Here is a 57,671-nt window from a genome sequence, read left to right on the forward strand (position 1 = left end):
AGTATCTAATTTTTGCAAAATTATCAGGTTCATTTTCTTGTAACCATAACAATTTTGGTAAGGTAAAACCTGCAGTAGCTTTGTTACCGGTAATTTCTACTATTTCTTTACCAAAATTTTTGTTTATGTAATCAGCCTCATTTGCTGTTCTGCCGTCGTTCCATAATATTGCTGGTCGAATTATTTGTTTATTTTTATCCAAAATTACCAAGCTGTGCATTTGACCAGAAAATGATATCCCGTCTATTTTAGCCAAGTCTTTTAGCTTGCTCATAATTTTTTTAACCGCATCTAAAGTTGCATGAACCCAGTCATTTGGATTTTGCTCGCTAAAACCTTCTGCCGGATTATAGACTGGATAATCTTCTATTTCTTGATCTATTATTCTTCCTAATTGATCTAGACAACTGACTTTTACGGCACTTGTGCCTAAATCAATTCCTAATACATATTTTTCCATCATTTATTCTCGTATGGTTTAAACTGAAAATTTAGTTTTTTTGACCAAATTGGATAGTCACCGAATAGCAGCCGATAAGGAAGCTCGTCCTCTTCTATTTCTGGAATCCGGGGAATTGGTTTATAAAAATGATTATCTAAATTATCATTATTGGTTTTTGAGACCTCCCAAGCCATAACTTTGCCAGTTCCTGACTCAACATCCCACTTATGGTAAATTCCAGGTGTTGCAGTTAAACTTTCACCTGGTTCTAACTTGATGGTTGTTCCAGCAGGAACCACTAGTTTTTCTCCATCTTTAACTATTTTAACTTCACTTTTATGATCAATTTCACCAGTTTTTGTCGAATTCCAGACTCTAATTAATAAATTTCCTCCACCACGATTAATAGTATCCTCTTCTTTTAGCTTATGAAAATGGTACGGCAACTCTTGTCCTTCTTCTAAGAATAATATTTTTTCACAATAAGGTTTTGGATAAATGTCAGTATGCTCATAATTGCCATTCCTAAACGTAAAAGCCACTAGGCCATATTTTGCAAAATTTTTACTGCCAAAATCGGTTACATCCCAGCCCAACATATTATCAACAATTTCGCGATAACGTTCATTGAGTCCAGTCCAATCATTAATATTCCAACTCGCGAACTGAGGAAAATAAACTTGGTGCTTTTTTGCAAAATCAATATTTTTTTGAAGGATTTTATTTATTTGCGATCTTTTCATTTTTTACCTCACTAAAATCAAATTGTAGGTTAAATGCAATTCTTTCATCTGGTTTGATATATTTTAATTTATTATTTTTATTAGCTTGGATAAAACCATTTACATCGTTTGTACCGGGCTCTAATCCTAAAACATAGTTTTTGTTTCTTTCCAAACGCCATTCATTCAAAATCGGGAGTGTTTTACTACTAAATTTAACTTTTAACGAAAGGTTTGTTCTTGGACTAATCAAACTATATTCAGATTTTTTTAAAGTATGAAAATATACTTGTTCAGGCTCAGCTATATTAGGTTTCTTTAATTTAAACGGATAACTACCTTTTATTCTCTGATATTTACGGTTGAAACTTTTTTCTGGCTGGAAAAATATTTCAGTGTCGGGTGTTAAAAACGGATAACCAAAATTATTATGATACAAAAGCATATACGGTACAGTGTCATCTCCGGCATTTATTAAAGTGTCATCTATACGTATACTTGTCTCATTAGTACTTACAGTGATTTTGCGGTGTAATATTAAGTTTGGACCAAACATGACTGAATCAGCAATGTTACCTTCAACCTGAATTTTGTTTTTTAAAATTTCATAACTAAAATTATATGCAGGCGTATTGCTAACTGTACCGTGTAAACCGCGCCTATTATCAGAGCTTCCCATATATGCCAATCCACCTGTTGTTAAAAATCCAACATTGAAATTGCGCATAAAGCCTTTATCTTCATCCTCATTAAAGTAAGTACTGTTTACAAGACCTGTTGCCGATAAAAACGATATGTTTTTTCCATTCAACTTTAATTCTACTATATCCATGCCTCTGTCTAATGCCACTGTAAGTGAAAAGCCACTGGCAGTGGCTATTTCAAAAGCCTTTAATCCAGTAGCTTTTCCCTCGAGAAATTGAATATATTTGACAGAGTTTAGTTGAGCCTTATTGCCAACATATATTTCTGAATTCTCTTTTCTCATTTATCCTATACTTATATCTCCTAAATCAACATCTTTTTCTTCTTTCTTTTCGTTCTCTGCGCTAACAGGTCTTTTTAAAATGAAGAAAACGATACCGGTGACTAAACTACCTATGAGAAGAGCAATTAAAAATTGGACAGGTTTTGACATAGTAGGAACTGCAAATAAACCAGAAGCAGGAATTTTTGAATCTGCACCCCATAACATTGAAAGTCCGCCACCTATTGCTCCACCACAAGCAGTTGAAACTATTGATCTCCACAAATCGTTTAAAACAATAGGTAAACTTCCTTCGGTGATTTCACATATACCCATGGGAAAAGCCGTTTTTAGTGTGTCTACTTCCGTTTGTGTGTAAATTTTCTTATGAAATAGTTTTTCAAGGAAATATGCAAAAGTAAAACCAAATGGCGTTACCATAGAAGCCAAAATTAGAACAGTGATTGGCTCATTGACTCCTTCTGCCTGCATTGCTAATACAAAAGCAAAGACTGTCTTGTTAATGGCCCCACCATAATCGACTGATGCCAAAATGCCAATAATAGCACCATAAAGGAATTTTTGACTCGATGGTAATTGAGTTAGATATCTGGTAAGCATTTTTTGCCCTTCGGCAATTGGCGCGCCTAATATGTAAAACATGACGGCAGCCGACAAAATTGATGATAAAAATGGTATTATCAAAGTCGGCATTAGACCTTGTGCCCAATTAGGTACTTTTATTGTTTTTACAATTAAAATTGTAAACCAACCGGCAACATAGCCTCCGATTAAACCTCCCAGGAACCCAGCTTTAATCATATTTGAAATAAGACCAACTAAAAATCCTGGAGCTATTCCTGGCTTGTCAGCAATTGCAAAAGAAACTCCGGTTGAAACAACAACAGGAAGAAGTCCTAAAATTAAGCTCCCGGCTGTACTAAAAGCATCCCATATTCCAATAGTACCAGTAAAGTTGGTAATGTTTTTACCGCCAAAGATATTTCCAACTGCTAATAACAATCCTCCCGCAACAACAACGGGAATCAAATATGAGATTGCCGTCAAAGCCGGTTCTTTAATTTTGACTATAATTTTATTTTCAGCCATTTTTAAACCTCTATTTAACATTTAATGCAGAATGCAATTTTTTCATTAATTTGTTTGGACTTTGTATTGCAGTATCTGTTGAAATTTGGACAATTTTTTTGCCCTTAAATCTTTCTCTTCCCGTTACTTTTACATCAACTGCTAGTAAAACAACATCAGCTTCTTTAATATCTTCTGGTTTCAGTGCATCTTCAGTACCGATAGTACCCTGAGTTTCAATATGAATTGTGTCTCCACAATCTTTAGCAGCTTGTTCCAATTTTTCTTTTGCAATATAAGTGTGAGCTATTCCCGCAGAACAAGCTGTTATGCCAACAATTTTCATTCATAAACATCTCCTTTATTCTTTAAAAGCATCAATCACTTCCTGAGTGCTTTCAGCTTTTTTCAATTTGTCAACAACTTGCTTATGTCCTAATCTCCCTGCAAATATTGACAATAGTTTTAATTGATTTTTTGCTGAATTGGTATCATTGCTTACAGCAAACAAAATAACTATTCTAATCTTCTCGTTATCCAATGATTCCCATTCAATGCCATGTTTCAAAATTCCAATAGCAACACCTATTCGTTTGACATCATCACTTTTTCCATGAGGGATTGCTATGCCTTGACCTATTCCGGTTAAGCCTTCTTTTTCTCGTAAATAAATATCTTGGACAAAGGGGTCAACTTTATCAATATAATTTGCATTTTTGAGCAACTCTGCTAATTGCACTATAACTTCATATTTATTTTTAGCATTAAGCCCAATTTTTATAACCTTAGGATCCAAAACAGAAGTAATATTTTCCATATGTAAAACCAAATACTTTTATGCCTTAAATGTTTCAGTCTGGAAGTTTTCGATTTTGTAAGGTACTTCAACTGGCTCTTCGTGTTCAAAATATAGATGGGTTCTATTAGTTGCCTTGCAGAGTTCATTCTTATGATGTACAACTTTTTGTTCTTCAATCATTGCTTCTGGAAACATTAATTTTGGCTCGCGCATTTCATTTGGATCACTGTTATCGAGCAAATGGCGCAAACCAGTTGCAAACGCAATTTTGATATCACTTGAAATGTTTATTTTATTGATGCCATTGTCAATTGCTTCTTGAATTTTATCGTCAGGATTATTTGAAGCTCCGTGCAAAACTAATGGTACATCTACAGCTTCTGAAACTTGTTTTGCAATTTCCGGTTTCAATTTAGGCTGTACATCTTTAGGGTAAAGACCGTGGGCAGTACCAATTGCAATTGCCAAAGAATCAACATTTGTTTTCTCAACAAAATCCCTAGCCATTTCAGGTGTAGTGTAATGTACATCGTTTGTTAAATGTCCGTTGACATCATAGCCAGTATCAGCTATTGTTCCTATTTCAGCTTCAACTGATATTCCAGTGGCATGAGCTGCCTCGACCACCTTTTTTGTAGTGGCAATATTTTCATCATATGGTTTCATAGAGCAATCAATCATAACGCTGGTGAAGCCTAGATGAATAGCATGAATGCAGTCTTCATAACTAGCACCATGATCTAAATGTAAAGCAATTGGCAAATCTGTTTTGTTAATGCCCTGTAAAACTTGCCCCACAAAGTTATCACGCAAAAATGCCAGCTCGGTGGGATGAATCGCCATTATAAAAGGTGTTTGATCTTCAATACACTTTTCCAGAGTTGCTGTAAAAAGTTGTCCAGATCCAGCGTTGTAAGCTGGTATTGCAAAGTGATTTTTATGTGCTACATCCAATAATCTTTTTCCTGTTACTAAAACCATTTTTACCTCCAAAAATTAATAAATTACATTTTCTGAAAAACAAACTTTTTATGGTCCACTTTTCATGATCTTCCTCCTTTACAAGTATTTTTCTATTTCTTCTGCTGTTTGACATTGACTTATTTTGGAAATGACGTTTTTATCTGCAAATTTACGGAAAATTTTGATCAATCTTTTGATTCTCGGACTATTCTTTTGAGATTTACGGCTAATCAATAAAATAAAACAAGTATCTACAGCAGTACTATCTGGACATTTCCATTCATCTATTTTCTGAGCTAACTTACAAATTATTAAATTAGGAATTACATTTTCTTCTAAGATGATATGAGGAAAGGCAATACCATTTCCAAAAGAAGTGTTTTTAACCTTTTCCCTGGCCTGCAAGCTTTTAAAAAGTTCTTTTTGTGATAATTTTTTTTGATTGGCAACGCTTTTGGATATCAGAGAAAAAAGTTCTTTTTTAGTAATTTTTTGGTCAACATTTATTTTTATAAAAAAATCATCGCTGCTTTTGGATTCTGTAGACTGCTTGTCTGACATTTTTTTCATCTTCTTTTGTTAAAAAAGCACTAACTAGTTCAACTGGTACATTGGTTTTTACCGATAATGGAACTGTACTTATCAGCAAGTCAATATTCTTATGTTTTTTTAGTATGTCTTCTATCTCGAGGTTAGAACCTAAGCCTATGACCTTTAAATCAGGCAATAATTTTCTTATTTTTGTTGAAATTATTTCTGAAGTACCAATCCCTGTTGTACAAATAATATAAACACGTACCCTTTTATTCCTACGCGGTTGAGCTTCTATGTATTTAACGAAGTAAAGGCATATAAAACCTGTTTCATTATCTGAAATTTCTGGTAAGTGAAATTCACGTTCCACCTGTTTTGAAGCTAACTTAGTAGCTTCAAAAACTTTCTCATATTCCAATTTAATATCATTTAATAAAGCATTTGGTAAGGATACTTGCATTTTTAATCGAATGATCATTGAAAAAATATGATTTTTAATATCATTCAGTATATATTTGCTAAAACCGGTATTTAAAAATTGTGAAACCAATGTAATGTATTCTTGAGAAACTCGTTCTGCTAATTTATGATCATCAGAAGTTATTTCACTTTTTTTCTCACTAAATCTAGAGGAAATTAGATATTCAAATAAGTAGTAGGTTTCAACTTCTAAAGATAATGGCTGTACATTTAAATAATTTTCAATATTTTGAATAATTTTCTGGCAAATCTTGAAAATTTCAGGATTTGCCTTCGATTTTCTTGTTATACTGGATTTTGACTCAACTGAATAATTTACTGATTTAAATTTTCTTGCTCTGCTTAACAGAATATAAATATGTGTAAAAAAATTAATATTATAAGGATAAGGAAGATTGTTATTTAGAGATTTCATTGCCAGTTTTAATTGTTCTAAGGCGAAGTCAAAATCTTGGTCATCATATTGTCCAATACTATTTCGCAAACTACTAATTTCTGTTGTATTGTTAACATGTAAAACTACTTCAATAATGGCATTTCTAATATTTTTTTCTGTTCCTTTGATGCTTAAAAAACGTTGTTTGCGAATTAATGACAGATTCCATCTTTTAATTTTTGCAGAAATCATTTTTTCATCATTTTGAATTACTGCTTCACTAACATATAAACTATTAATAATATCTGTAATTGAAACTGCTTTAGGAGATGCAATTAAGAGCCTGGTTAAAATATTTTCTTGACGTTCATTGATTTCCGAAAAAGCAGCAGATTTTTTATTTTCGTACTTTAAATAATTTTGATAAACTAATTCAAATCCCTTACTTCTTTTAGAAATAATTATTTTTTCTGGAAAATTCTGATTTAACTGATTGATCCTCCTAATTATCGTTTTACGTGAGACGTTTAATTTTTGCGAAATTTTAGCCGAAGAATTGAAACCATGATTTACTTTTAAATAGTTGATTATGGATTGATTCAAATCTTTAACCATTTCTTTTCTCCTTCCGACATTTTTATTATATAAGTCTGTGTAAGCGCTACATCATAAGAAAATGTCCCCAATCAAAATTGAATGAGGACAAATAAAAAAGCAAAAGAGCTGTGTATAATTTTCACAGCTCTTTTGCTTTAGTTAAAAATACTTTATACTTTCCTAATCCCAACTGGTATTTTGTGCAGCATCTTTTTCGGCTTGTACTTTCAAGTTTGCTTCAATTTTGGCTACATCGTCTTGATACTTATCTTCGACCTCAATACCCAAATCAGTTAATTGTTGTTCAGATACAGGAGCAGGTGCATGCATCATTGGTTCTGAAGCATTGGCATTTTTCGGGAATGCCAATACATCACGGATATTATCTTTTTCAGCAAGCAGCATTGCAAAACGGTCAAGCCCGATGGCAAGTCCTGCATGTGGTGGAAAGCCCATATCCAAAGCTTCAAGAAGGTAGCCAAATTGTTCATAGGCACGTTTTTTGGTAAAACCGAGTGCCTTAAACATTTTTTCCTGAATTGAACGCTTGTGAATACGTATTGAACCTCCACCCAATTCATCACCGTTCATAACAATATCATAGCTGCGAGCGTGAGCCTTGTGCGGTTCAGTATCCAATAATTTAATACCTTCATCATCGGGCATAGTGAATGGATGGTGCGCTGCAATCCATCTACCGAATCCTTCATCATATTCAAATAATGGCCAATCAACCACCCAGACAAAGTTAAATACATGTTTTGGAATAATATTTGTTTCTTTAGCGAATTCACGACGCAAATGGTCAAGCGAGTCGCAGCAAACTTTCCATTTATCCGCAATAAATACGACTAATTCGCCGCCTTGCAAGTTAAATTCATTGATTAAAGAAGCTTTATTTTCATCAGTTAAGAATCGAGAAATTGGACCAGAGAACTCACCATCTTCAAATTTGACCCAAGCCAAACCTTTTGCATGGTAGCGCTTAATATAGTCCTGCTTTTTCTCAATTTGTTTGCGAGAGAATTTTTGAGCACCATTTTTAACTGCAATCCCTTTAACAAAGCCACCATTGGCAATAGCACCAGAGAATACTTTAAAAGCACTATCCTTAAAGATTGGACTTAAGTCGTGAATCAACATGCCAAAACGAGTGTCTGGTTTATCTGTTCCGTAATTATTCATTGAATCTGTCCAGGAAATGCGGTCAATTGGAGTTTTCAGATCAATTCCCATTACGTCTTTCATGATTTTCTTGAGCAAGCCTTCAGTGTAGTCTTGTACCTGCTGCTCATCGGTAAAAGAAGTTTCCATATCAATCTGAGTGAATTCAGGTTGCCTGTCACCCCGCAAATCTTCGTCTCTAAAGCATCTAGCTAACTGATAATATTTATCAAAGCCTGCTCCCATCAATAGCTGCTTGAAAAGCTGGGGAGATTGTGGCAGAGCGTAAAAACTGCCAGGATAAATTCTAGACGGTACCAAATAATCACGAGCACCTTCAGGTGAAGATTTTCCTAAAATTGGTGTTTCAATATCAATGAAACCATTTTGATCAAAAAATTCATGTGTTGCTCGTAAAATTTTTGACCGTAAAATGATAGCATTTTGCAAGTTGGGTCTACGCAAATCCAAATAGCGATACTTTAGCCGAGTCTGTTCGGCAACTTCAACATTATCTTTAACTTCAAACGGCGGATTCTTGGCTTTGTTCAACACATTGATTTCTTTAGCCTCGACTTCGACTTCTCCCGTTTTCATGTCAGGATTAATACTTGAACGCTTAACTACTTTACCTTTAACCTGAATTACATATTCATTTCCTAGTGAATCTGCAATAGCCATTAACTCTTGGCCTGAATCATGATTAACTACAACTTGGACAAGACCTTCTCGATCGCGTAAATCAATAAACACCAGATTACCTAGATTTCGCACACGTTGTACCCAGCCGTACAAATTTACACTCTGATTAATAAATTTTGATGTGATATTACCACAATAGTCAGTTCTTTTTTCCATTTTTTATTCCTTTAATTGTTTCATTACCGCATTCATATCTTCAAGATCGTTGAAATTAAACTTAAATGTTTTAGCATCAGCAAGTCTTTTAACATTTAAAACTTCGGCAGCTAACTCTTTGTCGCCGAGTGTAATGACGTATTTAGCTTTAGCTCTATCAGCTTTTTTAAATTGGGCTTTTAACTTCTTTTGATCAACATCATATTGAACTTTTAAACCTTGCTTACGCAACAAACGAGCAATTTCGACAGTTTTTACTTCGGTTCCTTGACCAATATTGGCAATAAAGAAATCAATACCCTGATCTTTAAAAAGTTCGGGATTTTGTTTTTGTAAAACCAGCATTAAGCGTTCTTCGCCTATACCGAAACCGACTGCAGGTGTTCTTGGTCCGTCAAATTCTTCTACTAAATTATCATAACGACCACCGCCAAGAATTGTTGAAGCAGATTCCCAAATACTTTTATCCTCAACCATAAATTCAAAGATTACACCAGTATAATAATCAAGTCCGCGAACCAAATCATTATCAATCACATAATTAATTTTTAATTGATCCAGTATCTTTAAAATTAGGTCAAAATTTTCTTTTGATTCCTGGTCCAAATAATCAACTATTTTAGGTGCTTTAGGCAAAAATTGCTTATCCTGTTCATCTTTGGAATCTAAAATTCGCAAAGGATTCTTTTCTAACCGTCTTTTTGAGTCATCAGAAAGCTGGTCTCTGACAGGCTTAAAATAATTGACCAATGCATCATGATAATCTTGACGAACTTGTGCATTACCCAGCGTATTAATATGTAACTCATAATTTTTTACACCGAGTTTGGCTAATAAATCATGAGCCAAAACAATTGTTTCTATGTCAGCTAAGGGATTAGAAGAACCAAAGCTCTCAATTCCTATTTGGTGAAATTCACGTTGACGACCTGCTTGAGGTCTTTCATAGCGAAAAGTTGATTCAATATAATAAACATTTAAAGGCTTCACTACTTCTGGTGCATAAAGCTTATCTTCAACGTAAGCACGCACAACTCCAGCTGTTCCTTCAGGTCTTAAGGCAATGTGTCTGCCACCTTTATCATTAAAATCATACATTTCTTTTTCAACTACATCAGAAGTTTCACCACTTGAACGTGAAAAAACATTGTAATTTTCAAAACTGGGTGTGCGAATTTCGCGATAATTTGCTCGTTTAAAAAAATCACGTAAAATTTGTTCTATCTTTTCCCATGATCCAGATTCATCTGGCAAAATATCAACTGTTCCTTTAGGTCTTTGAACTCTCATTTAATCATCCTTTTAATAAAAAAACGTCCTTGAATAAATCAAGGGCGCTCTGATTTAGCACGGTACCACCTTTTACCTGCTGCGAATAACGCTCGCGATGCGATCATTATCTGGTAAAGGGGTCACAGTTAGTTTTTTACCACCCTTTCACTAAAAACAGGTGGTCTCTGAATAAAAATACTAAACTTCAGTCTTTGTCATTGATAATTCTTTTTTAGAATATATTTTTCCTAGCAAAAAGTCAACCTGTAGTACTACTATGCATGATATTTACAAATCCAATACGATTGTGAAAGGTCCATCATTTTGTAAATCAACTTGCATGTCAGCACCAAATTCACCTGTTTCTACAGTTAAACCCAATTTCTCTAGTTCTTCATTAAACTGTTTCCATAACTCTTTTGATTTTGGTGGCCTCATTGCATTGATAAAACTTGGTCGATTGCCTTTCTTGGTATCTGCTAACAATGTAAACTGACTGACACTTAAAATCTGTCCGTCTACATCTTTAATTGCTAAATTAGTTTTACCATTTTCATCTTCAAAGATACGCATTTTGGCAATTTTAGCAGCGGCTTTTTTAACGACTTCAGCTCCATCGCCTTCTTTTAAACCAACTAGCAGTAATAAACCCTTGGAAATTTGTCCTACTGTATTTTCAGCTATTTTTACACTAGCCCTGTTAACTCTTTGAATCACAATCCGCATTAATTATCAGCCCTCCTTGTCTGGTATACATCTGGTATATCCCTTAACTTGGTCAAAATGCCATCTAGCTGAGCTGAATTGTTGACTGCCACTGTAGCATATATATGGGCAATATTATCCTCATTAACCTTACCAGAAATATTATTAATATTCGGAGTTAACGTATTTAACTTTGTAATAACATCAGTAAGCAGCTTGCCTCGGTTGTAACCAAAAACTTCAATATTTGCATTAAATGCTTGAGCACTGTTTTCTTCAACATTTTCCCATTGAACTTCGATCAGTCTGCCCTTGCTTTCATAATTATTTACAATGTTGCGACAATCTGTTCGATGAATTGTCACGCCGCGACCTTTTGTAACATAGCCGACTATGTCGTCTCCTGGGACTGGGTTGCAGCACTTGGCTAAATGAAGCATCAGATCACTTATGCCTTGAATCATAACACCATTTTTGTGCTTGATCTTCATTGCCTTAGAATCTTTTTTACTTGGTGAATTTTCCGAAACTGATTTTTGCCCTGAATTCAGAATTTCTTCTTCAAGTTGCTGTTGCTTTTTCTTTTCATTTTCGTGCCGTATATCCGCAGTTAGCCTGTTGACCACACCAATTGCTGAGAGATCACCAAAACCAATTGAAGCATACATTTCATCGGCAGTGTGGTAATTTATTTGCTCCAAAAGAGGTTCAATATGTTCTTTCGACATAAATACTTTGGGTGAAAGTCCTTGCTCACGCAGTTTGTCGGCAACCATTTGCTCGCCCTGTTCAATACTATGGTCACGATCAAGATTTCTAAAGTACCGGCGAATTTTGTTGCGTGCGCGCGAGGTCTTAACTAAATCAACCCAGTCGCGTGATGGGGTGGCATTAGATTGAGTCATGATTTCAATGACATCACCATTTTTTAACTTATAATCTAATGGTACTAATTTGCCATTGACTTTAGCTCCAACTGCATGGCTACCCACTTGAGTATGGATTTCATAAGCAAAATCTAAGGTAACTGAACCTTTTGGCAGTTCATAGACTTCACCTTTAGGAGTAAAAACATAAACGCGATCAGAGAAGATTTCACTTTTAACGCTTTTCATGAATTCATCAGCGTCTGAAGTTTCATCTTTTAATTCTAAAATTTCACGGACCATGTCCAATTTTTCATTTGAGCTGGTTTGTTCTACGCCTTTAAAATTTCCCCTCTTATATGCCCAGTGAGCAGCCACACCATATTCAGCAACTTCATGCATTTGTTCGGTTCTGATTTGTATTTCTAATGGTCTGCCACCAGGGCCAATAATCGTAGTATGAAGTGACTGGTAGCCGTTAACCTTAGGCACAGCAATATAATCTTTAAAGCGGCCCGGCATTGGTTTCCATTTAGTATGAACTGCTCCCAAAACTGCATAACAGTCTTTAACCGTTTTAACAATCACGCGTACTGCCAACAAGTCATAAATTTCATTAAAATCTTTATGCTTGTTGACCATTTTCTTATAAATAGAATAGATATGCTTAGGACGACCATATATTTCATACTTGATTCCCAGACTATCCAAGCTTTCTTTAAGTGTCTTGATCGCATCTTGAATATATTTTTCTCTTTGACTACGTTTAAGACTCATTAAATTAACAATGCGGTAATATGCTTTTGGATTTAAATAATGAAAACTCATATCTTCGAGTTCCCATTTAACTGTTCCAATACCCAAACGATCGGCTAAAGGCGCATATATATCCATTGTCTCCGATGCAATTCTGCGTTGCTTATCAGGGCGTAAATGCTCTAATGTATGCATATTATGCAGTCTGTCTGCCAGCTTGACCATAATCACACGAATATCTTTTGCCATTGCAATCAACATTTTTCTGTGATTTTCAGCTAAAAATTCTTGGTGTGATTTGTATTGGTATTTATTTAACTTAGTGACGCCATCTACTATAAAAGCTACATCTTTACCGAAGTTTTCTTTAATATCGTCATTGGTCACTGGGGTATCTTCTACAGTATCATGTAAGAATCCCGCAGCTACTGTATCAGGGTCAAGACTTAATTGAGCAAGAGTGCCAGCAACTTGGGTAGGATGAACGATGTATGGTTGTCCAGAAGCTCTTTTTTGATCTTTATGAGCATTTTCAGCAAATTTATATGCTTTTTCAACAAATGCAATTTGATCATCATTCATATATTTTTTACAGGTATCTATCACCTGCTCATGTGTCATTTCAATGTACTTTGACATAGAATATCGCCCCTTCTAGCACTAACCATAGATTTGATTATCCATTAAACCAAATATTTCCAAAATCAGGTAAATTAACCCAAATAAAAAATTGTAATTGGCATATTTCAATAAAACAATTAAGCAAAAACAGCCCGGCATAAACAATAGCCAATAGTGCCTTAAATTAAGTGCTTTAATCAATTTGCCAATGTGATAGCTGATTATGCTGTTGAGTACTATAAATAAGAGACCCACACGATAAATAGTCCCTATTGAAAACAGGCTAAATAAGAGTGGCAAAATCATGACTAATATACTCCAGCAAATTACTGGTGTTATCTTATAGCTATTTAACTTTTTAAAAAAAGGAATATTTTTTAGTTTATCAATCAACTTGTCAGTTCCTTACTAATTTAATTATCTATTATAACTCTATTTAGTTATCTTTTCTTTCAATAATTAGCCCAATCCAACGTCCTTGTTGCATTGATAATATAATTTGGAATCCATTGGTAGTTAAAGCTGTCCTGATTTTTTCTATCTGGTCACAATCTATCCCAGAAAAAATCACTTTTCCATTAGAGTTTAAATGCTCATTCAATTCTGGAATCAAATCAAGTAAAATTTCAGCTAAAATATTTGCTACAATAATATCATATTTACCCTTAACTTTATTTAATAAATTCGTTTTCTGCAGTTTTATATTATTTAAATTATTTAAAGATATATTCTCATTAGCAGCAGTTATTGCCTCGTCAGATATATCTGTCGCTAAAACAGAACTTGCACCCAAAATAGATGAAGCAATAGCTAAAATCCCAGAACCGGTGCCAACATCACAAACAGTTTTTGGCTTGACTAAAGTTTGTTCCAATCCTAACAGTGCTAATTGAGTAGTCTTGTGTGAACCTGTTCCAAATGCTAGGCCTGGATCAAGCTTAACTACTTTCTGGTCTTTAAACGCGGGCTCATATTTTTCCCATTCAGGAACTATTGCCATGTGTCTAGAAAACGCAATTGGATGATAAAATTTTTGCCATACTGTATTCCAGTCTTCATCTTTAATATAAGAAGCACTCACTTTAGCCTGGCCTATTTTCAAACCATAGCTTTTTAATTCAGACAACTTTTTTTGGAACTTTTTAACTAAATCTGCCTTATCTTGTTCTGTGTCAAAATACGCTAAGAATTGCATATCCTCAGGTAAATCTTTTATTTCGTCTAATTTAACAATAGTTGAATCAGATTCCCAACCTGCTTGTTCAAAGTCCGAGCGCCTTCGTGTTTCAGTACCCAAACAGTGCAGTACATCATGACTATATATATTTAGTGCATCTTCAACTTCATGACTAGTTTCTATTTTAATAATTAATAATTTCATTATTTTTTTAACTCCCTTTTTATTTTTCCTTTTATCAATGCTATCATTATAAAGGTGATCATTATGTCAAAAAAGAAAAACAAGATTGAAAAAACACTTGTTGAAAAAATATTGGATAGAAATAAGATTTCTTATCGACAAGCAGAATTTGCTACACATAAAGATTCAGGTGGTGTAGCAAAAATGGATACATCTATTCTAAACGAGAATGAGCACTTGGTCTATAAAACTCTCGTGTGCTGTGGAAATAAGACACCTGCTTTAGTAGCTGTAATTCCAGTAACCGAACATTTAAGCATGAAAAAACTAGCCAAAAATTCAGGTAATAAAAAATGTGAAATGTTACCTTTGAAAGATTTAGAAAAAACCACCGGTTATGTACATGGTGCCAATACTCCTATTGGAATCTATTTTAAACATCAATTTCCCATTTTTCTCGATAATAGCATGATTAAAGAAAATGAAATTGCTGTCTCAAGTGGCAAAATCGGACGGAGTTTATATCTAAATCCACGGGACTTGCAAAAAATTACACATGCAAAATTTTGTGATTTACTAGAATAAAATAAAACTTAAATTTTATCTTTTAAAAATTTTTCTACAAAAAAGTTGCTTAAGTTTTAGTATTAAAACTTTCTTTCTAATATAATTAAAACAAATGTAAAGTATAAAGAATAGGAATAAGCAAATGACATTGTTAACAGATGAACAACTTGCGAATATCGCACATGACTATTTTTTGAGCAAGCTAAACATTGCAGAAATCTCGAAAAAGTATAATCTCTCTCGTTATCTTATAGCTAAAGCAATAGAAGAAGCCGAAGATAAGGGAATTGTGAAAATTAGTATTTATCAAAGTCCTAAACGGGCACAAAAACTTGAGCGTGAATTCCAAAGACTCTTTGATTTAAAAGAAGTTTATATCTTAGAAGATAAAGAAACCAAAAATCAAGATAATGAAATGATTGTTAACTTTGCAGCTAAACAAATACAGAATTATATTAATTCCGCTCATGTCATAGGTTTAACTTGGGGAACTCTCTTAAGAGACATCATTGATGATTTTTCAGTAGAAACGCGTGATGATTTGACTTTTGTACAGTTGTTAGGTCAAGTGGTTAATGCAAGCAAGCGTAAACTGCCATTGATTCAACATGCTGCCAATAAGTTCAGCGCAAAATGTCTAACTTTTCCTGCCCCTCTTTATGCGATTGATCCCACTTTAGTAAAAAAGGTTCATAAAGAACCATATTATGAATACATAGAAAAATATTTCTCACAGCTCGACCTAGTATTTGCAAGTATCGGAACATTCCAGTCGTTAGAATCAGGTCAATTCTTTATGGATCATTATGCTGACAAACTATTTGCTGGTCTGGAGAAAAATCAATTAGCAGGAATTATTTTTGGCAGGCCTTATGATATTAAAGGACGCTTTTATAGTCCCATTGAACCACATATATCTGGTATCAGCCTCTCTAATATTTTTGCAATTCCTGATCGCTTTGTAATTGTTAGAAATCGCTTTAAAGAAGATGCTCTTTTGGGAGCGTTAAGGACAGGCGTAATTACTCACTTGATCACTACTAGTGGAATAGCAGAAAGAGTTTTACATAAGAATGACACTCTTTAGTTTTAATCAGACGTTATCTCCTGTCTATACAAATTAGTGATATAATTTTGTAATTCCGTGACTGAATGTCTTCTCGAACGAGCACATTCTTTAGCAGGTCTTGAACATAAAAAACATCTGCGAACAGACATACCCAATTCTTTGCGGGATATGGCCTGTTTTTGCTTATTAATTAAAACATCAGCATCAAAAAGTCGATTTAGTTTTTGATGATCTTCAAATTCAACTGCTTTTTCTTTTACAACTCTGTAGTTACTATTAACAAGGTAAAAATTTTCTGGACCTGTTACTTTTTCCCAATGTTCATAAAGAATAAAAGGCAAATTACTGCTTTGAAAAATTTTTTCTAAATCAAAAATACCTTCGGCAAATATTTTTTCTAAATAACAATTGTTTTTAATAGGTCCAGGAATATTCAATTTAACATCCAATAGTGTAATCTTTGGAAACTTTTGTAAAATTTCTTGTTGAAGCTTGACTCGTTTATCTTTATTTTCCAGTACTTCAGCTATACTCTGAGGCTGACCCTTGTCAAAAATTGATTTTATCATTCTGGTATTCACTTCTTTTTATATTATAACTAAAAATGTGAGAACAAGTTCCAGCTCATTCTCACACTTTTTTAAAAATAAATAATTAGTCTTTTACCTGCTTAATAGTATCAATAATTGTGCCGTCTCGATACTGAATTAAAGCAACAGTGCGATCAGTATATGCCAGTGGTTTTGGTACCCCAACCTGCTCTTGAGCCATTTTTTGAAGTTCCTTAATATCAACCACATTGAGTTCTGGAACCTTGGCAAAAGCATCTATGAGATCTTTACGGCGTGGATTAATTGCAATTCCTCTTTCAGTTACCAAAACATCAATTGAATCACCAGGAGTTACAACTGTTTCGACTGCTGGAACAACAGTCGCATTTCGTCCACGTACTAATGGAGCAGTAATAATAGTCATTTTAGCTGCAGCCGCATCTTGATGACCACCAATAGCGCCGCGGATAACACCATCAGAACCGGTCATTACATTAACGTTAAAATCTGTATCAATCTGTAAAGCCGAAAGAATAGCAACATCTAAATTATTAACTACTGCCCCTTTATTGTGAGGATCGGCATACCAAGAAGCATCAATTTCTTGTTGATTTTTATTCTTAGCCATTGATGCCGCAGCACCTTTATCAAAATCCTGCACATCCATAATTTTTTTGACTAGGCCTTCCTCAAGTAAGTCGGTTGTAGGCTTGGTAATGCCACCTAGAGCAAACGATGCTGTGATACCATCTTTTAACATGGATTCTCTTAAATACCTGGTCACAGCAAGAGCAGCTCCACCAGATCCTGTCTGAAAAGAAAATCCTTGTTTATAATAAGGTGAATTGGTAATTACCTGATTAACGGTTTGAGCTATCTTTAACTCTTTCGGATCTTTAGTAAAGCGAGTAGCTCCTGAACCTATTTTATCTGCATCACCGATTTGATCAACCTTAACAACGTAATCGACCTGGGTTTGTTTAATAGAAGCAGGAGTATTTGGATAATCAACAATGTTGTCTGTCAATAAAACTACTTTATTCGCATATTGAGAGTCAATCAATGCGTATCCTAAAGAACCGAATACGGCATCTCCTTCTTGACCATTAGCGTTTCCTGCAGGATCAGAATTAGGGACACCTAAAAAGGCAACATCAATTTTGATTTCTCCTTCTTCAATTGAACGAGCCCGATTGCCGTGAGAACGGAAAATCACTGGATTCTCCAGCCCACCGTGGGAAACAAAATCCCCTAAGCTGCCTCTCATTCCAGAAGAAGTAATATTGGTAATGACACCCTTTTTAATTGCTTCAATTACTTTGTCATTCATAACACCAGTCAAAGAAGAAGGAGCTAAAGTCAAATCCTGATAACCCATTTTAATAATTAAATCCATTACTTTGTTAAAAGCAAAATCGCCATTTCTAAAGTGATGGTGAAACGAAATGGTCATACCGTCTTTTAGTGTCTTTTTGATAACTTCCTCTAAAGAGTCGACCACTTTTGATTCACCAGTAGTAACTTGCACTTTGGGTGCAACTCTCTTTACTTCAGGATTTCCAACTACAACAGACTCAAATGGTTTAAGATTCATATCAGTCATCAAATCATCCGGCAAATTGCGCTTTACTTTATTCTCCAATGTAATTACCCTCCTCATCAATTAAATTCGAAGCTTTTGCTGTTTCAATAACGCGATCAGCTTTTTCAACTACAGGTTTGTCAACCATCTTACCGTTCATCGAAATTACTCCAGAACCTTTTGCTTTTGCTTCCTGAATTGCATTTTGCACAGCAAGTGCATTTTCAATTTCGTCTTTAGTAGGATTGAATACTTTATTAACCATTGGAATTTGCCGTGGATTGACCAAAGACTTACCATCATACCCAAGTTCATAAATATATTTTGTCTCGCGGTAAAATCCCTCGGTGTCGTTCATATTTGAAAAAACTGTATCGAAGGCATAAACATCTGCAGCTCTAGCAGCTTGTAAAACCATGTTGCGAGCAAATTCAAGTTCACGTCCGTCAGGGTAACGATGGGTGTGCATATCAGCAGTATAATCTTCACCTGAAACTGCCAAGCCCATCATCAAAGGCGTTGCAGTAGCAATTTCAGGTGCATTAAGAACACCTTTAGCACTTTCAATCGCAGCCATTACGCCAATAGAACCTTTTTCAACGCCATATTCTTCTTCTGCCTTTTCCATATCAGATACTAATTTTTTAATCATTGCAGCTGATTCAGTTTTTGGCAGACGAATAACATCGACTCCTGCTCGCACCATTGCCTTTACATCTTCGTCATAAAAAGGCGTATCTTGACCATTAATTCTGACAACTACTTCTGCACCACCGAAATCAACAGTTTTAATGGCATTAAATACTAACATTCTCGCTGCATCTTTTTCAGTTAGAGAAACTGCATCTTCCAAATCTAACATAATGGAGTCAGCACCATAGATACCGGCATCCTTAACCATTGCTGGATTATTTCCCGGTACAAACATCATTGTTCGACGCAAACGATTTTTTATGTAAGTCATTTATTGCAATACCTCCAATCTTGGTTTATCCGTTGTTTCGGTTGCTCTTTGAACCGCAGCTAATGTACGTGCAGCAATCACACAGTCAAGGGCCCCTTTATCAGTAGCCTTAACTTTCGCATTTTCAATTCCGAATTTTTTAAGAGTATCAGTTATTACTTTTTTGATCTGATCTCCGTAAGATTTGGCTACTTCGGATTCCAAGTCAATTTCAATACCATTTTGACCAGCCGATACCATTATTTGAATATCTGAAGATTCTAAAGTTCCTGCCACTCCAACAGTCTTAATTTCCATTGATGTTCATTCCTTTCTTTATTCTTTCTTGTAAAATTTGATAGTTTTTATTAATAAAATCAAATGTAGTTGGCGGGACTAAATTTGAAATGTCCTTTAATTCATCACTTTTGATCAATTGACGGACACGTGTAGCTGTAATTATTTGATCGTTATTGCAAAAGCGTTTGACAATTTCAACGTCAATTTTGGGACTAAGTGTGTTTTTTAAGCTTTGATTATAGAAATTAGTTGTTCTTGAAAATGGTTCAGTACCCAAATAACGTTTTTTTATTGCCAGTTTCGGTGCAATAGTATTTTTAAAAATTAACGCATCAATCTCCGTTTGCGTGGCGATCAGTTCATCAGGTGATTTTAAAAAGTATGCCGGAAAAGTTGATTGAGAAACTAGATAGTCCCCACCGCTAATTACTAACACGTTTGGGTATTCAGAAGTTCCTTTTTTTACCAGTTCCATTCTTTCACTCGTTTTAAATAATGAAGCATCCGTAGCAACAACAAACACATATACCAGATCATTCTCGCTACTAGCAAGTTTTACCAAGGCCTGATGACCTAAAGTAAACGGATTAGCATTCATGACAATTGCAGCAACTTTTTTATGATTTTGGTCTTCTATTCTGGGAATTTTGGCTAAAAAATCCTGAATATTTGGTGTGCCACTCTCTAAAAAAGCAGCCTCATCAGTATGAGCCAGTTCCTTAAAATTTAAATGAGAAAAACTGGCAGAATATTTTGCTTTAGTAAATACAAATGAATGATAAATTTTTTGACTAAAAAGGTATTCTTCTAGAGCTGAAACTATCTGATTAAATCTTGCTCCCTGAACAGATGCATCATTTGAAACAGCGATATATTTGAGAACATTTCCAGCAATGCTACCTGTGCCAACTAATTGACCATCTTCATCAATTAGGCCAACTGTATGATCAATCACAGCAACTTCACGAGAACTAAAATTATTAATTCCTTGACTAACCAGGAAATTTTGCCACCTTTGTTTTGTTTTTGGTAACCTTAAAAAAAGTTCTACGGTCTTATCCATTTTCCCATTCTCACTTTGAGTTAAATATTTTTTAAGAAGTTCATAACTTCTTTATGCATGCTAGAAGGCTGCTCAGCCTGAATTAAGTGTCCACAATCTTTAATAACTTTTGCGCTAATTATTTCATTTAACTTTTCCATGGCAAAAGCGAAGTGATAGTCAAAAAAGGGAGAATTCTGTCCTGCTAAAACCAGCATTGGGATTTTTAAATCAGTTAAAACATCACGCCAATCCTGCTCAGCATGATCTATACGACAAAGATAATTTTCTTCAGCATTATATGGATGTTTTTGGGCTTCTATTTTGGCCTCTTTAAACATCTCATCATTGATATGAGCATAAATGCCATTGCCAAGATCTGCCTTTAAATAATCCGGGTAATTCTGCCAAGTTAAATCTTTAAAACCGTACTCCCAAGAGCTATCTCGAATCATCTTGGGAGGTTGATCCAAATCAATAATTGCATGTAGCCTGTCATAGCCAAATAATGAAACATAAGCCCAAATATTTGCTGCACCCATTGAATTTCCAATAGCGATAATATCTTTCAAATTTAACTTGGTAATCAGTTCCTTTAAATCAGCCGCATGACGACTGATACGCTGGCCTTTATACGTTCTTTGTGAACGTCCCTGGTTACGCGGATCTATTACGATAAAACGATAATCAGCTGCAAAAAGTTTGGCAACTTCTTCCCATAATATTGCGGTGCTTCCTATACCGGGAATTGCCAATACAGGTTGTTTGCCTTTTTCAGTATCATAATATGCTATTCGTATACCATCATTAGTGATAAAACTCTTCTCATTAAGCATTTACCAGATTCCGATAACTTTCATCCATAAAGTTCCAATTACTCCAAAAATCAGCAAATAGATAATTCCCAAAATAAAGTTGTATTTCCACCATTCACCTTGTTTAATGTAACCTGTAGTAGCTAAAATTGAAGCTGGGCCGTTGGCATAGTGAGTAGTTGAAGCGTTGAAAGCTCCTGTAAATGCAAGCAGCATTGCAGAAAGTCCCAAAGGAGCACCAGTAGCTACTGCCACTGACAAGAATGGTAAATATAAGGCAGTCATATGAGCGGTTCCACTAGCAAAGAAGTAGTGGGTATAAAACATTAATATTACCAAAACCGCTAATACTACTTGCCAGCTGATGCCGTGAAGACTTGTTTGAATAGTCTTTGAGAACCAGTCAATAAAGCCAAATGAAATAAGTTTACTTGCCATAAAAACTAAAATTGACAGCCAAATTAGAATATTCCAGGCTCCAGTTTGGTTTAAAGCATCTTTCATAGTTAAAACACCAGTTAGCAACAGCAAGCCAACTGCTAGAAAGGCAACAAAAGTTGAATCTAATTGTGGAATATCAAAAATGCCAGATAAAACCCATAAGATTATGGCAAGCAAAAATACCATTGACATAATCTTTTCAGGTTTTGTAACTGGTCCCATCTCCTTGAGATGATCAGTGGCCCATTTTTCAGCATTAGGAGTTTCTTTTATCTCAGGTGGGAAAATTTTATAAATCACAAGTGGAATGACAATAGTTGCAACAAGAACAGGAACTACTGCGGCTGAAAACCAACTAATCCATGTCATGTTATAATTTTTCTGATCTGCCATTTGTGAAGCAACCATATTTGGTGCCGCGCCGGTAATAAAAAGGGCAGTTGAAAGAATATTGGCATGAAAAGCCATAAAACTGAGATAGGCACCAATTTTCTTTCTGGAAGGGTCATTAGGGTAAGAATCATAATCTTTAGATATTGATTCGGTCACGGGCCAAACGACTCCTCCAGTTCTGGCACTGTTTGATGGAATCAAAGCTCCTAAAATTAATTCCAATCCAGTAATGGCATAGCCGATGCCAATGGATTTCTTGCCGAAACGTTTAATCATCCAATAAGCTATACGATTGCCCAGTCCAGTTTTACTAATACCATATGCCATGATGAAAGCCATAGCAATTAGCCAAGAAGCTGAATTGCTAAAGGCACTGAGGATTCCAGTTGTTACTTTGCCTGTTTTAGGATCTGCAATGTCCTTGATTGGGGCTAAACCAACTAAAACCGTTACTATAAGTCCGATTAAAGTGGTGCCGCCTATTGGCAAAGGTTTAGTGATACACCCAACAATAGTTGCTACGAAAATAGCAAACATTTCCCAAGCTGGAGCGGATAAACCTGCAGGACGCAAAGGCGTGATGCACCAAAGTATAACACCAACAGCTAGGGGTAAGATAAATCCCTTGTAATTAACTTTTTCAAGTGTTTTCATTTTAATTACCTGTAATTTTCCGGGCGATAAATATCGTCGATAATTTCATAATTTTTATTCTTCAGTTCTTCATCAAGCCAATTTATATTTCCTGTGCCATCATGAAAACTTGCCGCTTTGGCATCATCTTTTTTGTGAAAATTCTGGACGGCTGGAAGCAATTCACTTGCTTCTTCTAAAGCAATCTTAATAACACCATCGGCATCGCCTAAAATTACGTCACCAGGATTAACACTTACATTCCCACAAGAAATTGGGACATTTATTTCTCCCGGACCCTCTTTATATGGTCCGTCAGGTGTTGTACTAACTGCGTATATGGGCAAGTCCCAATTACGCAAACTATCAATGTCACGTATTGGTCCGTCAACTACGACTCCAGCAACATGTCTTTGGTCGCGCAGCCAGGTCATCATCACTTCGCCAATAACAGCCCTTGTATTGTCATTTTCATTATCAATGACAACGATATCGCCTTCATGACAATATTTTAACGCTGCATAAATAGTCAAATTATCACCTGGACGGTTATGAACTGTAAAAGCTGGTCCACACATTTCCTCATGAGGCTTGGACATAAGCTTAATTCTTGGTGCCATTGCACCTGTTCTATTCATACAATCAGCCACGTTTGATGAGGGCAACTTTCTGTACGCAGCAATTACTTCTTTTTGCGGAAGGTTTCTTTTTAAAAAAATCCTTTTTCCAACCTGCATTCGTCATGCCTTCTTTTTGGTTAATCTAAAGCAATATTATCTAGTACTTCCTGCATTTTGGAAGCTGAGTTTAGCATCTTAGCTTTTTCAGTTTCAGAAAGCTCAGTCTCAAGCACCTGACTAATTCCTGCACCATTTACGACAGCTGGAGTTCCTAGATAAAGCTCATTTTTAATTCCATATTCACCCTTAATTGGTGCTGATAAAGGCAAGGCGATTGATCGATTAGTTAATATTGCAGTAACAATTTGAGTTAACATCATCGCAATGCCATAAAATGTAGCACCTTTATTTTCAATTATTTTTCCTCCCTTTTTACGAACACCTGATTCTACTTGATCCAGCACAGAGTTGTCAATACCGGCAAAATCTTTAAGTGGCTTGCCACTAACTGTTGACTCATCAAAGTTTTCAAAAGAAGTATCACCATGCTCTCCTAAAACCATAGAATTAACTTCAGCAACAGGAACATGTAATCTTCGTGCTAAATCTACCTTTAAACGTGCTGAATCAAGGGAAGTACCTGTTCCAATAACCTTATTTTTAGGGAAGCCGGATAATTTCTGGGTCAGCGTTGTTAAAATATCAACTGGATTAGCAGAAACAAGGAAAATGCCATTAAAGCCTGATTCAACTACAGGTTGAATTATGCTTTTTAAGATATTAACGTTTTTATTAACTAGATCCAAACGACTTTCTCCCGGCTTGCGCGGAACACCAGCGGTGATCACAACAACATCAGCGTCTTTTGCATCAGAGTATTCTCCCGAATGAATATTACATTCTCCTGTAAAAGGCAATATATCTTCTAAATCCATTGAATCACCCAGTGGACGTTTTTTTACCACATCGCAAATAACCAGCTCGTCAACTCTAGTATGTTGCAATAAATCGTTGGCAAAAGTTGAGCCTACTGCTCCATCACCAACTAATAAAACCTTTTTATTCATAACGTCATTTCCTTTCAATTTTTAAAAATGTAATCCTTTACATTTATAATTATAAAATTACTTTTTAATTTTTTCAATATTTAAAATAAATAATTAAAATTTTAATTTTTAAAAATATAAAATGATTTCCATCTTTTAAATAATATAAAAAATGCTTAGAATTTCTAAGCATTTTAAATATTTATTTATATTGTCTAGTAAACTCTGCCATTTGTATCCCGGCCTGTCTGCCAAATATTACAGTTTCAGCGATTGAGTTTCCTCCAATTCTATTATTGCCATGCAAACCTCCTGAAACTTCACCTGCGGCATAGAGTCCTGAAATAATATTTCCGTCTGAATCCAAAACTTCAGTTTTTGGAGTTATATGAATTCCACCCATAGTGTAATGAATAGCCGGATTAATATGAATAGCAAAGAAAGGACCTTGCTCAATAGTGCGATCCATTCCAGTAGTTCGCTGATATTCACTATCATTTTTGTTCTTCACAGCTCCATTCCATTTTGAAATTGTTTTCTTTAGATTATTATTGTTAACACCAATGTTTTCTGCTAATTCCTCAATGGAAGAACCTTGATTGACTAATCCTACATGATCATAAAATTCAACAGCGGTGAAATTATTACGGATCGTTTGATCAAACAGAAGATACGCTCCATCCTCATTTAACTTAGTAATTGCATCAGAAACAATTTTCCGTGTGTTGAGTTCATTAACAAATCTTTGACCAGATTTGTTAACTAAAATTGCACCTTCGCCACGTAAACCTTCACCTATTAAATAGACGTGATCAGTATCTGTTTGGGCTGTAGGATGTACCTGAATAAATTCCATTTGCTCTAATTGAGCATCAATTTTGGCTGCTAATTTGAGTCCATCACCTGTAGCTCCAGGTTGATTAGTTGTTTTATAATTTGCGAGATCTGGACGATATTTTTGTATTAAATCTTTTGAAGAACCAAAGCCGCCTGAGGCTAGTAAAATTGCTGTAGCTTGAACCTTTTTGACTCCTGAATCAGTTTCAACTTCAATTCCTACAACTTTTTTCCGCTTATCTTGTAATAAACTAATTACTCGAGAATTATTAAAAATAGGAATATTTTTTTCTTGAATTTGCTTCAAAGCCCCTGTAACCAAATAATTGCCAACGGGTGCCATTGAGGCAGGTCGATGAGCCCTTTTTTTACTCATACCACCTGTTATTGTTAGATTTGTAAGCTCAATCCCATGGTTCATCAGCCAATCAATTGCTACTGCAGAGTGGTCAACAAAATATCTTAAAAGTTCACGGTCATTTAATTTGCCTCCACCCTTTAAGGTTTCCTGATAAAAATCTTCTTTATTATCTATAATCCCTTCATTAAGTTGAACCAAACTTTCAGAAGCATTCATTCCAGATGATGCTCTATTGGTATTTCCACCAAGGTCGGCATTTTTTTCAAAAACAGCAATATTGAGTCCGAGTTCTTTTGCCTGAATTGCTGCTGTTAAACCAGCTCCACCGGCTCCAACGATCACAGCATCATAGCGGTCTTTAATTTCTGCACTGCCGTTAGGCGTAAAAACAAATTTACCCATTTATTTTTCTCCTCTAAAAACATTAAAATAGTTATTTCTCAGGATTAGTTTGAGATACATTGGTCATCTCCATGTAATCCATCCACTTATCATATTCTTCTTCTGTTAATTTGCCACTATCTAAAGCTGCTTCCTTAAGTGTTGTACCTTCCTTATCTGCAGTTTGGGCAATTTTCGCAGCTGCATGATAACCAATGTGTGGTGACAGAGCTGTAACAGTCATCAAAGAACTTTCAAGCAAGTCATCCATCTTTTCTGCATTAACTGTTAAGCCTGCTATCATTTTATCAGCAAACTCTGTAATAGTACCAGTTAAAATGTCACAAGAATCAAGAAAAGCTGTAATCATTACTGTTTTATAGACGTTCATTTCAAAATTTCCTTGTGAACAGGCAAAAGTAATTGTGGTATCGTTACCAAAAACTTTTGCAGCTGCCATGGTCACGGCTTCAGCTTGCGTGGGATTAACTTTACCCGGCATAATTGAAGATCCGGGTTCATTAGCTGGTATATTAAGCTCATGGTAGCCGGCTCTTGGGCCAGAAGCTAAGAATCTAATATCCTGTGCTATCTTAAACATATCAGCAGCTAAAGTTTTCAATGCACCATGAACAACATCAATTCCAGAATGATGAGCTAAGCCCCAAAACTTATTGTTATTAACGTTAAATTCATGCCCGTAAACTTGGGACAATTTACCGGCAATTTTTTCAGTCATTCCAGGCGCGGCGTTAAGTCCAGTGCCAACAGCGGTCCCTCCTATTGCTAATTCAAACAATGTTGGTTTAAGTTCTTGAATATAATTCAAATCATGCTTTAAGGCAGAAATATAGCCTGAAACTTCTTGACCAAAAGTAATTGGTGTAGCATCTTGCAGGTGAGTACGACCCACTTTAACGGTTTTCCAATACTTATTCTGTTTTACTATCAGTTCATCAATTAAATGCTGCACAGCCGGCTCGAGTTTATCCAGGGCTTCAACGGCCACAATATTCATTGCTGTAGGGTAAGTATCATTAGACGATTGTCCTCTATTAACATCATCATTAGGTAAAATATGCAAATGTGGATGCAACTTGTTGGCTAGATTTGCGACAACTTCATTGACATTCATATTGCTTTGAGTTCCAGACCCAGTTTGCAATACATGTAATGGAAAGTCCTTGCGTAGTTCATGGTCATCTAATTTAAGTAAGTAATCAACTGCGTCCTCAATTGCTTGCCCTTTATCCTCAGGCTCATCTCCAACTTCTACATTTGATTCAGCAGCAGCTTTTTTTAAATGCAAAAATGCCCGAATAATTGCAAGAGGCATTAATTCACCACTGGGGAAGTTATTGCGACTGCGTTCAGTTTGTGGTCCCCACAAAGCTTCTTTCGGTATTTTGACAGGACCAATAGTATCACTCTCAACACGATATTCATTTTCGCTCATGTTCAGTCTCCTTATTTAATGCTGACATTCTTCTGATAATAAATTTTATATTACTCTTTCACTCATGATACAGGTTTTTTGAGCTTTTTTCAATATTTATAAATAAAAGGGCTATCATTTTAAAAATTAAAAATTTATTTAAAAATACAAAAAGCACTCCCAAAGAGTGCTTAATTCTGATTGTTATATTTTTAATGTTTCTGCATTAATAGCTACTATTACCGTTGATAAAGACATCAGAATTGCTCCAACAGCTGGAGATAACAAAATTCCCCAAGGAGCTAATACCCCAGCAGCTAAAGGCAATGCAATTATATTGTAGCCGGCTCCCCACCACAAATTTTGAACGGTTTTTCTTTGAGTATGCTGGGCGAGATTCAAAAAACTAATAATGTCAAGTGGCTCACTATTAACCAAAATAACATCGGCAGAATCTACAGCAACATCTGTTCCCGCACCGATTGCAACTCCAATATCGGCTTTTGCTAAGCTAGGAGCATCATTTATGCCATCTCCGACCATCATTACTTTGTTACCTTTTTCTTGCAACTCTGCAACGATTTTCTGTTTGTCAGCCGGCATTAAACCTGAATGTACTTCGGAAATGTTGAGTTTTTGGGCAATATTTTGCGCAACTTTTTCATTGTCTCCTGTAAGCATTACCGGAGTGATATTAAGATCTTTAATTTGCTTAATTAAAGAAGCAGCGTTCTTTTTAATTTCATCACCAACAGCAACATATCCTAAAAGATCATTTCCTTCTACTAAATAACTTGAAGTGTAGTTTAAAGCATCTATTTTGGGAAAATGGTTAACTAGCTTTCTAGCAGCTTTTTCGTTCATCAGCTGAAATTCCTTGCCATTTAAAGTACCAGAGACCCCTTTACCATCTAAAGTCTTACTATTTGCTAATGAATAAAGTTTCATATTTTTTTCTTTAGCAAATTGTAAAATGCTTTGAGCAATCGGGTGATTAGAATCCTGCTCAAGGGAAGCAATAAGTCTAATTACTTCATCAGCACTATAGTTTTTAGCCAAACTATCATATTTTCGTACTTGAAATTTTCCTTCAGTTAAAGTTCCAGTTTTGTCTAAAAGCAAATAATTAATTTTTGAACTAACACTGATGACATTGCGATTTTTAATTAATAAACCATTTTTGGCACCAATTGAGGTACTCTTTGCATTTACCAGTGGAATAGCAAGTCCCAAAGCATGGGGACAGGCAATAACTAAAACGGTTACCATTCGCTCTAGACCACCAGCTATACCACGTAAACTTGTCCAAACCAAAAAAGCAATAATACCAAAAGTTAGCGCTGCATAAAACAACCAACTGGAAACCCGATCTGCCAAATTTTGTAGTTTGGACTTATTCATCTGAGATGACTGAACTAGTTTATTGACACTGGCTAAAAAGCCGGAATTAGCAGATTTAGCAACCTTAATTGTTAATGTTCCAGAACCGTTAATTGATCCCCCAATAACCTTATCGTTTTTTTGCCGCGTTACTTCGCGTGATTCACCAGTAACCAAAGATTCGTTTACTTGACTAGAACCATTCAGAATAACCCCATCAAGAGGAATACTTTCTCCTGCTTTGACTAAAATTACTGCATCTTTTTGGACATCATTTATTGCCATATCCATAGTTTGACCATCATGTTGTACGTGGACCTTATCAGGTAAAAGCTTAGCTAAATCATGCACAGAACTATTGGCATTCATCACTGAATTCATCTCAATCCAGTGGCCTAAAAGCATAATCAAAATTAAAGTAGCCAGTTCCCAGAAGAAGTCCATTACATGAACTTTACTGTTTAACAAATCATTTTTCACAAAAGCATAAATACTATAAATATAAGCAGTAGTAATTCCTAAAGAAATAAGAGTCATCATTTCAGGCTTTTTGTCTTTTATCTCGTAAAAAGCGCCTGATAAGAAGGGTTCCCCACCATAAAAGTAAAGGATCGTTGCAAAAATAACTACTACCCAGTCAGAACCAGTGAAAGAAAATTGGAAAGGTAAATGGACGCCCATTGCAGGCGACAAAAAGATAATCGGCAATGATAATAAAACTGAAACCCAGAATTTTTTCTTTAAGTTCCCCATGTGCATCATGTGGCCACCATGCATCATCATATCATGATCATCCATTTTCATTGATGAGTGATTATTCATCGCATGATTCATATTTTCACTATGGTTCATATTCATACTATTCAAAATATTCCGCCCCATTCTATAAATCACCAAAATTGTTCTTTTCTTTAATCTACTTTTATAAACAGGTGATGTCAAAATATCGGCTTAATTATTTGAACTATATTTACACAGCTAGTTAATTTTTGCTTTTTTATAAAAATGAATAATAAATCCAATTGCTAATCCGATTACAGCAGGAATTACCCAATCCATACCAATATCTGCGAATGGCAAAAAGCGTGATTGTATTGATCTTAACTGCAATGCCCAAGGTTTTTGACTAATTACGGCAGGAAAAGAAGCTACCATATCTAAAATTGCTGGAATGAATGTAAAAACTATTCCCCAAAAGTAAACAATTGGATCGCGATCAAACAGTGAACTAGAAATTGACAGAATAATTAGTACCATTGCAATAGGATATAAAAACATTAGCATTGGAGTTGACCAGGCAATAATTGTATCTAAGCCGAAATTGGCTGTGATGAAAGAAACAATAGTCATAATTGTCAACCAGCCATGATAGCTGATTTTACTAAAACTACGGTGAAAGTCTTGCGCAAAAGCAGCTATTAAACCGACAGCAGTAGTTAAACAAGTTAGTGTAACCAGTGTAGCAAGTAAAGCATGGCCAAAATTTCCGAGATAATAAGTAACTATTTGGTTAAAAACAGTGCCACCTTCAGCAGAGATTTTAAAACGATTTAAAGTTGTCGCACCTACCCAAATTAACCCAATATAAATAACACCAATTGCACTTGTAGCGATCACACCTGCTCTAGCTGTAACTTTGGCATTGCTTTTAGCAGAAGTTTTTCCCAGCTGTCTTACCGCCGAAACAATTGTATAACCAAAAGCTAATCCGGCCAGAGCATCCATTGTGTTATAGCCTTCTAAAAAACCATTGAAGAAAGGAGCACTTTGATACGCTGCTGTGACATTTTGACTTTTTGCAGCACCCATTGGTGAAATGGCGGCCAACAAAAAAATCGAAAATAACAACAGCAAAAATAATGGATTTAGGATTTTTCCTATACTAGTCAATATCGTAGACTGTTTATAAGAAATAATAAAAGCCAAAATGAAAAATATTGCAGAGAATATCAGGAGTGCTGGCTTTGCGGCAGATTTCGGCAAAACTGGTTGCAAACCCACTGAAAATGAAATGCTTGCCGTACGCGGGGTGGCAAATAATGGCCCCAGAGTCAAATGGATTAAAACCATAAATACTAGAGCAAAAATGTTACCCAGTGGCCTGCCAATATCATAAACTCCTTTGGCATGACTTGCGCTAATAGCTAAAACGGCTAGTAAAGGTAAAAGCACTGCCGTTACCAAAAAGCCAAAAGTAGCTATTCCCCAATTTGCTCCTGAAAGCTGACCTAAATGAATCGGAAAAATCAAGTTGCCTGCACCAAAAAACAGCCCAAACAACAATGACGCTACTACCAAATATTGCTTCCATGTTAAAGGTTTTGTATTAACATCTTGCTCAATTTCTTCCATTACAATTCCTCCTAAACAGAATTACAGACTAAACAGAATTACAGATAAATTTAATAAGGATAAAGGGTTGGCTAGATTATTTTGGGTAATAAAAAAGCACCCTTGATTTTAAATCAAGGGTGCTTTAGCACGGTACCACCTATATTACTGCACTATAAATCAAAAAATGACAAATAGCATAGTCACTTCACGTACGGCAAAAATGCGATACGCTAACACGTTAATGGGTGTACCCAATAATAGCTACTAAAATTCACCATATAGCTCAAAGTTACTTTCAGCTTGCCGTCACGGTCCGTTCTCAGCAACAGGACTCTCTTAAACGCTACTTGTAAGCTTACTTATCTTTTCTTCGCTTTATCAATATTAATGATATTCTAATCAATGCCTTATTTTCTGTCAACTAAAATTTTGAAAAATTAGTGAAATTGGCAAAAAATTGATTATTTTTGGACTTATACCCTTTTAAGTATGTTTTCTTTTAAAAAAGGGTCAACTAGCACAATTACAAGCCTAAATATTTCTTGAATAATAAAGCTTAAAGTAATATCAAAATATAAGAGAAACTTTAGCCCTACATTTTCAAATGAAACTACTAAAAAATTTCCAGTGACAGAAACGCTACATACAAATTTATATTTGCTAGGATTTGCGTAAAAAATCAAAAAGTTTTTATTAAAAATAATAAGATTTTAAATAGGATTAGTACTTCTGTGTTCGATATAGGAACATTGACGTTAGGGTTAACCATGCAATAATAGAATTTAGTGATGAAGAAATTTTATTATATTTTTAGTCAGCATGATTCTACTTTTGCTTAACATGTTTAACTCTCAGAGCAACTAAACCATGTTCGCGGACTAGCTCCACCCAGCTCCTGATAGCCGTGTAATCAATGCCATATTCTTTGCCTAAGCCAGCCATTTGGCGTGCTAGATACTTACTAACAACTTCAATTTTCAAAGCAGTCGAATATTTAGTCATAAAAAAGGTGCTCCTAATAGTCAGATTATTGTCTAACTATTATGGAGCACTTCATCATTATTTGAATTTCAAATAATTTTTGCTTAACCAGTTTGCAAAACGTTTGGTACTTGTTGTTACACCATAGTCTAACATTGCAATCCCATATTTAGGCCTAATAGAATAATTTAAAGGTACACTCGTAATTGTTTTATCCTGGTATGCATTAACAAAGTCCGCCCAAATTCCTACTCCAAGCCCAGCTTTTACCATTAAACTAGAACTTAATATGTTGTTGGCATAAGCCACATTAACATCCTTATTCACGGACACGATATATTTTTGCAAAATATTTTGTGATGGTGGACACCATTCACTATCAGAGAAAACCAACCTAAATTTATTTAGCTCAGAAATTTTAAAAATATTATGTTTAATCCCTGAGGAATTATAGAAATTTACACAATAATGACCTTCCACTAAATTAATATATTTTACGTTTTCCATTTTTGATATGATATCTGGCATCGTAAAAATAATATCACAGTCCCCGTTAAGCAATCTATCTTTTAATTCATTATGCGCAAAATTTTCTAAAAAAATATAAAGTGAATCATTACCTATGTTTCTGTTGTATTCCTCAATTAATTTCGGTAATATAGAAATTTCATAAGGCGTTCCACTATAACCTATTGTTAGATTATTCCTTTTTCTAATAGCAGCCGATTTTGCTTTTTGAACCGACTTATCATAAACATTTAATAATGGCTTGATAGAATGATAAAATTCCCTTCCACTTTCAGTCAGATGCACTTCTTTTCTAGTCCTTTTAAATAAGAAAAAATTAAGCTCATTTTCCATTGAAGAAATAATTTGCGAAACAGCTGATTGTGATAAATTCATTTCTATAGCCGTCCTGGAAAAATTTAAAGTTTCTGCCAAATTTACAAATACTTTTAAATGTTCAAAGTTCATTTCTATTCCTTTCTTAATAAGTAAATCTTATTAATAATCATATTCTAGATTATTTGTAAACAATTGAACAATGTTATATTTATTTTTGTAAGCATTGGCGTAATCACTGAAATGAAAGGGGAAATTTAAAGTGAAAAAACTTACATCTGGAAATTATGACATTATAGCTCATGAATACGAAAATGAAGAAATGCCATTAGAGGTCGAAATTAAAAATGACAAAATTTGTAAAATTAAAACAAAGAAGAAAATGATTCCTGGAAGTTTAGAAGAGACAGCATTTACTAAAGTTCCAAATGAAATTATTAAGAATCAAAGTTTATCCGTAGATGCAATTTCTGGAGCAACACATTCTGTTGATGGTCTGTTAAATGCAGTAGAAAAAGTCATTGAGCAAGCAGGAGGCAACGCTCAAGAATACAAGAAAGAGCAAAAAGAAATTAATCTGAATAAAAGACATGTTTCAGCGCATTTTTCTAACGACTTTTCTTCCCGGCATACGAAACCAGAACAAATTGTTAAGGAATATAATACCGACTTTTTAATTGTAGGTGCCGGGATATCAGGACTGGCTGCAGCGGTTCAAGCTCGTCAGCTTGATTTAAATACAATCGTAATTGACAAGAACGGTTTCGTGGCCGGAAATGGTGGCGGTGTTGAAGGTATTTTTGGAATTAACACTAAAATGCAAAAAGCTGCCGGTATACATGCAGAAAAGGAAGATATAATTTCAAAGGAAGCTGAGTTAGGACAATATAGGGCTGACGGATCTTTTTGGGTTGATTTAATTAATAATTCTGCAGATAACATTGACTGGTTGGTAAACCTTGGTGTTCAGTTGACTAAAGTCGACGACTATCATGGTACTTGTATGTTTCCGACTTTTCACTGGTTTAAAGGGGGTTTTGCCTCTGTCGGATATGTACCTTATATGAAAAAGAAGGCTGATGAGCTTAACGTAAAATTCCTGCTGGAAACTTCAGCTACAAGCATTATTGAAGAAAACGGAACTATTAAAGGAGTTTATGCAAAAACACCAGAAGGATATATAAAAATTAATGCAAAAGCAACGCTTTTAGCCACAGGGGGCGTTGGACATAACCCTGATCTGTTAGAGCAACAAGGCTGGTCAACAAAGAATATTCACTATTGTTCAATGCCAAGTAATACTGGTGATGGTTATCAAATGGCTATGTCAGTTGGCGCAATGGATATGCTAAAAGAATCTCCAGAATTTATGATGAACTATATTCAGGCTTTTCCTCATGAAGGTGTACATTTATATCTTGATCCTATTAATGGATTTATGTCTTTACCATCTGGAGGCCCAGTAGTGTTTGTCAATCAAGATGGCAGACGTTTTGTGAATGAAAATGTCAAAAAGTATAATTTGTTATATCAAAGAATGGCAATTAAAGCTACAAAAGTCACATATGAAATATTCACACAAAGAATTTTTGATAAACTAACCAAGAACGTTGAAAACGCAGATGAAATACTAGCTAAGGCTCTAAAAGAAAACGAAGGAAATTCATTATTCAAAGCAAATTCAATTTCAGAACTTGCACAAAAAGTAAACCTTCCTGTTGCAATTTTATCCAAGACAATGAAACTATACAATTCTTACTGTGACAATGGCAAAGATCTAGAATTCAATAAGGATAAAGAAATGTTAGTTTCAATGGAAGATGGTCCATACTACATCGCTCGCTTAGATCCGTCTAATTTAATTGGCGTTGGTGGAATAGGGTCAAATAGAAAATTTGAAGTTATTAGTAATAATTTCGAAAAAATTCCTGGATTATACGCTTCTGGAATGGATTCTACTATGCAATATCGTGATGTATATACGATTACTCTAGGTGGGTCTGCTTGCGCTCATAATGTTAATTCTGGTCGACAAGCAGCCAAAAATGCCAAGCAATATATTCAAGAACTTTAATTAACTAATTAATTTTTAAATAATACAAAAAAGAGCTTCCATTGAAGCTCTTTTATTTTACAATTTTTGTGCCATGAAGTTGATTAACATTCAGTTCTGCACTAACCAAATTACTATTTTCGGTTGTGATGCCTCCACCTGGCAAAATTTCTATACGATCATTCGCCCATTTAATTATTTCTTTTAAATGGAGTATTGTTGCCAAGATAGGTTTGTCTAATTTTCCACCATGTGTCAAAATTCGTTTGACTCCTTGATCTGCTAACCAGTTTAATTCTGTTTTCTGTTTATCATTTGATATGTCATCAAAAGCCATGTGCATAACGACTTCAACGTTTAAGGAACGAGCTAGTGTAATTAGATGTTTCATTTGAATTCTATTTATTTGATTATTGTTGGTCAAACATCCAAAAGCCACTCCTTGAGCACCCAGTTTGGCAGACGCTTCAATGTCATCAGCCATTATGCCGATTTCATTTTCGTTATAAACAAAATCTCCACCTCTAGGTCTAATCATTATGACAACCGGTATTTTAAAATTCTCAGCATAAGTGACAGATTTCTTTATTACGCCATAGGAAGGCGTAGTGCCACCCAACGCCAAATCATTATTCAGCTCTAATCTGTCAGCGCCAGCCTTAATTACATGAGGAATATTATAAAAATTTTCAACACACGCTTCTTTTAGCATTTTATTCTCTTTCTTTTAGTTAAACGTTACTCGACCGGAGCATTGATTTGTTTTTGATAATCATCTAACCAAGACTGTGAAATAGGCTCAATCTGAGTCTTTTGATTTTTTCCAGGGTTAGCCATTAAAATTTGAGCTTTTTGTTTTTCATTAGCAACACAAAAAGGAAATTCCACATTAGTAGCTACTCCCCACTCACCTTTTCGATTTAAAGCAATTAAAGAAATTTCTCCTACTTGACCATAGCGCTGTTTTAAATCTTCACAAAATGGGTAAAGTGCTGTGTCACAAGCATCTTGAGGAGACTGACCTTTTGCCATTCTGCGAACTATTTCATATGAAAGACAACCTTTCATAATATCTTCTCCCAAACCTGTTGCAGTGGCTGCCCCAATATGACTGTCAGCATAAAATCCAGAACCTGATAACGGTGAATCGCCAATTCTACCATCTTTTTTCATAAATAAGCCTGAAGTTGATGTAGCTGCAGCCATTGAATTATTTTGATCAAGTGTTAGTGCACCAACAGTATCGTGGCCATCATAGGGATGCAATCCAGTTTTAAATTGCTCTTTTACCTTATTTTGCCATATTTTTTTTGCTCTTTCTGTCAGCATATTGGTCATTTCAAAGCCATTTTGCATAGCAAATTTAGTTGCGCCTTCTCCAACTAAAAAGCTGTTAGTCTTATTTAAACTTAACTTTCTAGCTACAGAAACAGCATGCTTCACATTTTCAATAGCTGCTACTGAGCCTTGTGCTAAAGTATCACCATTCATAAAAGCGGCATCCATCTGAACAACTCCATCTTCATTAGGAAGTCCGCCATAGCCTACTGATTTATAAAGGGGGTAAGATTCAACTTTTTTTATTAAGTTTTCAACGGCATCCCCTGCACTCTCACCGTTTTGCAACATACTGCTTGCTTTTAACAACCCATCGTATGACATGCTCCAAGTTGATATTACAGCCCATTTTTTCATTATGATCTTCCTTTTTATTCAGTATAGTAATAATAGTAAACTAGAGTCGTGAAACTAACAAGCTACAAATTTAAAAGATCAAATTGGGTCAAAAATAAACAGGCTTTGAATCAAAAATTCAAAGCCTGTTTATTACCACATGCCGATAACTTTAGTCCAAATCAGACCGCCGCCTAACCAGATGATGTTAAGTACAACACCAATTATGGCGCTTAGTTTCCACCAATCTTTGTTAGAAACATAGCCTGTTGAAGAAAGTAAAGCAGCAGGACCTGCCGAATAGCTTGAAGTTGACAAGTATAAAGAACCGTCCAAAGCTAACATTAACGCTGCCATCATAGGTGGCACTCCGGCACCAATCGCAATTGAGAGAAATCCTGCGTAAAGAGCAGAAATTTGTGTAGAAACACTTGGAAATAAATAGTGAAGGTAGAAGTAAACCAAGAATAAGATTACCAGTACTAAAACCCAGTTCATACCATGAAGTGCACTACCTAAAGTCTTTGAGAACCAAGGGAAAAAGCCCAAAGTCATTAACTTTTGAGACATCAACATGATAATTGAAAGCCAAGTCAAGATGTTCCAAGCAAAACTTTGACCTAAAATATCCTTAACATTAATTACGCCAAATACCAATAGTAATGCAACTGCAATAAAGCTGACTAAAGTGGCATCAATGCCAAACTTAGAACCTACTAGCCATAATACAACTGACAGGACGAAAACCACACCCATGATTTTTTCTGCAGCCGTCATTTTGCCTAATTCTTGTAATTTTTTGTCTGCCCAAGCATGAGCATTAGGTGTTTCTTTGATCTTAGGCGGGTAAATTTTATACAGAATAAAGGGTACTAATATTAAGGAAATTATACCCGGTACGATAGCAGCTACAAACCATTGCATCCAGGAAATGGTAACGTTTTGCGTCTTTGCTATTCCTAATGCCACCATGTTACCGGCTAAACCAGTTAGAAACATGGTGGATGTAACGATATTAACTTCGTATTCTGTAAAAACAAGGAATGAACCCATATCACGCTCAGTTCCCTTTTTAGGATCTGAACCCATTTCTCTTGATAAGTTATCAATAATGGGGTACATAATACCGTTAACGCGAGCGTTGTTACTTGGTATACCAACTGCGAGAACAGTTTCCACTAAGGATAAGGCATAAGCCAAACCTAAAGTTCTCTTGCCAAAAGTTTTGACAAAGAAGTAGGCAATTCTTTTACCAAGACCTGATTTAATAAAGCCGGCCGCCATAAACATACACATAGCGACCATCCATGCCGTGGAATTACCAAAGCCGGCAGTGACTTCTTCCATCTTAAAAATACCGGTTAATGTAGCAATTACTACAGCTATGATAGTAGTTGCCATCATAGGCAATGGTTTAGTTACACAAGCAATTATAGTTGCAATAAATATAGCGAATAGGTGCCAAGCTTGAACGTTAATTGCCGCTGGTTTTAATGGAGTTAACAGCCATAAGCCAATGCCAATAGCTAGTGGTAAAACCCACTTTTTCCATTGAATTTTATCTAACATTTTCTCTCCTTTTGCAGTGCTTTTTCTATGAAATGCAGAGCTTATAAGTTTTAAAGCATTGCTTTTGTTCAAAGTATTCGTTATCAATTATTTAAAATCACTAACCTTGCGATATTTTGGGGTATACGGTCAATAGCAAGTTATAAATCTATTTGTTAATTGTTAAATACTTAGAACTATCACAAAGCTTTTCATTTATTGTCGTTCAACATTCTTAATCGCTTGGTTGACAGCTTCTTTAAAAGCAGCACTAGTTGTACTTGCGCCACTGATAGCATCAACCTCTGTAGTTTGCTTTTCAATCATTTCATTAGTTAGAACCGGGATTGCTTTTCCTCCCAAATAAGGAGTTTCTTTTTCTTGTAGTGTCTCAATTTGAGAAATTTTATCACCTGACATGGTGACCCGCACAACTATTGGTACATCATTAATGCCATTTTCGCTAATACCAATACCCTGATTTGGGCCAGCTTCAAAATCAGTTGAAGAAGCATGAGCATCAGTTTTTAGATCAGGATTTTCAGAAGCTCCTGTAACCACATCAAGCTCATCCATTTTTCTTTTAGGCCAAGCTGCATTTTCTCCGGCAATTTTGCCAGAAATTAACAAATCAGCAATACTGTTTGCACCAACATATTTGGTAGCAAAAATATCTCCTAATTCACCAGCTTCATATAAATGAGGAATAACATTATTCTCCATGTCTAAAACTTCGCAATTTTCATTACGACGAGCGCCACCATGTGTGTGCAGAATGTTGTGGCAAATTGGGATAGCATAATATGGGCCTGACTCAAAAGCACGCATTGTTTCAATTTTGCGATTTAAAAACATATCGCGCTTTTTTTCATTGACTAAAAAGTTAAAATCACTGACAGCTTCAGCTAATTTTGGTGCGGCAATCTTGTCAGCCAATTCAGCAATAGTTTCTGCTTTTACTGCATAGGTGGTCAGGCTTTTAATTTGTTCAGCCTTATCTGAATCGTCATTAACTAGTTGCTCAAATTGTCTTTGATCCATGATAATATGTGGATGATTTTGGTTAGGAGGCATAATCCAGTTGCCGTGGTTGTATTTGTAACCATGACGGTCCTCTTCGTCTTCACGGTAATACCGCGTGCCGTCATCGCCAGCAACGAAAATACTGCCATTAAACAAGTTCTTCCAGTTGATCATATAGGCAAATTTTTCTCTTGGCGCGCCTTCTCTTAAAGAAAAACCATGTGAATCATAGTTGGACATATGCCACAGTCTAGCGCCAGCTTCAACTGCTAAATCAATTCCTTTACCTTGATTATATAAAGTACCAATTGGAGCTAAAGAACCTTGACCTAAAAAGTTTTGAACCATATCTTGGTTATTTTCAAAGCCACCACAAGCTAAAACAACTCCGTTTTTGGCAGCTACATTTCTATTGATTCCTTTATGTTTTATTTGCACACCTAAAATGGTTTTAGTGTTGGGGTCCTGAATTAAATGTTGTGCAGGACTTTCAAACCAAACATCAATTTTGTCTAAACGCTCGTAAACTTTTTTACGTAACAATTTCCAGAATCCGCCATTATACATACCAGAAGTCATGCTTTGTGAGCGCATAGTTTCCGCATGTTTGTATTCTGGATATTCACCTTTAGGTCTTCTACCAGTGTACTGAGCTTCAATGCCAAAATAGTTTTGTGAATAATCTTTCATTTTTAAAACATTATTGACAAAAGCGTCTAGATCTTTAGGATCATACTTGAAGGGATAATAAGTTTGTTTATAATACTCACGTAGATCCTCAAAATTGTCACTCCACGCGAATGCACCACCAGCGTATCTGGTATTACCCCCTTCATGACCCTCAGGAGCCGCATCTATCAGTAGAACATGGGCATTGCTATCTGCTGCGAATCTAGCAGCACCAGCGCCAGCGCCACCGAATCCGACTACAATTACGTCATAAACGGCATCCCATTCGAGAGTTGAATCGTAGATCAAATTTTTCACCTTAACTTTCTTATAAATCGTTCTTTTGGTAAATATAGCTTGAAGTGCTTTTTAAATCTAATTAAATTTTTCTCATAATTTAGCTTTCTTAGTTGCGATAAAATGCATAGTAGCAAGTACTTCTTGTACATTAAAGTGAATTTTAATATAATTTAAAAAGATACATTTATAAATAAAATTTATTTAGGAAGTACAAATGAACGAAAAAGATCTATTATATTTTTGTAAATTAGTCGAAACTGGTAATTATACGCTAACTGCTAATACTTTTGATGTTACTCAACCGACAATTTCAATGGCTATTAAACGCCTGGCGGATAAATTCGCAGATCCATTGATTTTACAAAAAAATCGCAAAAGCAAGATTACTTTAACTGATGCCGGAGAACTACTATATCGTAAAGCAAAAATATTATTACAAGATATGGCAAGTATCAATTACGACGTAATGCACGCCAGCGATAAAAAAATCCGACTCGCTTTTTCTGGCGAAGCCGGTAGTTTATATATTGCCGACATTATTCAACAATTTTATCAAGCTGGAATTACAGATTTAATTGAATCAAAGATAGAGCGATCTGCAGACGCATTTGCTGATTTAACCAATGGCAATGTCGATGTTGCTATTTATTCATGGATGGTTCCCATTAATGATCCCGAATATTTTATTCATAACTTACAAAAAACTGAACTGGTGGTAATTACTAGTAACACTGATAAATGGCATAACGTTCATGAAATTAGTGCTGCCAACTTGCGTGAGTGCAAATTTGTCGCTCGCACTCGAGGCTATTTGACAAGGGAATGCTTGGAACAAGAAGCAAAACTAGGGGATTTTACTCCTCAAATTTCCTATACTGCAACTACAATGAAACTTTTAATTGATTTGGTCAAGCGTAATGTTGGTATAGCTTTAGTAATGGAAAGCAGTCTTAAAGACTTTTCTGACATTCACGTAATTCATTTAAAACCTGGCCAGCGGCTTTGGGCATATATGCAAATTGCTATGAGAAAAACTTTTATACCTAATAAATATCAGCAGAAAGGAATTGAAATATTACGCAATTTTAAACCGTAGTGAAATTTTGCAAATAAAAAAAGTTCACGACTTTTTAAAGTCATGAACTTTTTTAAGTTTAAGCAATAACATTAAACAAAAATGCGGCAATTCCGCCACCTAAAAGTGGTCCAAAAATTGGAACCCAACTATAAGCCCAGTCGGAGCCACCTTTGTTGGCAATTGGCATAAACTGATGTGCAAGTCTTGGTCCCAGGTCACGGGCCGGATTAATCGCGATTCCAGTTGGTCCTCCTAAGGACAAACAGATTGCGGTAATTAAAAATCCTGCTAGTAATGGGTTTAATCCTGGTGCCAATTTAGCATTGGTTAATCCCAACAAGCCAAATACCAAAACAAACGTAGCAATCATTTCAGTAAAGAAATTCCAAGTATAGTTTCTAATGGCAGGCGTTGTGGCAAACGAACCTAAAATGCCTTCTTGATCAGTGGTTTCTTCCCAATGAGGAAAATAGGTTAGCCAAACTAAAATGCCACCGATAAAACCCCCAGCAATTTGAGCCAGCATATATGGTAAAACTGAAGACCATGGCAATTTGTTTGCAATAGCCATTCCTAATGACACTGCCGGATTAAAATGTCCTGGGCAAAGCCAACTAACACAAAATACTCCGAAAGTTACGGCAAAACCCCAACCAAAAGAAATAACGATCCAGCCACTGCCTTTTGCTTTCGACTTGTTCAAATTGACACCGGCACAAACGCCATCTCCGAGCAATACTAAGATGATAGTTCCAATGAACTCTCCCACTAATTGCATTGTTAAACTATTATTCATTTTTTAATCTCCTACTTTGATTATTAGGCTTCATAAGCCTCAAATAATGTTTAGTAGTAAATTACTCCCTAACAAAATATATTATAAAATTTTGCTTGTGTAAACACTTTCTTTAAATAAAATAATTTTTAAAAAATTGTTTAAGAAACTGTTATTTAATTTCTTTGATTATATAGCATTTATATTTAATTTCTTAAAAATTTCCGTTATATTTTTATAACTGTTATTTTTAGCAAAGTCTTTTAAATTGAAGCTTTAAACCTATTTTTTAATTTTTAAGGGTTCAAGTTGTTTTTCTATTTCAGTTAAATCAACTCCCGCTTCAATCAAAGTAGCAGCAGTATATGCACCTTCAATAAAAGCTACATCATACAAATGAATCTTTTTAGAAGTCATTTCCATCGCCAGTTCAAGATTCATTTTGGCACTCCCAAGATCATAAAAAGCCAAAATTTCATCGGCTTTATTGTCAGAAAAAGCTTGCAAAACCTTGTCCATACTGGTACCTATATCTTCTTCATTTGTTCCACCAGCATTTGTGATTGATACATCTTTGGCAACTTGATCTAAAAGTTTAGTCAAACCGGTAGGTATTTCGGGAACATGTGATACTAACGTAATGCCTAAAATCATAGTATACCTTCAGTTTCCAGTAAAGCTTCAAAGAGATAGCCGCTAGATTGTGAGCCGGGATCAACATGACCCTTTGATCTCTCTCCCAAATATGAAGCACGACCCTTTTTTGCTACTAAATCTTTAGTTGCAGCTACAGCAGAATCAATTTTTTCTTGAGTTAAATTATGCGCTTTCACTTCAGGTACGAGCACTGACCAAACATCAACCATCGTTTTGTCACCTGGTTTAGCACCGCCACGTTTTTTAATACCAGCTAATGCAGCATCCAGTAATTCACCAATATCATCGCTAGTAGCGCTCTTCTTGGCCATTTCTAAAAAAGCTGTGCCATATAATGGGCCTGAAGCTCCACCAACAGTAGAAATAAGAGTCATTGCAATTTGTTTAAAAGCATCAGTAATAGTTTTTGGCTCTAAATCCAGTTTTTGACTGACGGCATTCATGCCTCGGCTCATATTAAACCCGTGATCCCCATCGCCAATTGCAGTGTCTAAATCGCTTAAAAATTGCTTATTCTGCTCAATTTTTACGGAAAATTTATTGATCCATTCAACTACGTTTTTAACCGTTAATCCCATATTATTTCCCTCTCTTTTACCAAGCTATCGTTTCAACTGGTTGATTAAGATATTCAAGCCACTTTTCGTCAGCTAACTCAAAAATTGTGAGTGAAATACCAGCCATATCAAGCGATGTCATGTAATTACCAATTTTGATAAAGGCAGGTTTAACATTAAATTCCGCCAATTTATCAAGCAAATCATTACTAAAAATATATTGTTCCATCAAAGGAGTTGCACCCATGCCATTAACTAAAACAGCATACTTTTTATTTTGCTCTAAATGCATTTCATTATTTAACTTGCCCACTAATTCAGATACTAAGTCTTTAGCAGGTTTGATTTTTTCACGACGATAGCCAGGCTCTGAATGAATGCCAACTCCAAATTCAATCTCGTCATCTTTTAATACAAAACCAGGTTTACCAGTTTCGGGATTGGTAGCAGCCGATAAAGCTACAGCAATTGTTTTAATATTAGGCAAAACTTTTTTGGCTGCTGCATCAATTTCGTCTAAACTTGCGCCGTTTTGAGCCATGGCGCCAAGTATCTTATGCATAAATAAAGTACCGGCTACACCACGTCTACCTTGCGTGAATGTGCTGTTTTCTACAGCAATATCGTCATCGACTACAATTGATTTTACTTTGATGTTGTCCATATCAGCCATATCTTTTGCCATATCAAAGTTCATGACGTCTCCTGAATAATTTTTAATTACTAAAAAGACACCTTGACCTTGATCGACTGCTTTGATGGCTGCGTATATTTGATCAGGTGTTGGGGATGTAAACACTTCCCCGCAAACAGCTGCACTCAACATCCCTTTACCTACAAAACCTGCGTGAGTAGGTTCATGTCCTGAACCTCCCCCGCTGACAATACCTACTTTCCCGGTCATTGAATCCTTATCTGCTCTCATAACAGCTTCGGTATCTTTAACTTGAGAAATAAATTGTGGATAAGATCTGACCATACCATTGACCATTTCAGGTACAACATTTGCTGGATCATTAATAATCTTTTTCATATAATAGCTCCTTAAGTAAATAAATGTAACGCTTACATAACTATTATACCAAGTAACATTTATATAAACCATTTGCGTTGCAATAAATTAAATATTTTGCGCAAAATAAAAACTTTAGCACACTTCATCAAAAAAAGTATGGCTAAAGTTTAATACAAAACTATAAAATAATATTATTTTCTTATAACCTTATACCTGGTAGATCTGTCATCATTAGGATGTTCTGAAGCATGTCCACAGGCAACAATGACACAGGTCTCAAAATTCTCCGGAACACCAAGCTCTTCTTCCAAATTTTTGGCAGAATTAAGTACACTGGCTGCACTCATTAAATAAACAGAACCTAAGTTGAGTTCTGCAGCCTCTATCATTATGTTTTCTGCTGCAACAGATGCGTCTCTTTCACCAAATTCATTATTCTTTTTAACATTAATGACAAATAATAAAGGAGCATTATAGCAAGCGTTACTTGTAACCTGTTCTATTTGTGACAGTAATTTTTCATTCTCAACCACTGTCATTTGCATTACATCAGTTTGGTGCATGCCACAAGGTGCTGCCTGAAAGGCATTGATCAATTTTTCAATGTCATCTTGAGCAACTTTTTCATTAGTGTATTTTCTAACAGCTACTCTTTTTAAAACAGGATCAGTCATGTGTTTGCCTCCCAGAAAAAATTATTTGATAACTGCTTTACCAGTCTTATGAACTAAATCAGACCATTTTAAAAACTGTGTTTCAGATATTCCTACTAACTTTTTACCTTTGATCTTCTTGGTACTATAGACAAAAACTGTTGTACCTTTTTTAACGTATGAATATTTATTTCCTTTTACCAGAAGCTTGCCTTTGCTATTGTATACTTTAGCGTTGCGTTTTACCTTGTAGCTGGCAACTTTAAAAAGCTTTACATTACCTGGCTTTACGTATTCTTTCTTCTTAGTTTTCTTGCCATTTAATGATATTTGCAAGTAGCTCTTATTTTTAACTGTGGTAAAACCCGTAATTGAAAGAATTGTTCCTTTTTTCAGTTTTTTGTTTTTAATTCTTTTACCCTTACTGTCAAATATATAGGCATTTCTCTTTAATTTGACAGTTTTGCCTAAATATTTTATCGCATTATTTGAATTAGTATTATTTTTCTTAGGCTTCTCTGTCGTATCTGCCGATGAAGAAGGTTTATTTTTGTCTTCAGTTGTTGTAGATAGCCCGTTATTGTTTTTGCTTGTATCAGTAGTATTGGTTGTGGTCGAATCTTTCTTGTCAGAGCTTGTTGTAGAAGTTGCAGACTGGCTCTGATTCGTGGTTGATGCAGAAGAATCTGCAGCCAAAACTGGCTTACTTGCACTCAGTCCTAAAGTCAAAGATGCAGCTCCAACTATACTTAACAAAAGTTTTTTCTTCATTTTGACACCTCATTATTGAAAAACTTATTTATGTACATTCTACTACTTTGAATAAATAATTTCTTTTACAATATCAAAACAATTATTTTACCTTCTAATCTTGTGGCATTTAGTTTTTTTTACAACTTATATTATGAGGTACAGAATCTACTTTTGCTTTATACTTAGAAATAGTGAAAACATAAAAAATGTTATTAAAGGAAGAACTTCATGAAAAAGTCGCAAAAAGAATCAATCGAAATACTGGTCACTATAGACCAAAACTATATCAAACCACTCGAAGTTATGATGTATTCCCTTAGGCTGAACAATATGACTGAAGAGTTTCATGTCTGGCTAATTTACGACAATATTAACCAGCATGCTCTGAATAAATTAAAAAAATTTGGGCTAAAAATAGGAATTCAGGTATCCACTTTGACTATGAATAAGAATATTAAATTTCCTGATTCATTGCTCAACTTGCATGATTATCCTAAAGAAATGTATTTCAGATTACTTTCAAGTAAAATTTTGCCAGCAGATCTACATCGAATTATTTATCTTGATCCTGACATTTTAGTTATTAATTCAATAGTGCCCTTGTGGGAGTTAGACCTTGAAGGTAAAATGTTTGCAGCTTCAGTTCATGAAGGGTTAACGGACATTATGAGTTCAATTAATAATATCAGGCTGGGTACATCAACTGGGTACTTTAACTCTGGAATAATGCTGATGGATTTAGATCAAATGCGTACAAAAATTAAAATTACAGAAATTACTCAGGCAATTGAAGAGCATCATGATACTTTAATTTTGCCAGATCAAGATATTCTCAATTATCTATATGGCGAAGATATTTTAAAAATTCCAGAAACGCGCTGGAACTACGATGCCAGAGCTTTCTCAGTTTACTTAACCAGAAGCACAGGTGAAATCAACACCGAATGGGTCATGAAAAACACCTCAATTTTACACTTTTGCGGTAAACCTAAGCCGTGGCAAAAGGAGAAACATTCCCGGTTTAAGCCCCTTTACCTTAATTATCTACAAATGGTCAATCGCTTGTTAAAACAGCAAAAATTAACGTAACATTTAGCTTTTTACTGTTGAAGCTTGCTATATGTGTGCTAAAATAATAAAAGTTGCCGAATATCAAGCGACACAATGCTTTAGGTGGATTAGTATAGAAAAAATGCAAACTATTTAATAGCATTGAATGTGTAATATTTTTTATAGAAAAGAGAAGAATTATGGCTTCAATTAACAAGTCTGAACTTACTAAAGAAGTTTCAGCAAAGACAGATCTTAAACAAAAAGATGCAGAAAAAGTTATCGATGCTTTAATCGAATCAATCAAGGATAACTTGGCTAAAGGCGAAAAAGTACAAATCATAGGTTTTGGCTCTTTTGAAGTACGTAATCGTGCAGCTAGAAAAGGTAGAAACCCACAAACTGGTAAAACCTTAACCATTCCTGCAACTAAAGTACCTGCATTCAAACCTGGTAAAGCATTGAAGGATGCAGTTAAATAATTCTACTTTTAAATACGAAAAAACAACGAGATTCAACTCGTTGTTTTTATTTTGTTTTAAAATTTTTAACGATTTTGATGATTTAATTTGTTGGCAAAAAAATCACCAATAACCTGAACAATAAATATTAAAATAATAACTAAAACAGTCGCAATAAGAGTAACGTCATTATTAAACCGATTATATCCATATGAAATTGCTGTATTACCTAGTCCACCGGCACCTATAGCTCCTGCCATTGCAGTTAAACCGATTAAACTGATAATTGTCACGGTAGAGACGCGAGCAAGTTCAGATCTAGCCTCGTTTAAGTAAACACTAAATATAATGTCCCAAATCGTAGCTCCTAGACTTTGTGCTGCTTCAATTTTTCCGTGGTCAACGCTTTCTAGTGCTACTTGAACCTGCCGAGCATAAAATGGAAAACAGCCTAATGTCAGAGGAACCAATGCAGCTTGAATACCTATTTGTGTCCCAACAATTTTTTGCGTTACTGGAGCTATGAATGCCAGTAAAATAATGAACGGAATTGCTCTAAAAATTGAAACAATTTTATCACAAAGGTTAAACCAAAATTTATTAGGCCTGATGCCGTCACTCTTTGTTAGGACTAAAACGATACCAAAAACCATTCCCAAAATGCCGCCAAAAATTCCGGCCCAAAAAGTCATATACAGAGTTTGAATAATGCTGGTGCCCCAGCCAGTGTCTCCCAACCAACCTAATTGCACAACATTGGGAAAAACTTTGCTAAACCAACTACTCATATAGATCCCCCTTTTCGTTTAAACGAGTGACAGCAACTTTTTCTTTTCTTAAATAAGCAACTGTCTCCTGCTGTTTTATCTTGTCTCCTTTGACTTGAACAAGTAAAGTACCAATTGGCTCATCATCAAGCAATTCAACATTGCCGTATAACATACTGGCTTCGACCCCTACTTCACGGTATAAATCAACAACAATTGTTTTAGTGACATTAGCCATGCTATAAACAAGTTGATAAATGGCTTCATTATCATTGTCAAGTTTATCAATATTAAGAGATTTCAAAGTGTTGATTACCTCCAAAGAGCCACCCACGAAACTCTTGGTCAAATCATTTTTAGGATGTAGCACAACATCCCTTAAACTTCCTTTTTCAACAATTTGTCCAGACTGCATTAAGGCAACTTTATTACAAACTTTCTTAATAGCAGCCATTTCATGAGTTATCAAGACAATAGTTAAGTTAAGATCTTTTTGGAGCTTTTTGAGCAATGTCAGTATTTGGAGAGTATTTTGGGGATCAAGAGCACTGGTAGCCTCATCTGAAATCAAAATATCTGGTTCATTCGCTAAAGCTCTGGCAATAGCAACTCTTTGCTGCTGACCTCCGGAAAGCTGCACTGGATAAAAGTTTGCTTTATCTCTTAAATCCACTAAATCTAATAATTTTAATGATTTTTCCTTAATTTCTTTTTCTTTTAATCCAGAATGTTTCAGGGCAAAGGACACGTTGTCAACCACGCTTATTTCATTTAATAAATTAAAATTTTGAAAAATCATGCCAATTTTTCTGCGAGCTAGTTGTAAATCTTTGTTAGCTATTACCTGTTTGCCATCTTTGACAAAATCGGTTCCGTTAACTTTAATATTACCAGCTGTTGGTTTTTGTAAAAGGTTGACTGTTCTGACTAAGGTAGACTTACCTGCTCCGGAAAAGCCTACAACTCCGAAAATATCACCTTTTTCTACAGTTAGACTAATATCATGAACTGCTTGCACAATTTTGCCTTTTTTATCAGGAAAATCTACACTAACGTGTTCTAAATCAATAATACCCATTACAATCTTCTCCGATCATTAAAATTTTTACTTCAATTTAATGTCCCAAGCACTTCTAGTCATGTTGCCATAATATTTCTTTTGTATCCGTTTAGTCTCTGCAGTTTGATAACATTTGACTACCGCCTGGTAGTCCTTGTTTTTTGCTTGATCTTTTTTAGCTACAATGATATTTATCCATTGGTAAGAATCTCTATTTACCGGCTCAACAAAGATTGTTTGTTTTTCACCTAAACCTGCTGGACGAGCAAAGTCATTATTAATAACTGCTGCATCTACAGAATTGATTACCCGGCCACATTGATCGGCACTAATTTCTTTAACTTTGATGTTTTTAGGATTCTTTACAATATCCGCAACAGTCACAAGAGCTTTACCTTTGCGTAATGTAATTAGACCAGCATTTTTCAAAACGAGTAAGGAACGGGATTCATTACTTGCGTCATTTGGTACGGCAATTGTAGCACCTTTTGGCAGCTCACTTAATTTATGATATTTCTTTGAATATAGTCTAATCGGATTTATATCTGTGCGTCCGATAGCTACTAAACCACCATGATTGGCTTTATTCCAAGCTTTAAGAAAAGCATAATGTTGGAAAGCATTTAGATCTATGTCTCCACTTTTTACTGCCTTATTTGGTTGATTGTAATCAGTGAAATTCTTGACTTTAATTGTTATGCCATATTTTTTCTTGGCCAAGGCTGCTGCGTGATCCCAAATAACCTCTTTGGGTTTTGATTCACTAACTATACCTACAGTAACAACGTGGTTCTTTTGATTGCTATCTCCTTTTTTGCCAAAGCTAAACCAGGCAATGGCAATAATTACAATGGCTGCAATTACTCCAATAATTATATTGCGACTCTTTTTAGTCATTAGAAAAACCTCCCAATTTTTCAATAAAAAAAGCACTCATCCTAATCTAAGGACGAGTGCTTCGTGTTACCACCTTTAATTTGCTTATTACTCACGTAATAAACCTCAACAGCTATCTAACAATAGCTTGCAATCTTAACGGATGCAACTCCGCCACTAGCTAAATATCACTAGCAGTCATCGTTTCAAGCCCATATTCACTACACCTTACTAACTGACTCTCACCAAACGTCAGCTCTCTTTATTAGTAAAAATAATAGCTACTCTGCTTTTCAAGATGTATTAATTATTTAATTGTTTATTAATTTAACATCTAAAAAATCATCTGTCAACCGAAAAATAAATTATTTTTTAGTTGTTTGATATGATTTTATTATTTTAAAAAAATATTGTCCCACAGCAAAAGTAACAATTGCCATGCCAATTACCTGCCACCAATAATTATGATTTAAGTTTTCTGCAAGTAAAAAACTGCTAATCAAAATCAGTATGCAAATTAGTAAAACGACGGTTGAAGCAATAACTTGTTTCATGTCACTTCTCCTTTCTCATATAAGTTAAAAATTCATATGGATAAGAATTCGAATCATCAGGTTGATGAAATTCCCTTTTTACTATCTTAAAATGGCTATAATTAAGTTTTGTCATTGTCACATCAGCTGTAAAAGTGGCTTTTATTTCAGTTTTTTCTAAGCAATCTACCTGATTTTTCAAGGCGTCAAAGACCGAATTACCACCTATTACACAAATTTCCAGATTTTTGTGTTGATCAATCCATCTTTGTAATTCAGTGAGCGTAGATATTATTAAAACTCTTTGATCAGCATGAAATTTATTTTTTAATTTCTGACTAGTTGTTAAAACAATATGCTTGCGACCTGGTAGAATATGAGGCAAGCTCATAAAAGTTCTTCGACCCATGACAATGGGATGTCCATAAGTTATTTTTTTAAAATGGTGTAAGTCAGCAGGCAGTTTCCAAGGTAAATGTCCATCTAGACCAATTTGGTGTTTTTCATCTTCTGCCCAAACAAAAGTGATCATTAGTTCGCCTCTCTCTTAATTATAGCGCTTTATTTATTAGATTTCTTGTCTTTTGCCCAGCATTACCAATTATGCCTTGTTAATTTTCCGCAAATAAATTTAGACATGATTTTTCAAGCTAATGTTGCTATAGTTATTTAAGTATCTTAACAAATTACAGGAGGAAGTCATGTCGGAAAAAAGTCAATTTACTGAAGCAAAATATAATAAAATGAAACAAACTGAGGCAGATCTGGTAAGAAATTTACAGGAAGTTGTCAAAGACCCTGCTAAAGAAGCTGCCTTAAGTGATGCTATTTTTAAAAATCACCAACACTGGTTGCAAATTGTTATGCCGAATTATTCTACTAAAATTCATTTAGGTATTGTGAATGCCTATGACAATGATACCCGCTATCAATCATATTATGATGACAAGGCAGGCAAAGGTGCAACTAAGATCTTAAGTAGAATTGTCAAAAAACATTTAGACAAATAAAAGAAGTCTTTTGAGAAAGACTTCTTTTTTGTTAGTGAAACCAGCTAACATGCTTATCGGTAAATGCCAGTAGATCATTAGTTAAATACAAAATATATGTTAAAAATAAAGTTAGATTAGCATCCCCTTGAAATGCGGTAACTCCCCATAAAATAATTGAAAGTATTCCCTGAATAGTCCAAAAATAGTATTGCTCGCGAAAATGTAACATACAAAGAAGAGATCCAGTAATTCCAATTGCTCCAGCTGTTGCATCGATTAGGGGTCTTGGACTAGTAAAAAGTTTAGTATCTAGCAGATAAAGTAAAACTAGCACCATGGCAAAAAATATAATGGTAAGAAGCCACTTTATCAGTGTCAAACCATGAATATGTTTTTCCGTATCTTTAGACCAAGACGGCAACATTAATACAGGTAAATCTAACAGCAAAATATAAATAGCTTGCAAAATCACATTGGCATAATTTTTGGCGTATATGGAAACTATAATATAAATCGCAGAAGAAATTAAACCTAAAATACCATTGATTTGTCTGGCATTAGTAATGGCAAGTGTACATGTAAAACCCAAAATTGCAGCTATCATTGTTAACAAGGAAATTTGAGTAACAGGTGCGGCTACAGTAGTACCAACAATAATGCCTATTCCCAACATTAATAATAAATATGTTTTAAAACTCCAGCCTCGCATCTGCTCTATATACCATCTTAATTTAAATATCCCAGCACTCGGCTTTATTTTCATCAGACCTTCCTACCTTCTGTTTAAGTTTAACAGTGAAAAAACACGGTTTTAATCATAGCATAACTTCTAAATGACTTTAAGAAATTTAACTATAAGGTCAGATCTCTGTATTGATCTTAAGTATCTTGTTTTGCTTTATTCATTCTTATCCATTCTTAATATTGACCATTTGAGGAGAAAGGGTGAAATTACGGTTGTCATAATTATTGCTCCAATGACTGTTGAATAAGCTGCTGGCGCTAGTAGATGGTTGGTTAAACCTATTTGTGCGACAACGAGAGCCATTTCACCGCGCGAAACCATTCCGGTCCCGACTAACAAGGAACTGGAATTGCTAAAACCCGCCATTTTTGCGCCCAAGCTTGCGCCAACTAATTTTGATAAAACACCTCCAATTATCAAAACGATAAATAAAATAAAGTCGTGTAATATTCCCTTAATGCTCATATCTAAACCAATACTGACAAAAAAGACAGGAATAAAACTGCTGTAGCTAATCACGGTAAAATTTTTCTTGAGCGTTTTCTGTGCTGAGGTACGATTCAGAGCCAAGCCGACAAAAAAAGCGCCAATTACGTTACTAAGTCCTACTTCTTCAGCAGCCCAAGAAGCTAATACTACAATAATCATTGCCACCAAGGTTTCTGGAACAGGCAATGTCAGACGCTGACTTAAGCTAATTAACCGAGGTATGACATAAATGCTAAGAAGAACTAATAATATAAGAAAGGCTGCCTGAACAAGGAGGCTAATAATAAAGTTTTTTTCCATACTTGAACCTTGCTCAGAAACACCTGTCAGTCCACTAACAATGCTCAAAAGTAATATTGAGAGCAGGTCATCTGCTACTGCAGCACCTAAAATTGTCATGCCCTCCTTTCCTTCCAGGCGTCCCATTTCTTGCAAAACGGCTACCGAAATTGAAACCGAAGTAGCTGAAAAAGTTAAGCCTAAAAATAAACTTTCAACCTGTGAAAAATTAAAGAGAATGCCTGTTATATAAGCAATAATAATTGGTACTATCATACCAAAGGCAGCTACCAACACACTAGGACGAAAAAGTTTTTTTAGTGTTTTAATATCACTGTCTAGACCTGCCAAAAACATCAAAAAAATCACACCGATGTCGGAGAACACTTTAATGATTCCGCCCGGTTGTACCAAATTAAAGATTCCCGGTCCAATCACTATCCCAGCTAGTAATTCGCCGACAACAGCTGGTAATCTTAACCTTGCACTAAATTGTCCGCCAATTAGGGTAGCTATTAATATAACAACTAGCATTCCTAAAAATTTCATTTACCTTCCAGCTTTCTACAGCAAAAAAGACCTTCAAAATTGCTCAGGCAACCCAAACCTGAGAACAATTCTTGAAAGTCTTTCACTTCAACCAAAATATTTATTTGATTTTTAATAACAAATTTGCTTAATAGTTATAAATTAACAACTTTAATTAGTATAACTCACAATTCTCTCAAGATAAACTTTTAGAAATGTAAATCAGTTAGCAACTTTACAAAATTAACCTTAATAAAGCTAATGAAACAATTCCAACTATCACAATCACTAAAAGTGACTTGCTAATAACCGCTGCTATAAAAGTTGGCACTGCAGCAACAAGATATTCAAGGTTAGCTTTTGGCAATTGACCTGGTTGAGCGGTGAATAAATTGCAAAACCACATAGTAGACATTATAACTATCGGTACAAAAGATAGAAATTCAACCACTGCTTTAGGTAAAGTGAATTTTTTTAATAAAACAAAGGGAAGTATCCGCGATAGCCAAGTTGCAAGTTCACATCCGATAATAGTCAAAAACAAATAGTTAGAAGAAGACACGTTTTATTACCATCCCCAATGCACATCCAATAAGAGTTACAACAATAATAACCAGACTGGGTGGCAAAATCATTGTCAAAATATAGGTCAACAACATTGTCAGTAAAATTACTATTACTTGTAACAGCTTATTTAAAGACTTATCATTGTTTACTTGCAAATATAACAAACCAATAAACATTGCCACATTTGCAAAATCAAGACCTAATTGTTTTGGATCTTTAATAAAGTTGCCAAGTATGGCACCAATCGCTGTAGCAAATACCCAAGTTTTATATGAAATCATATTTTCAGTATTGAACCAACTGAAATTCATTTTGTCATTTGTAAAATTAAGTTTATTCATTGCTAGAGCAAAGCTTTCATCAGTTAAAAGCGTACCAATTAAAATACCTTTGCCCAGTTTATCTTTCTTAAAGTACGGTGCCACCGTTGTACTCATTAAAATCATCCTTGAATTGACCATAAATGTAGTAAAAATAATTGAAGCAATCGGACTACCTGCTACTAGCATACTAATAGTGGTAAATTGTGCTGACCCAGCATAGATTATGATTGACATCATGATTACTGTAATAGTCGAAAAACCTGTTGAGCGAGCAATCACACCAAAAGCGGACGCAATTCCTAAATAGCCAAAAACTGTTGGAATTGTGTCAATAACAGCTGCACGCTTAGATAATGAACTTTCCATATTTCACTTCTTTAACTCAAAAATTAACTTACAATTAAATTCATGCATGCTTGTTTTATAGTCATAAAAATACGAACTATATCAGCTTCAGATAAAAAAACTAGTTTACTTATAACAGTAACTAGTTTTAGTCATGACTTTATTCACTTTTATTCGATTGCGTGAAATCTATTCCACGATCTTTGAATACCTTTTTAGCAACATTAATCGCGTTTAGCACTTTCGGAAATCCCACGTAAGGAATAGTTTGAATAAATGTCTCGATTACTTCCTTTGGCGTTAAGCCGACATTTAAAGCGCCATTGATATGAACATTCAGTTGCGGTTCAGTGTCACCTTGTGTCAGCAAAGTTGTAATGGTAATCATTTCCCTTTGCTTTAGATCCAGGACACCACGATCGTATACGTCACCAAATGCAAATTCAATAATGTAGCGACCTACATCTTCAGATAAACCAGCTAGTGAATCAATAACTGATTTGCCGCCTTCTTGATCAACTTTTTCTAAATTTACTAAACCCTTTTGATAACGTTCATCATTTTTCATAGTTTTTCTCCTTTTTGTTTTGTAAACTTTTTTAACGGTTTATAGAATAGTTGCTGGAGTATAGTCCATGTCAACTACTATTTTAAAATTTTTTGGTAGTGGTAAAATATGACGATGTATCATTTACCTAGCTTGAATTTTTTAGAAAGGAACTACAATGAAATATTCAATTGGTCAATTTTCGAAACTTAGTGGCTTTTCAATCGACACACTGCGTTATTATGAAAAACAAAAATTACTTTTCCCAAATCGTGATGAAAATAATCGTCGCATTTATACTGAAAAAGATGTAGCATGGATTAGTTTCATTTCCCGCTTAAAAAAGACTGGTATGAGTATTAAAGAAATGCAAAAATACACCAAATTACGCTATGAGGGTGACCAAACTATACCTGATAGACTTGTTTTACTGTTTAAGCAGCTAGATAATTTACATGAACAGGAAAAGAAAATTGACGATAATATCAAGTTTGTAGAACAAAAAATCAAAACCTATCTCAAGACAATCGGTGATCTAAAAGAATAATATTGCTATCTAGTGTGTATACTGATTTAATTGCTTTTTCCGATATTACATCAAGCAAATACACAACAAACACGCACTTGTTCAATTTAGAAGAAAATGGCAAGTTGAAAAAATATTCAGTTAAGGTATAATGTTATTCGTCATGGAGAGTTGGCAGAGTGGTAATGCACCGGACTCGAAATCCGGCGAACCAAGTTTTTCCTTGGCGCGCAGGTTCAAATCCTGTACTCTCCTTAAATATATGGTCTTGGAGCTTGATATATTAGTATTTTTAATTTATGTGATCGCCAAATGTTCGCCAACCTTTTAATTATAGTAATTCAGGATCCAATATAAAAGAGCAGTTATAAAAACTGCTCTTTTATTTATATAATTTTGTACCTCTATGCCGTGCGGTTTTAATGCTAAATTTTGTTTTTAATTAGCTGATTTATACCATTTATACTTATGGGAATTCAACATTTTTGAATGTCCAACAGCAATGTCTATCGATAATTGCTAAAACTACGGAATAGCTAAATGCATATAATTTTATTAAATATATTAGATATTAAATACTTTAAAACGGCTACCATAAATTAAATTATTGAATAATATTTTCTTATAAAATCAAAACTTGACAAAATATGCTTAAAATGTAAAAATGTAATCATAAATATTAACTAAATATACTTGATTCAGTATATTTAAAAATTACAAAAACTCAAAAATATGTTTTTGCATTCTATAAATTCGATCTTAGAAAGGAACGTTTACAATGAATTATCTAAATAGCTTATTGGAAAATAAAATTGATCCAAGTTTACCCGGTTTCTTTTCTGGTTCAATAAAGAAAGGATATAATTTGGCGAATGAGCTAGTAAAAAGAGAAACTGATCTACAATTACCTGAAGCTAAAATTACACATGGCAATATCAGGCACGCATACGTTGACTTGTTGTTAAAACATGAGCTTATTAATTCAAATATCAATTTAAAAATGGAATCAAATCTTGTTGTTCCAAACGGGTATAGCTACTTAACTTTTACTTCTAAAAATTATATATTTACCGTAAACAAAACTACGAAAAAATCTGCATTACCTAAAATTGCAAAAAATCGTATTTTTCTGAGTCAGCTAAATAAGGATATCCCAATTTATAGACAGATGTCAATTTTTGATCAAAATGCGGATGAAAAAATTAATACTAAGGATGAAAAAAATAATATTGAGGATGAAAAAATTTATTTGATGATAACCTATGGTGGAGTCGGATTTAATTTAGAATATGTTGAAATTGGCTTACCTGATGTTGGTGCAAAAAAATGGCTTTACCAAAAAAATATAACAAATTCCTTAAGCATTGTACAACCCGCTACAGATTCAGAAAAATATGACTTAAAATTAAAATTTAAGAATGAAGTAAAACAAAAGCTGAATAAGGAGCAAAAAAATGATGGAGGTACAATTTAACCCTGGTCAATTAAAGCTTGCGAGACTAACACGCGGTTACACCATGGCACAGCTTGCTGAAAAAGCCTCTCTTTCCCGTGAATCAATTAGTAAATATGAAAGAGGTTTTACCATACCTCGTGGAGAATCTATAATTAAAATTGCTAAGGCATTAAAGTTTCCTATTAATTTCTTCGGAAAATCTAGTCAATTTGTTTCCACAGGGCCAGTATTCTTTCGTAGTCAAGCT

59 protein-coding genes, 1 tRNA gene and 1 other annotated feature (2 of these 61 running past the window's edge) are annotated in these 57,671 nt (G+C 34.9%); of the genes, 11 read left to right on the forward strand and 49 right to left on the reverse strand.

Going from position 1 to position 57,671, the window contains the following annotated elements:
* The 14 genes from xylB to prmA form a co-directional block, all read right to left on the reverse strand.
* On the reverse strand, window positions 1-460 hold the start of the coding sequence (gene xylB / locus JF76_RS05320) for a xylulokinase (RefSeq protein ID WP_045928129.1). The gene continues 1,031 nt to the left of window position 1, outside the view; only the first 460 of its 1,491 coding nucleotides appear in the window; the start codon lies at window positions 458-460; the stop codon falls past the left edge of the window.
* A complete protein-coding gene (locus JF76_RS05325; protein WP_045928130.1) occupies window positions 460-1,185 on the reverse strand; it encodes a D-lyxose/D-mannose family sugar isomerase in 726 nt (241 codons plus the stop codon). Before JF76_RS05325 ends, xylB begins: the two co-directional genes overlap by 1 nt.
* Window positions 1,163-2,152, reverse strand: a complete 990-nt coding sequence (locus JF76_RS05330; protein ID WP_045928131.1) for an aldose 1-epimerase family protein — start codon at window positions 2,150-2,152, stop codon at window positions 1,163-1,165. The genes JF76_RS05325 and JF76_RS05330 overlap by 23 nt, the downstream gene beginning before the upstream one ends.
* Window positions 2,153-3,241, reverse strand: coding sequence for a PTS fructose transporter subunit IIC (locus tag JF76_RS05335; protein ID WP_045928132.1), 1,089 nt, complete (start codon window positions 3,239-3,241; stop codon window positions 2,153-2,155).
* A gap of 10 nt (window positions 3,242-3,251) precedes the next feature.
* Window positions 3,252-3,566, reverse strand: a complete 315-nt coding sequence (locus JF76_RS05340) for a PTS fructose transporter subunit IIB (protein WP_045928133.1) — start codon at window positions 3,564-3,566, stop codon at window positions 3,252-3,254.
* Window positions 3,567-3,581: 15 nt separating this feature from the next.
* Window positions 3,582-4,037, reverse strand: coding sequence for a PTS sugar transporter subunit IIA (locus JF76_RS05345; RefSeq protein ID WP_045928134.1), 456 nt, complete (start codon window positions 4,035-4,037; stop codon window positions 3,582-3,584).
* 18 nt (window positions 4,038-4,055) lie between these two features.
* On the reverse strand, window positions 4,056-5,000 hold the full coding sequence (locus JF76_RS05350; protein WP_034979728.1) for a ketose-bisphosphate aldolase: 945 nt from the start codon (window positions 4,998-5,000) through the stop codon (window positions 4,056-4,058).
* Window positions 5,001-5,078: 78 nt separating this feature from the next.
* A complete protein-coding gene (locus JF76_RS05355) occupies window positions 5,079-5,543 on the reverse strand; it encodes a PTS sugar transporter subunit IIA (protein ID WP_045928135.1) in 465 nt (154 codons plus the stop codon).
* On the reverse strand, window positions 5,503-6,987 hold the full coding sequence (locus tag JF76_RS05360) for a BglG family transcription antiterminator (protein WP_045928136.1): 1,485 nt from the start codon (window positions 6,985-6,987) through the stop codon (window positions 5,503-5,505). The genes JF76_RS05355 and JF76_RS05360 overlap by 41 nt, the downstream gene beginning before the upstream one ends.
* 162 nt (window positions 6,988-7,149) lie before the next feature.
* Window positions 7,150-8,991 carry an aspartate--tRNA ligase gene (gene aspS / locus JF76_RS05365; protein ID WP_045928137.1) on the reverse strand — a complete coding sequence of 614 codons (1,842 nt, stop codon included), beginning with the start codon at window positions 8,989-8,991 and terminating at the stop codon, window positions 7,150-7,152.
* A gap of 3 nt (window positions 8,992-8,994) precedes the next feature.
* Window positions 8,995-10,281: a histidine--tRNA ligase gene (gene hisS, locus JF76_RS05370; RefSeq protein ID WP_045928138.1), complete on the reverse strand. Its 1,287-nt coding sequence runs from the start codon at window positions 10,279-10,281 to the stop codon at window positions 8,995-8,997.
* Window positions 10,282-10,551: 270 nt separating this feature from the next.
* Window positions 10,552-10,989 carry a D-aminoacyl-tRNA deacylase gene (gene dtd / locus JF76_RS05375; RefSeq protein ID WP_045928139.1) on the reverse strand — a complete coding sequence of 146 codons (438 nt, stop codon included), beginning with the start codon at window positions 10,987-10,989 and terminating at the stop codon, window positions 10,552-10,554.
* Entirely contained in the window at window positions 10,989-13,229 is a 2,241-nt protein-coding gene (locus JF76_RS05380; RefSeq protein ID WP_045928140.1) for a RelA/SpoT family protein, read from the reverse strand. The genes dtd and JF76_RS05380 overlap by 1 nt, the downstream gene beginning before the upstream one ends.
* Window positions 13,230-13,647: 418 nt before the next feature.
* Entirely contained in the window at window positions 13,648-14,592 is a 945-nt protein-coding gene (prmA, locus tag JF76_RS05390; RefSeq protein ID WP_045928142.1) for a 50S ribosomal protein L11 methyltransferase, read from the reverse strand.
* A gap of 63 nt (window positions 14,593-14,655) precedes the next feature.
* Here prmA and ybaK point away from each other — a divergent pair, with 63 nt between their 5' ends.
* A complete protein-coding gene (gene ybaK / locus JF76_RS05395) occupies window positions 14,656-15,156 on the forward strand; it encodes a Cys-tRNA(Pro) deacylase (protein ID WP_045928143.1) in 501 nt (166 codons plus the stop codon).
* Window positions 15,157-15,280: 124 nt separating this feature from the next.
* Window positions 15,281-16,225: a sugar-binding transcriptional regulator gene (locus JF76_RS05400; protein WP_045928144.1), complete on the forward strand. Its 945-nt coding sequence runs from the start codon at window positions 15,281-15,283 to the stop codon at window positions 16,223-16,225.
* A 2-nt stretch (window positions 16,226-16,227) separates the two neighbouring features.
* On the opposite strand, the gene citX is transcribed toward JF76_RS05400, so the two are convergent.
* The 15 genes from citX to JF76_RS05475 all read right to left on the reverse strand — a co-directional run bounded on the left by citX (window position 16,228) and on the right by JF76_RS05475 (window position 33,257).
* Window positions 16,228-16,776 (reverse strand): citrate lyase holo-[acyl-carrier protein] synthase, encoded by a 549-nt coding sequence (gene citX, locus JF76_RS05405; protein WP_045928145.1) that lies wholly within the window; start codon window positions 16,774-16,776, stop codon window positions 16,228-16,230.
* An 85-nt stretch (window positions 16,777-16,861) separates the two neighbouring features.
* Window positions 16,862-18,400, reverse strand: a complete 1,539-nt coding sequence (gene citF, locus JF76_RS05410; RefSeq protein ID WP_109586340.1) for a citrate lyase subunit alpha — start codon at window positions 18,398-18,400, stop codon at window positions 16,862-16,864.
* A complete protein-coding gene (locus JF76_RS05415) occupies window positions 18,390-19,304 on the reverse strand; it encodes an aldolase/citrate lyase family protein (RefSeq protein WP_045928147.1) in 915 nt (304 codons plus the stop codon). Before JF76_RS05415 ends, citF begins: the two co-directional genes overlap by 11 nt.
* A complete protein-coding gene (gene citD / locus JF76_RS05420; protein WP_045928148.1) occupies window positions 19,305-19,601 on the reverse strand; it encodes a citrate lyase acyl carrier protein in 297 nt (98 codons plus the stop codon).
* Window positions 19,591-20,646 (reverse strand): [citrate (pro-3S)-lyase] ligase, encoded by a 1,056-nt coding sequence (gene citC, locus JF76_RS05425; RefSeq protein ID WP_045928149.1) that lies wholly within the window; start codon window positions 20,644-20,646, stop codon window positions 19,591-19,593. Before citC ends, citD begins: the two co-directional genes overlap by 11 nt.
* A gap of 20 nt (window positions 20,647-20,666) precedes the next feature.
* Entirely contained in the window at window positions 20,667-21,461 is a 795-nt protein-coding gene (locus JF76_RS05430; protein WP_045928150.1) for an alpha/beta fold hydrolase, read from the reverse strand.
* Complete coding sequence (locus JF76_RS05435) at window positions 21,462-22,928, reverse strand: DASS family sodium-coupled anion symporter (RefSeq protein ID WP_045928151.1); 1,467 nt, start codon at window positions 22,926-22,928, stop codon at window positions 21,462-21,464. It abuts the gene before it with no gap.
* 5 nt (window positions 22,929-22,933) lie between these two features.
* Window positions 22,934-23,644 (reverse strand): RraA family protein, encoded by a 711-nt coding sequence (locus JF76_RS05440; RefSeq protein ID WP_045928152.1) that lies wholly within the window; start codon window positions 23,642-23,644, stop codon window positions 22,934-22,936.
* A 20-nt stretch (window positions 23,645-23,664) separates the two neighbouring features.
* Window positions 23,665-24,594 carry an L-lactate dehydrogenase gene (locus tag JF76_RS05445; protein WP_045928153.1) on the reverse strand — a complete coding sequence of 310 codons (930 nt, stop codon included), beginning with the start codon at window positions 24,592-24,594 and terminating at the stop codon, window positions 23,665-23,667.
* Window positions 24,595-24,775: 181 nt separating this feature from the next.
* Window positions 24,776-26,173: a flavocytochrome c gene (locus tag JF76_RS05450; protein WP_045928154.1), complete on the reverse strand. Its 1,398-nt coding sequence runs from the start codon at window positions 26,171-26,173 to the stop codon at window positions 24,776-24,778.
* Window positions 26,174-26,204: 31 nt separating this feature from the next.
* Window positions 26,205-27,608: a class II fumarate hydratase gene (locus JF76_RS05455; RefSeq protein ID WP_045928155.1), complete on the reverse strand. Its 1,404-nt coding sequence runs from the start codon at window positions 27,606-27,608 to the stop codon at window positions 26,205-26,207.
* A gap of 183 nt (window positions 27,609-27,791) precedes the next feature.
* Window positions 27,792-29,825, reverse strand: coding sequence for a copper-translocating P-type ATPase (locus tag JF76_RS05460; RefSeq protein WP_045928944.1), 2,034 nt, complete (start codon window positions 29,823-29,825; stop codon window positions 27,792-27,794).
* Window positions 29,826-29,945: 120 nt separating this feature from the next.
* Window positions 29,946-31,319: a branched-chain amino acid transport system II carrier protein gene (brnQ, locus tag JF76_RS05465; RefSeq protein ID WP_045928156.1), complete on the reverse strand. Its 1,374-nt coding sequence runs from the start codon at window positions 31,317-31,319 to the stop codon at window positions 29,946-29,948.
* A gap of 807 nt (window positions 31,320-32,126) precedes the next feature.
* Window positions 32,127-32,303, reverse strand: a complete 177-nt coding sequence (locus JF76_RS10220) for a hypothetical protein (RefSeq protein ID WP_156962759.1) — start codon at window positions 32,301-32,303, stop codon at window positions 32,127-32,129.
* Window positions 32,304-32,360: 57 nt separating this feature from the next.
* Entirely contained in the window at window positions 32,361-33,257 is an 897-nt protein-coding gene (locus JF76_RS05475; protein ID WP_045928157.1) for a LysR family transcriptional regulator, read from the reverse strand.
* A gap of 130 nt (window positions 33,258-33,387) precedes the next feature.
* Here JF76_RS05475 and JF76_RS05480 point away from each other — a divergent pair, with 130 nt between their 5' ends.
* Entirely contained in the window at window positions 33,388-35,199 is a 1,812-nt protein-coding gene (locus JF76_RS05480; protein ID WP_244267928.1) for an FAD-dependent oxidoreductase, read from the forward strand.
* Between the two features lie 52 nt (window positions 35,200-35,251).
* Here the strand turns inward: JF76_RS05480 and JF76_RS05485 are convergent, their stop codons facing one another.
* The 4 genes from JF76_RS05485 to JF76_RS05500 all read right to left on the reverse strand — a co-directional run bounded on the left by JF76_RS05485 (window position 35,252) and on the right by JF76_RS05500 (window position 40,401).
* Window positions 35,252-35,890 (reverse strand): copper homeostasis protein CutC, encoded by a 639-nt coding sequence (locus tag JF76_RS05485; protein ID WP_045928158.1) that lies wholly within the window; start codon window positions 35,888-35,890, stop codon window positions 35,252-35,254.
* 26 nt (window positions 35,891-35,916) lie between these two features.
* The gene (locus JF76_RS05490) at window positions 35,917-36,873 is read right to left on the reverse strand and encodes a glycosylasparaginase (protein WP_045928159.1); all 957 of its coding nucleotides are present in this window, start codon (window positions 36,871-36,873) and stop codon (window positions 35,917-35,919) included.
* 132 nt (window positions 36,874-37,005) lie between these two features.
* Window positions 37,006-38,421 carry a DASS family sodium-coupled anion symporter gene (locus tag JF76_RS05495; protein ID WP_045928160.1) on the reverse strand — a complete coding sequence of 472 codons (1,416 nt, stop codon included), beginning with the start codon at window positions 38,419-38,421 and terminating at the stop codon, window positions 37,006-37,008.
* A 195-nt stretch (window positions 38,422-38,616) separates the two neighbouring features.
* Entirely contained in the window at window positions 38,617-40,401 is a 1,785-nt protein-coding gene (locus tag JF76_RS05500; RefSeq protein ID WP_045928947.1) for an FAD-binding protein, read from the reverse strand.
* Between the two features lie 205 nt (window positions 40,402-40,606).
* Here JF76_RS05500 and JF76_RS05505 point away from each other — a divergent pair, with 205 nt between their 5' ends.
* Window positions 40,607-41,488 carry a LysR family transcriptional regulator gene (locus tag JF76_RS05505; protein WP_045928161.1) on the forward strand — a complete coding sequence of 294 codons (882 nt, stop codon included), beginning with the start codon at window positions 40,607-40,609 and terminating at the stop codon, window positions 41,486-41,488.
* A gap of 58 nt (window positions 41,489-41,546) precedes the next feature.
* Here JF76_RS05505 and JF76_RS05510 read toward each other — a convergent pair whose 3' ends face one another.
* The 6 genes from JF76_RS05510 to JF76_RS05535 all read right to left on the reverse strand — a co-directional run bounded on the left by JF76_RS05510 (window position 41,547) and on the right by JF76_RS05535 (window position 45,898).
* Window positions 41,547-42,266, reverse strand: a complete 720-nt coding sequence (locus JF76_RS05510) for an MIP/aquaporin family protein (RefSeq protein ID WP_045928162.1) — start codon at window positions 42,264-42,266, stop codon at window positions 41,547-41,549.
* A gap of 261 nt (window positions 42,267-42,527) precedes the next feature.
* On the reverse strand, window positions 42,528-42,899 hold the full coding sequence (dhaM, locus tag JF76_RS05515; protein ID WP_045928163.1) for a dihydroxyacetone kinase phosphoryl donor subunit DhaM: 372 nt from the start codon (window positions 42,897-42,899) through the stop codon (window positions 42,528-42,530).
* A complete protein-coding gene (gene dhaL / locus JF76_RS05520; protein ID WP_045928164.1) occupies window positions 42,896-43,480 on the reverse strand; it encodes a dihydroxyacetone kinase subunit DhaL in 585 nt (194 codons plus the stop codon). Before dhaL ends, dhaM begins: the two co-directional genes overlap by 4 nt.
* Window positions 43,481-43,496: 16 nt before the next feature.
* The gene (dhaK, locus tag JF76_RS05525; RefSeq protein WP_045928165.1) at window positions 43,497-44,492 is read right to left on the reverse strand and encodes a dihydroxyacetone kinase subunit DhaK; all 996 of its coding nucleotides are present in this window, start codon (window positions 44,490-44,492) and stop codon (window positions 43,497-43,499) included.
* 173 nt (window positions 44,493-44,665) lie between these two features.
* On the reverse strand, window positions 44,666-45,148 hold the full coding sequence (locus JF76_RS05530) for a nitroreductase family protein (protein ID WP_045928166.1): 483 nt from the start codon (window positions 45,146-45,148) through the stop codon (window positions 44,666-44,668).
* 21 nt (window positions 45,149-45,169) lie between these two features.
* Window positions 45,170-45,898 (reverse strand): SLAP domain-containing protein, encoded by a 729-nt coding sequence (locus tag JF76_RS05535; RefSeq protein ID WP_045928167.1) that lies wholly within the window; start codon window positions 45,896-45,898, stop codon window positions 45,170-45,172.
* 210 nt (window positions 45,899-46,108) lie between these two features.
* Between JF76_RS05535 and JF76_RS05540 the strand changes: the two genes are divergently transcribed.
* Both JF76_RS05540 and JF76_RS05545 read left to right on the forward strand, forming a co-directional pair.
* Window positions 46,109-46,969 (forward strand): glycosyltransferase family 8 protein, encoded by an 861-nt coding sequence (locus tag JF76_RS05540; protein WP_045928168.1) that lies wholly within the window; start codon window positions 46,109-46,111, stop codon window positions 46,967-46,969.
* Window positions 46,970-47,130: 161 nt separating this feature from the next.
* Entirely contained in the window at window positions 47,131-47,412 is a 282-nt protein-coding gene (locus tag JF76_RS05545) for an HU family DNA-binding protein (RefSeq protein WP_034979630.1), read from the forward strand.
* Window positions 47,413-47,477: 65 nt separating this feature from the next.
* On the opposite strand, the gene JF76_RS05550 is transcribed toward JF76_RS05545, so the two are convergent.
* The 5 genes from JF76_RS05550 to JF76_RS05570 form a co-directional block, all read right to left on the reverse strand.
* Window positions 47,478-48,179, reverse strand: a complete 702-nt coding sequence (locus JF76_RS05550) for a methionine ABC transporter permease (protein WP_045928169.1) — start codon at window positions 48,177-48,179, stop codon at window positions 47,478-47,480.
* Window positions 48,172-49,236, reverse strand: coding sequence for a methionine ABC transporter ATP-binding protein (locus JF76_RS05555; RefSeq protein WP_045928170.1), 1,065 nt, complete (start codon window positions 49,234-49,236; stop codon window positions 48,172-48,174). Before JF76_RS05555 ends, JF76_RS05550 begins: the two co-directional genes overlap by 8 nt.
* A gap of 27 nt (window positions 49,237-49,263) precedes the next feature.
* A complete protein-coding gene (locus JF76_RS05560; protein WP_045928171.1) occupies window positions 49,264-50,115 on the reverse strand; it encodes a MetQ/NlpA family ABC transporter substrate-binding protein in 852 nt (283 codons plus the stop codon).
* A gap of 45 nt (window positions 50,116-50,160) precedes the next feature.
* Window positions 50,161-50,400: a binding site (T-box leader), on the reverse strand.
* Between the two features lie 59 nt (window positions 50,401-50,459).
* Window positions 50,460-50,648 (reverse strand): hypothetical protein, encoded by a 189-nt coding sequence (locus JF76_RS05565; protein WP_045928172.1) that lies wholly within the window; start codon window positions 50,646-50,648, stop codon window positions 50,460-50,462.
* A 1-nt stretch (window position 50,649) separates the two neighbouring features.
* Entirely contained in the window at window positions 50,650-51,159 is a 510-nt protein-coding gene (locus JF76_RS05570; RefSeq protein WP_045928173.1) for a dihydrofolate reductase, read from the reverse strand.
* A gap of 169 nt (window positions 51,160-51,328) precedes the next feature.
* On the opposite strand from JF76_RS05570, the gene JF76_RS05575 reads away from it, so the two are divergent.
* Window positions 51,329-51,637 (forward strand): TipAS antibiotic-recognition domain-containing protein, encoded by a 309-nt coding sequence (locus tag JF76_RS05575; protein ID WP_052697076.1) that lies wholly within the window; start codon window positions 51,329-51,331, stop codon window positions 51,635-51,637.
* A 31-nt stretch (window positions 51,638-51,668) separates the two neighbouring features.
* Here the strand turns inward: JF76_RS05575 and pnuC are convergent, their stop codons facing one another.
* The 5 genes from pnuC to JF76_RS05600 form a co-directional block, all read right to left on the reverse strand.
* On the reverse strand, window positions 51,669-52,382 hold the full coding sequence (gene pnuC / locus JF76_RS05580) for a nicotinamide riboside transporter PnuC (protein WP_045928174.1): 714 nt from the start codon (window positions 52,380-52,382) through the stop codon (window positions 51,669-51,671).
* A gap of 135 nt (window positions 52,383-52,517) precedes the next feature.
* On the reverse strand, window positions 52,518-53,681 hold the full coding sequence (locus tag JF76_RS05585; protein ID WP_045928175.1) for a cation:proton antiporter: 1,164 nt from the start codon (window positions 53,679-53,681) through the stop codon (window positions 52,518-52,520).
* Between the two features lie 214 nt (window positions 53,682-53,895).
* A complete protein-coding gene (locus JF76_RS05590) occupies window positions 53,896-54,222 on the reverse strand; it encodes an AzlD domain-containing protein (protein ID WP_045928176.1) in 327 nt (108 codons plus the stop codon).
* Window positions 54,209-54,916, reverse strand: coding sequence for an AzlC family ABC transporter permease (locus tag JF76_RS05595; RefSeq protein ID WP_045928177.1), 708 nt, complete (start codon window positions 54,914-54,916; stop codon window positions 54,209-54,211). Before JF76_RS05595 ends, JF76_RS05590 begins: the two co-directional genes overlap by 14 nt.
* A 139-nt stretch (window positions 54,917-55,055) precedes the next feature.
* Window positions 55,056-55,463 carry a carboxymuconolactone decarboxylase family protein gene (locus JF76_RS05600; RefSeq protein ID WP_045928178.1) on the reverse strand — a complete coding sequence of 136 codons (408 nt, stop codon included), beginning with the start codon at window positions 55,461-55,463 and terminating at the stop codon, window positions 55,056-55,058.
* Window positions 55,464-55,620: 157 nt separating this feature from the next.
* On the opposite strand from JF76_RS05600, the gene JF76_RS05605 reads away from it, so the two are divergent.
* The 4 genes from JF76_RS05605 to JF76_RS05620 form a co-directional block, all read left to right on the forward strand.
* Window positions 55,621-55,989: a MerR family transcriptional regulator gene (locus JF76_RS05605; RefSeq protein ID WP_034979600.1), complete on the forward strand. Its 369-nt coding sequence runs from the start codon at window positions 55,621-55,623 to the stop codon at window positions 55,987-55,989.
* 144 nt (window positions 55,990-56,133) lie between these two features.
* Window positions 56,134-56,223 (forward strand) — tRNA-Ser (locus JF76_RS05610).
* Between the two features lie 544 nt (window positions 56,224-56,767).
* Entirely contained in the window at window positions 56,768-57,442 is a 675-nt protein-coding gene (locus JF76_RS09945) for a hypothetical protein (RefSeq protein ID WP_156962760.1), read from the forward strand.
* Window positions 57,423-57,671: the 5' portion of an ImmA/IrrE family metallo-endopeptidase gene (locus JF76_RS05620; protein WP_045928179.1), read on the forward strand. 885 nt of this gene lie beyond the right edge of the window; only the first 249 of its 1,134 coding nucleotides appear in the window; its start codon is at window positions 57,423-57,425; the stop codon falls past the right edge of the window. Before JF76_RS09945 ends, JF76_RS05620 begins: the two co-directional genes overlap by 20 nt.

The organism is Lactobacillus kullabergensis, assembly GCF_000967195.1.
GTDB classification, from domain to species: Bacteria; Bacillota; Bacilli; order Lactobacillales; family Lactobacillaceae; genus Lactobacillus; species Lactobacillus kullabergensis.

Coding starts and splice junctions, on each gene's coding strand:
- JF76_RS05325 (WP_045928130.1), bottom strand. CDS start 1,185: ATGAAAAGATCGCAAATAAATAAAATCCTTCAAAAAAATATTGATTTT.
- JF76_RS05330 (WP_045928131.1), bottom strand. CDS start 2,152: ATGAGAAAAGAGAATTCAGAAATATATGTTGGCAATAAGGCTCAACTA.
- JF76_RS05335 (WP_045928132.1), bottom strand. CDS start 3,241: ATGGCTGAAAATAAAATTATAGTCAAAATTAAAGAACCGGCTTTGACG.
- JF76_RS05340 (WP_045928133.1), bottom strand. CDS start 3,566: ATGAAAATTGTTGGCATAACAGCTTGTTCTGCGGGAATAGCTCACACT.
- JF76_RS05345 (WP_045928134.1), bottom strand. CDS start 4,037: ATGGAAAATATTACTTCTGTTTTGGATCCTAAGGTTATAAAAATTGGG.
- JF76_RS05350 (WP_034979728.1), bottom strand. CDS start 5,000: ATGGTTTTAGTAACAGGAAAAAGATTATTGGATGTAGCACATAAAAAT.
- JF76_RS05355 (WP_045928135.1), bottom strand. CDS start 5,543: ATGTCAGACAAGCAGTCTACAGAATCCAAAAGCAGCGATGATTTTTTT.
- JF76_RS05360 (WP_045928136.1), bottom strand. CDS start 6,987: ATGGTTAAAGATTTGAATCAATCCATAATCAACTATTTAAAAGTAAAT.
- aspS (WP_045928137.1), bottom strand. CDS start 8,991: ATGGAAAAAAGAACTGACTATTGTGGTAATATCACATCAAAATTTATT.
- hisS (WP_045928138.1), bottom strand. CDS start 10,281: ATGAGAGTTCAAAGACCTAAAGGAACAGTTGATATTTTGCCAGATGAA.
- dtd (WP_045928139.1), bottom strand. CDS start 10,989: ATGCGGATTGTGATTCAAAGAGTTAACAGGGCTAGTGTAAAAATAGCT.
- JF76_RS05380 (WP_045928140.1), bottom strand. CDS start 13,229: ATGTCAAAGTACATTGAAATGACACATGAGCAGGTGATAGATACCTGT.
- prmA (WP_045928142.1), bottom strand. CDS start 14,592: ATGAAATTATTAATTATTAAAATAGAAACTAGTCATGAAGTTGAAGAT.
- ybaK (WP_045928143.1), top strand. CDS start 14,656: ATGTCAAAAAAGAAAAACAAGATTGAAAAAACACTTGTTGAAAAAATA.
- JF76_RS05400 (WP_045928144.1), top strand. CDS start 15,281: ATGACATTGTTAACAGATGAACAACTTGCGAATATCGCACATGACTAT.
- citX (WP_045928145.1), bottom strand. CDS start 16,776: ATGATAAAATCAATTTTTGACAAGGGTCAGCCTCAGAGTATAGCTGAA.
- JF76_RS05415 (WP_045928147.1), bottom strand. CDS start 19,304: ATGACTTACATAAAAAATCGTTTGCGTCGAACAATGATGTTTGTACCG.
- citD (WP_045928148.1), bottom strand. CDS start 19,601: ATGGAAATTAAGACTGTTGGAGTGGCAGGAACTTTAGAATCTTCAGAT.
- citC (WP_045928149.1), bottom strand. CDS start 20,646: ATGGATAAGACCGTAGAACTTTTTTTAAGGTTACCAAAAACAAAACAA.
- JF76_RS05430 (WP_045928150.1), bottom strand. CDS start 21,461: ATGCTTAATGAGAAGAGTTTTATCACTAATGATGGTATACGAATAGCA.
- JF76_RS05435 (WP_045928151.1), bottom strand. CDS start 22,928: ATGAAAACACTTGAAAAAGTTAATTACAAGGGATTTATCTTACCCCTA.
- JF76_RS05440 (WP_045928152.1), bottom strand. CDS start 23,644: ATGCAGGTTGGAAAAAGGATTTTTTTAAAAAGAAACCTTCCGCAAAAA.
- JF76_RS05445 (WP_045928153.1), bottom strand. CDS start 24,594: ATGAATAAAAAGGTTTTATTAGTTGGTGATGGAGCAGTAGGCTCAACT.
- JF76_RS05450 (WP_045928154.1), bottom strand. CDS start 26,173: ATGGGTAAATTTGTTTTTACGCCTAACGGCAGTGCAGAAATTAAAGAC.
- JF76_RS05455 (WP_045928155.1), bottom strand. CDS start 27,608: ATGAGCGAAAATGAATATCGTGTTGAGAGTGATACTATTGGTCCTGTC.
- JF76_RS05460 (WP_045928944.1), bottom strand. CDS start 29,825: ATGAATATGAACCATAGTGAAAATATGAATCATGCGATGAATAATCAC.
- brnQ (WP_045928156.1), bottom strand. CDS start 31,319: ATGGAAGAAATTGAGCAAGATGTTAATACAAAACCTTTAACATGGAAG.
- JF76_RS10220 (WP_156962759.1), bottom strand. CDS start 32,303: ATGACTAAATATTCGACTGCTTTGAAAATTGAAGTTGTTAGTAAGTAT.
- JF76_RS05475 (WP_045928157.1), bottom strand. CDS start 33,257: ATGAACTTTGAACATTTAAAAGTATTTGTAAATTTGGCAGAAACTTTA.
- JF76_RS05485 (WP_045928158.1), bottom strand. CDS start 35,890: ATGCTAAAAGAAGCGTGTGTTGAAAATTTTTATAATATTCCTCATGTA.
- JF76_RS05490 (WP_045928159.1), bottom strand. CDS start 36,873: ATGAAAAAATGGGCTGTAATATCAACTTGGAGCATGTCATACGATGGG.
- JF76_RS05495 (WP_045928160.1), bottom strand. CDS start 38,421: ATGTTAGATAAAATTCAATGGAAAAAGTGGGTTTTACCACTAGCTATT.
- JF76_RS05505 (WP_045928161.1), top strand. CDS start 40,607: ATGAACGAAAAAGATCTATTATATTTTTGTAAATTAGTCGAAACTGGT.
- JF76_RS05510 (WP_045928162.1), bottom strand. CDS start 42,266: ATGAATAATAGTTTAACAATGCAATTAGTGGGAGAGTTCATTGGAACT.
- dhaM (WP_045928163.1), bottom strand. CDS start 42,899: ATGATTTTAGGCATTACGTTAGTATCACATGTTCCCGAAATACCTACC.
- dhaL (WP_045928164.1), bottom strand. CDS start 43,480: ATGGGATTAACGGTTAAAAACGTAGTTGAATGGATCAATAAATTTTCC.
- dhaK (WP_045928165.1), bottom strand. CDS start 44,492: ATGAAAAAGATTATTAATGATCCAGCAAATGTTGTACCTGAAATGGTC.
- JF76_RS05530 (WP_045928166.1), bottom strand. CDS start 45,148: ATGACTGATCCTGTTTTAAAAAGAGTAGCTGTTAGAAAATACACTAAT.
- JF76_RS05535 (WP_045928167.1), bottom strand. CDS start 45,898: ATGAAGAAAAAACTTTTGTTAAGTATAGTTGGAGCTGCATCTTTGACT.
- JF76_RS05540 (WP_045928168.1), top strand. CDS start 46,109: ATGAAAAAGTCGCAAAAAGAATCAATCGAAATACTGGTCACTATAGAC.
- JF76_RS05545 (WP_034979630.1), top strand. CDS start 47,131: ATGGCTTCAATTAACAAGTCTGAACTTACTAAAGAAGTTTCAGCAAAG.
- JF76_RS05550 (WP_045928169.1), bottom strand. CDS start 48,179: ATGAGTAGTTGGTTTAGCAAAGTTTTTCCCAATGTTGTGCAATTAGGT.
- JF76_RS05555 (WP_045928170.1), bottom strand. CDS start 49,236: ATGGGTATTATTGATTTAGAACACGTTAGTGTAGATTTTCCTGATAAA.
- JF76_RS05560 (WP_045928171.1), bottom strand. CDS start 50,115: ATGACTAAAAAGAGTCGCAATATAATTATTGGAGTAATTGCAGCCATT.
- JF76_RS05565 (WP_045928172.1), bottom strand. CDS start 50,648: ATGAAACAAGTTATTGCTTCAACCGTCGTTTTACTAATTTGCATACTG.
- JF76_RS05570 (WP_045928173.1), bottom strand. CDS start 51,159: ATGATCACTTTTGTTTGGGCAGAAGATGAAAAACACCAAATTGGTCTA.
- JF76_RS05575 (WP_052697076.1), top strand. CDS start 51,329: ATGTCGGAAAAAAGTCAATTTACTGAAGCAAAATATAATAAAATGAAA.
- pnuC (WP_045928174.1), bottom strand. CDS start 52,382: ATGAAAATAAAGCCGAGTGCTGGGATATTTAAATTAAGATGGTATATA.
- JF76_RS05585 (WP_045928175.1), bottom strand. CDS start 53,681: ATGAAATTTTTAGGAATGCTAGTTGTTATATTAATAGCTACCCTAATT.
- JF76_RS05595 (WP_045928177.1), bottom strand. CDS start 54,916: ATGGAAAGTTCATTATCTAAGCGTGCAGCTGTTATTGACACAATTCCA.
- JF76_RS05600 (WP_045928178.1), bottom strand. CDS start 55,463: ATGAAAAATGATGAACGTTATCAAAAGGGTTTAGTAAATTTAGAAAAA.
- JF76_RS05605 (WP_034979600.1), top strand. CDS start 55,621: ATGAAATATTCAATTGGTCAATTTTCGAAACTTAGTGGCTTTTCAATC.